Annotated in this window: 49 protein-coding genes and 2 riboswitches (1 of these 51 only partly in view); of the genes, 36 read left to right on the plus strand and 13 right to left on the minus strand. The window is 53.3% G+C overall.

The features are described from left to right. Window positions 1-1,027: 1,027 nt before the first annotated feature. A riboswitch (cobalamin riboswitch) is annotated at window positions 1,028-1,221 on the plus strand. Between the two features lie 212 nt (window positions 1,222-1,433). The 7 genes from NYE26_RS03115 to NYE26_RS03145 all read left to right on the plus strand — a co-directional run bounded on the left by NYE26_RS03115 (window position 1,434) and on the right by NYE26_RS03145 (window position 11,164). Next, on the plus strand, window positions 1,434-3,605 hold the full coding sequence (locus tag NYE26_RS03115; protein ID WP_339253825.1) for an S-layer homology domain-containing protein: 2,172 nt from the start codon (window positions 1,434-1,436) through the stop codon (window positions 3,603-3,605). A gap of 454 nt (window positions 3,606-4,059) precedes the next feature. Next, window positions 4,060-4,869, plus strand: coding sequence for a DUF4430 domain-containing protein (locus NYE26_RS03120; protein ID WP_339253826.1), 810 nt, complete (start codon window positions 4,060-4,062; stop codon window positions 4,867-4,869). Further along, on the plus strand, window positions 4,866-5,810 hold the full coding sequence (locus NYE26_RS03125) for an energy-coupling factor transporter transmembrane component T (protein WP_339253828.1): 945 nt from the start codon (window positions 4,866-4,868) through the stop codon (window positions 5,808-5,810). Before NYE26_RS03120 ends, NYE26_RS03125 begins: the two co-directional genes overlap by 4 nt. Further along, window positions 5,726-7,393: an ATP-binding cassette domain-containing protein gene (locus tag NYE26_RS03130; protein ID WP_339253830.1), complete on the plus strand. Its 1,668-nt coding sequence runs from the start codon at window positions 5,726-5,728 to the stop codon at window positions 7,391-7,393. Before NYE26_RS03125 ends, NYE26_RS03130 begins: the two co-directional genes overlap by 85 nt. Next, window positions 7,366-8,052 carry an ECF transporter S component gene (locus NYE26_RS03135; RefSeq protein ID WP_209877185.1) on the plus strand — a complete coding sequence of 229 codons (687 nt, stop codon included), beginning with the start codon at window positions 7,366-7,368 and terminating at the stop codon, window positions 8,050-8,052. Before NYE26_RS03130 ends, NYE26_RS03135 begins: the two co-directional genes overlap by 28 nt. Before the next feature lie 149 nt (window positions 8,053-8,201). Beyond that, window positions 8,202-9,911 carry a methyl-accepting chemotaxis protein gene (locus NYE26_RS03140; RefSeq protein ID WP_209877187.1) on the plus strand — a complete coding sequence of 570 codons (1,710 nt, stop codon included), beginning with the start codon at window positions 8,202-8,204 and terminating at the stop codon, window positions 9,909-9,911. 122 nt (window positions 9,912-10,033) lie between these two features. After that, complete coding sequence (locus NYE26_RS03145; protein ID WP_209877189.1) at window positions 10,034-11,164, plus strand: hypothetical protein; 1,131 nt, start codon at window positions 10,034-10,036, stop codon at window positions 11,162-11,164. A 125-nt stretch (window positions 11,165-11,289) separates the two neighbouring features. Here the strand turns inward: NYE26_RS03145 and qoxD are convergent, their stop codons facing one another. Genes qoxD through qoxA form a run of 4 tightly spaced genes read right to left on the minus strand, consistent with a single transcriptional unit; the run spans window position 11,290 to window position 15,188 of the window. Continuing rightward, a complete protein-coding gene (gene qoxD, locus NYE26_RS03150) occupies window positions 11,290-11,583 on the minus strand; it encodes a cytochrome aa3 quinol oxidase subunit IV (RefSeq protein ID WP_036731442.1) in 294 nt (97 codons plus the stop codon). Window position 11,584: 1 nt separating this feature from the next. Next, the gene (gene qoxC / locus NYE26_RS03155; protein WP_036693560.1) at window positions 11,585-12,181 is read right to left on the minus strand and encodes a cytochrome aa3 quinol oxidase subunit III; all 597 of its coding nucleotides are present in this window, start codon (window positions 12,179-12,181) and stop codon (window positions 11,585-11,587) included. Continuing rightward, on the minus strand, window positions 12,178-14,127 hold the full coding sequence (qoxB, locus tag NYE26_RS03160; RefSeq protein WP_036731445.1) for a cytochrome aa3 quinol oxidase subunit I: 1,950 nt from the start codon (window positions 14,125-14,127) through the stop codon (window positions 12,178-12,180). The genes qoxC and qoxB overlap by 4 nt, the downstream gene beginning before the upstream one ends. Before the next feature lie 44 nt (window positions 14,128-14,171). Beyond that, window positions 14,172-15,188, minus strand: a complete 1,017-nt coding sequence (gene qoxA, locus NYE26_RS03165) for a cytochrome aa3 quinol oxidase subunit II (protein WP_076078945.1) — start codon at window positions 15,186-15,188, stop codon at window positions 14,172-14,174. Between the two features lie 529 nt (window positions 15,189-15,717). Between qoxA and NYE26_RS03170 the strand changes: the two genes are divergently transcribed. Then, entirely contained in the window at window positions 15,718-16,842 is a 1,125-nt protein-coding gene (locus NYE26_RS03170; RefSeq protein WP_339253833.1) for a polysaccharide deacetylase family protein, read from the plus strand. A gap of 127 nt (window positions 16,843-16,969) precedes the next feature. Here NYE26_RS03170 and NYE26_RS03175 read toward each other — a convergent pair whose 3' ends face one another. Next, the gene (locus tag NYE26_RS03175; RefSeq protein WP_339253835.1) at window positions 16,970-17,587 is read right to left on the minus strand and encodes a TetR/AcrR family transcriptional regulator; all 618 of its coding nucleotides are present in this window, start codon (window positions 17,585-17,587) and stop codon (window positions 16,970-16,972) included. Window positions 17,588-17,744: 157 nt separating this feature from the next. Between NYE26_RS03175 and NYE26_RS03180 the strand changes: the two genes are divergently transcribed. From NYE26_RS03180 to NYE26_RS03200, 5 genes are all read left to right on the plus strand, one after another. Continuing rightward, window positions 17,745-19,193 carry an MFS transporter gene (locus NYE26_RS03180; protein ID WP_339253837.1) on the plus strand — a complete coding sequence of 483 codons (1,449 nt, stop codon included), beginning with the start codon at window positions 17,745-17,747 and terminating at the stop codon, window positions 19,191-19,193. Window positions 19,194-19,629: 436 nt separating this feature from the next. Next, entirely contained in the window at window positions 19,630-20,019 is a 390-nt protein-coding gene (locus tag NYE26_RS03185; RefSeq protein ID WP_209877193.1) for a GntR family transcriptional regulator, read from the plus strand. Next, the gene (locus NYE26_RS03190) at window positions 20,012-20,914 is read left to right on the plus strand and encodes an ABC transporter ATP-binding protein (RefSeq protein ID WP_339253840.1); all 903 of its coding nucleotides are present in this window, start codon (window positions 20,012-20,014) and stop codon (window positions 20,912-20,914) included. Before NYE26_RS03185 ends, NYE26_RS03190 begins: the two co-directional genes overlap by 8 nt. Further along, the gene (locus NYE26_RS03195; protein WP_339253842.1) at window positions 20,889-22,898 is read left to right on the plus strand and encodes a YrzE family protein; all 2,010 of its coding nucleotides are present in this window, start codon (window positions 20,889-20,891) and stop codon (window positions 22,896-22,898) included. The genes NYE26_RS03190 and NYE26_RS03195 overlap by 26 nt, the downstream gene beginning before the upstream one ends. Before the next feature lie 258 nt (window positions 22,899-23,156). Then, window positions 23,157-23,678, plus strand: a complete 522-nt coding sequence (locus tag NYE26_RS03200; RefSeq protein ID WP_339253844.1) for a mismatch-specific DNA-glycosylase — start codon at window positions 23,157-23,159, stop codon at window positions 23,676-23,678. 694 nt (window positions 23,679-24,372) lie between these two features. Here the strand turns inward: NYE26_RS03200 and NYE26_RS03205 are convergent. Then, complete coding sequence (locus NYE26_RS03205; RefSeq protein WP_051477870.1) at window positions 24,373-25,341, minus strand: MraY family glycosyltransferase; 969 nt, start codon at window positions 25,339-25,341, stop codon at window positions 24,373-24,375. Window positions 25,342-25,426: 85 nt separating this feature from the next. Between NYE26_RS03205 and NYE26_RS03210 the strand changes: the two genes are divergently transcribed. Together NYE26_RS03210 and NYE26_RS03215 are read left to right on the plus strand one after the other, a co-directional pair. Then, the gene (locus NYE26_RS03210; protein WP_339253846.1) at window positions 25,427-26,116 is read left to right on the plus strand and encodes a YjjG family noncanonical pyrimidine nucleotidase; all 690 of its coding nucleotides are present in this window, start codon (window positions 25,427-25,429) and stop codon (window positions 26,114-26,116) included. 105 nt (window positions 26,117-26,221) lie between these two features. Then, window positions 26,222-26,914, plus strand: coding sequence for a hypothetical protein (locus tag NYE26_RS03215; RefSeq protein WP_339253848.1), 693 nt, complete (start codon window positions 26,222-26,224; stop codon window positions 26,912-26,914). Between the two features lie 123 nt (window positions 26,915-27,037). Here NYE26_RS03215 and NYE26_RS03220 read toward each other — a convergent pair whose 3' ends face one another. Continuing rightward, window positions 27,038-28,021 (minus strand): ring-cleaving dioxygenase, encoded by a 984-nt coding sequence (locus tag NYE26_RS03220; RefSeq protein ID WP_339253850.1) that lies wholly within the window; start codon window positions 28,019-28,021, stop codon window positions 27,038-27,040. A 165-nt stretch (window positions 28,022-28,186) separates the two neighbouring features. Here NYE26_RS03220 and NYE26_RS03225 point away from each other — a divergent pair, with 165 nt between their 5' ends. The 6 genes from NYE26_RS03225 to NYE26_RS03250 all read left to right on the plus strand — a co-directional run bounded on the left by NYE26_RS03225 (window position 28,187) and on the right by NYE26_RS03250 (window position 32,408). Next, complete coding sequence (locus NYE26_RS03225) at window positions 28,187-29,023, plus strand: AAC(3) family N-acetyltransferase (protein ID WP_339253852.1); 837 nt, start codon at window positions 28,187-28,189, stop codon at window positions 29,021-29,023. Between the two features lie 87 nt (window positions 29,024-29,110). Next, window positions 29,111-30,043 carry a manganese-dependent inorganic pyrophosphatase gene (locus tag NYE26_RS03230; RefSeq protein WP_339253854.1) on the plus strand — a complete coding sequence of 311 codons (933 nt, stop codon included), beginning with the start codon at window positions 29,111-29,113 and terminating at the stop codon, window positions 30,041-30,043. Between the two features lie 163 nt (window positions 30,044-30,206). Continuing rightward, window positions 30,207-30,782, plus strand: coding sequence for a hypothetical protein (locus NYE26_RS03235; protein ID WP_036723452.1), 576 nt, complete (start codon window positions 30,207-30,209; stop codon window positions 30,780-30,782). Between the two features lie 21 nt (window positions 30,783-30,803). Next, window positions 30,804-31,505: a pirin family protein gene (locus NYE26_RS03240; RefSeq protein WP_339253856.1), complete on the plus strand. Its 702-nt coding sequence runs from the start codon at window positions 30,804-30,806 to the stop codon at window positions 31,503-31,505. 36 nt (window positions 31,506-31,541) lie between these two features. Then, window positions 31,542-31,871: a hypothetical protein gene (locus tag NYE26_RS03245; RefSeq protein WP_339222501.1), complete on the plus strand. Its 330-nt coding sequence runs from the start codon at window positions 31,542-31,544 to the stop codon at window positions 31,869-31,871. A gap of 207 nt (window positions 31,872-32,078) precedes the next feature. Beyond that, complete coding sequence (locus tag NYE26_RS03250; RefSeq protein ID WP_155991317.1) at window positions 32,079-32,408, plus strand: DUF898 family protein; 330 nt, start codon at window positions 32,079-32,081, stop codon at window positions 32,406-32,408. Window positions 32,409-32,810: 402 nt separating this feature from the next. Here the strand turns inward: NYE26_RS03250 and NYE26_RS03255 are convergent, their stop codons facing one another. The 3 genes from NYE26_RS03255 to NYE26_RS03265 all read right to left on the minus strand — a co-directional run bounded on the left by NYE26_RS03255 (window position 32,811) and on the right by NYE26_RS03265 (window position 35,884). Beyond that, window positions 32,811-33,491, minus strand: a complete 681-nt coding sequence (locus NYE26_RS03255) for a peptidylprolyl isomerase (protein ID WP_339257302.1) — start codon at window positions 33,489-33,491, stop codon at window positions 32,811-32,813. A gap of 250 nt (window positions 33,492-33,741) precedes the next feature. Beyond that, window positions 33,742-35,055, minus strand: coding sequence for a voltage-gated chloride channel family protein (locus NYE26_RS03260; protein ID WP_339253858.1), 1,314 nt, complete (start codon window positions 35,053-35,055; stop codon window positions 33,742-33,744). A 72-nt stretch (window positions 35,056-35,127) separates the two neighbouring features. Beyond that, window positions 35,128-35,189: riboswitch (Fluoride riboswitch) on the minus strand. Between the two features lie 86 nt (window positions 35,190-35,275). After that, on the minus strand, window positions 35,276-35,884 hold the full coding sequence (locus NYE26_RS03265) for a hypothetical protein (protein WP_209877219.1): 609 nt from the start codon (window positions 35,882-35,884) through the stop codon (window positions 35,276-35,278). 269 nt (window positions 35,885-36,153) lie between these two features. Here NYE26_RS03265 and NYE26_RS03270 point away from each other — a divergent pair, with 269 nt between their 5' ends. Both NYE26_RS03270 and NYE26_RS03275 read left to right on the plus strand, forming a co-directional pair. Then, window positions 36,154-38,049 carry an ATP-binding protein gene (locus tag NYE26_RS03270; RefSeq protein ID WP_339253860.1) on the plus strand — a complete coding sequence of 632 codons (1,896 nt, stop codon included), beginning with the start codon at window positions 36,154-36,156 and terminating at the stop codon, window positions 38,047-38,049. Window positions 38,050-38,278: 229 nt separating this feature from the next. Further along, complete coding sequence (locus NYE26_RS03275; RefSeq protein WP_339253862.1) at window positions 38,279-40,075, plus strand: ATP-binding protein; 1,797 nt, start codon at window positions 38,279-38,281, stop codon at window positions 40,073-40,075. Window positions 40,076-40,098: 23 nt separating this feature from the next. Here the strand turns inward: NYE26_RS03275 and NYE26_RS03280 are convergent, their stop codons facing one another. Both NYE26_RS03280 and NYE26_RS03285 read right to left on the minus strand, forming a co-directional pair. Continuing rightward, the gene (locus NYE26_RS03280; RefSeq protein ID WP_036693592.1) at window positions 40,099-40,338 is read right to left on the minus strand and encodes an NHLP leader peptide family RiPP precursor; all 240 of its coding nucleotides are present in this window, start codon (window positions 40,336-40,338) and stop codon (window positions 40,099-40,101) included. An 83-nt stretch (window positions 40,339-40,421) separates the two neighbouring features. Further along, the gene (locus NYE26_RS03285; protein WP_339253864.1) at window positions 40,422-41,363 is read right to left on the minus strand and encodes a hypothetical protein; all 942 of its coding nucleotides are present in this window, start codon (window positions 41,361-41,363) and stop codon (window positions 40,422-40,424) included. 175 nt (window positions 41,364-41,538) lie between these two features. On the opposite strand from NYE26_RS03285, the gene NYE26_RS03290 reads away from it, so the two are divergent. After that, window positions 41,539-41,736, plus strand: a complete 198-nt coding sequence (locus NYE26_RS03290) for a hypothetical protein (protein ID WP_339253865.1) — start codon at window positions 41,539-41,541, stop codon at window positions 41,734-41,736. 446 nt (window positions 41,737-42,182) lie between these two features. Here NYE26_RS03290 and NYE26_RS03295 read toward each other — a convergent pair whose 3' ends face one another. Next, window positions 42,183-44,114 carry a family 20 glycosylhydrolase gene (locus NYE26_RS03295; RefSeq protein WP_339253867.1) on the minus strand — a complete coding sequence of 644 codons (1,932 nt, stop codon included), beginning with the start codon at window positions 44,112-44,114 and terminating at the stop codon, window positions 42,183-42,185. Window positions 44,115-44,198: 84 nt separating this feature from the next. On the opposite strand from NYE26_RS03295, the gene NYE26_RS03300 reads away from it, so the two are divergent. The 12 genes from NYE26_RS03300 to NYE26_RS03355 form a co-directional block, all read left to right on the plus strand. Beyond that, the gene (locus tag NYE26_RS03300) at window positions 44,199-45,053 is read left to right on the plus strand and encodes a helix-turn-helix domain-containing protein (RefSeq protein ID WP_339253869.1); all 855 of its coding nucleotides are present in this window, start codon (window positions 44,199-44,201) and stop codon (window positions 45,051-45,053) included. Window positions 45,054-45,893: 840 nt separating this feature from the next. After that, on the plus strand, window positions 45,894-47,339 hold the full coding sequence (locus tag NYE26_RS03305) for an ATP-binding protein (protein WP_339253871.1): 1,446 nt from the start codon (window positions 45,894-45,896) through the stop codon (window positions 47,337-47,339). 23 nt (window positions 47,340-47,362) lie between these two features. Next, window positions 47,363-47,998: a response regulator transcription factor gene (locus NYE26_RS03310; protein WP_036693598.1), complete on the plus strand. Its 636-nt coding sequence runs from the start codon at window positions 47,363-47,365 to the stop codon at window positions 47,996-47,998. An 833-nt stretch (window positions 47,999-48,831) separates the two neighbouring features. Next, on the plus strand, window positions 48,832-49,572 hold the full coding sequence (locus tag NYE26_RS03315; RefSeq protein WP_036723433.1) for a Wzz/FepE/Etk N-terminal domain-containing protein: 741 nt from the start codon (window positions 48,832-48,834) through the stop codon (window positions 49,570-49,572). After that, a complete protein-coding gene (locus NYE26_RS03320; RefSeq protein ID WP_339253874.1) occupies window positions 49,556-50,197 on the plus strand; it encodes a CpsD/CapB family tyrosine-protein kinase in 642 nt (213 codons plus the stop codon). Before NYE26_RS03315 ends, NYE26_RS03320 begins: the two co-directional genes overlap by 17 nt. A 46-nt stretch (window positions 50,198-50,243) precedes the next feature. After that, entirely contained in the window at window positions 50,244-51,134 is an 891-nt protein-coding gene (galU, locus tag NYE26_RS03325) for a UTP--glucose-1-phosphate uridylyltransferase GalU (RefSeq protein ID WP_339253876.1), read from the plus strand. Window positions 51,135-51,213: 79 nt separating this feature from the next. Next, complete coding sequence (locus tag NYE26_RS03330) at window positions 51,214-51,906, plus strand: sugar transferase (protein WP_339253877.1); 693 nt, start codon at window positions 51,214-51,216, stop codon at window positions 51,904-51,906. A gap of 24 nt (window positions 51,907-51,930) precedes the next feature. Beyond that, window positions 51,931-52,866, plus strand: coding sequence for a glycosyltransferase (locus NYE26_RS03335; RefSeq protein WP_209879411.1), 936 nt, complete (start codon window positions 51,931-51,933; stop codon window positions 52,864-52,866). Between the two features lie 15 nt (window positions 52,867-52,881). Continuing rightward, window positions 52,882-54,228, plus strand: a complete 1,347-nt coding sequence (locus tag NYE26_RS03340) for an O-antigen ligase family protein (protein ID WP_339253878.1) — start codon at window positions 52,882-52,884, stop codon at window positions 54,226-54,228. Continuing rightward, complete coding sequence (locus tag NYE26_RS03345) at window positions 54,225-55,004, plus strand: WecB/TagA/CpsF family glycosyltransferase (protein WP_339253879.1); 780 nt, start codon at window positions 54,225-54,227, stop codon at window positions 55,002-55,004. The genes NYE26_RS03340 and NYE26_RS03345 overlap by 4 nt, the downstream gene beginning before the upstream one ends. 98 nt (window positions 55,005-55,102) lie before the next feature. Next, window positions 55,103-56,533 carry an O-antigen ligase family protein gene (locus NYE26_RS03350; RefSeq protein ID WP_155991315.1) on the plus strand — a complete coding sequence of 477 codons (1,431 nt, stop codon included), beginning with the start codon at window positions 55,103-55,105 and terminating at the stop codon, window positions 56,531-56,533. Then, window positions 56,499-57,671, plus strand: partial view of an oligosaccharide flippase family protein gene (locus NYE26_RS03355; RefSeq protein WP_339253881.1) — the 5' portion only. Its footprint extends 207 nt past the window's final position; the window shows 1,173 of its 1,380 coding nt (coding positions 1-1,173); the start codon lies at window positions 56,499-56,501; its stop codon lies beyond the right edge, outside the window. The genes NYE26_RS03350 and NYE26_RS03355 overlap by 35 nt, the downstream gene beginning before the upstream one ends.

The raw sequence follows: 57,671 nt of genomic DNA on the forward strand, positions 1-57,671 counted from the left end.
GTGGCGCTTTTAACTAACGCTAACGAGTAACGCTCCTTAGTCATTCAGCCGACTCACACAACTAACTGACGGTTTTGAGTCGATACCAAGTGATGGTACTGAGTAGCATTGCTTACAGTGATTGGTGTACTCTATACAACTAAAAACAGTAAAAAGGAAGGCGCACCTCTCCTAACTGTATTCTATACAACTAAATTTGCCCGAATGGGCGAAAAGCCGGGTACAGAAGCATTTTAGGTGCATGAAATACAGCTAAAAGTACATTTGGCAGTAAATCAGACGATTTAGTTGTACAGATTGCATTTAAGCATAACGTTTGGAGCTAGAATAGTACCTTAGTTAGTCGGGGTACGGCAGCCCCCCAGCAAGCTAGGGGATTAAATGAATGCTGATTAGTTAGAATCTGATGATCGACTAGCGGTAGCTGATCTGCTGTGGGCGCATATAGCGCGGCATGGTGGGCTGGTCAGAGCCTGGTGCATACTACTTTATGTAGTACAATGATTTGCGCTTCGGCAGGCTGATACGAGCATAAAGTAATTAGTTAAGTGTGCTAGTGTCCCAATGAAGCTGCTCTAGTGCACTTTGTACACTAGAATGAGGCATATCGAGCCTAATATGTTGTTCTGTTGTATTCGGTACATTAGATTTTGGGAATTTGGCCCGGCGGAGGGTTATTTGCCACAATCGATTGTATAAAATGCAGCAGAATGCGTTATCGGCCGCTTTTACACGAATTCTAATGTACATAATACAATCGCCTGCTGCCGCTGTCTCCGCTAGTACCGCCAACGGCTTAATTAATAGCAGAAGAATGACTCTATAGTCCTGAATAGTACGATGTGCCGGGGAAGCGGGCATGTGCTGTTCAGGATTTTTGTGCAGAATGAGCGGGACTCGAGTGGATGGAATAGAAATAGCTTGTCTATAGACATACAGGGGAATAGTAGATATGATTGTTTCAGAATATTAAAATTTAATAAGCTTTGGGAAAAGGTGCAGATTGCCTCAGAGACCGCGCGCTGTCGCTAGCAGATGCTGGCAGGGCTATGTCTAATAGAGGAATCTGCTTAAAAGGGAAGCCCGGTGCAAGTCCGGCGCGGTCCCGCCACTGTAAATACGGAGCAACTCCTGAGGAGCCACTGTCTGCTAACGGGATGGGAAGGCGGGGGAAGCGGTGAAGTATGAGCCAGGAGACCTGCCTTTTTCGTTGTTGTTTCTATTCTTCGGGGGTAAGAATGTGGAAGCAGATGCTGATATTGGCGAGGGCTGTATATGCTGTATTGTATGTAATGTGGGAGAGCAATCGGCTCCTTCAGCCGCCCTGTATTGTATTCTTCCCCGGCCGCCCTGCACAGGGCGGTCTTTAGGTTGCCGCTCTATCTGCGGAGGAAACAGGATTCATCCATTCTATTTCAGGAAAGAGGTTAGTTATGAAGAACCATTCTCTATCATCCAGGTTCACACGGCTGGGACTTGCTGTCATTATGCTGTTCGCACTGCTGGGAGCAGCCGTAGCCCCGGCAGGACAAGCAGCTGCTGCACAGGCAGGCGGGACTTCCGCACCCGCGGTATCCGCTCTGCCCGCAAGTGAGGCAGCGAGCGTAACTGCTGCGGTCTATGCCACTGCGGAGTTCATGCTGAAGAACGGAGTCCAGTCGGACTGGCAGGCGATTGGCCTTGCGCAAGCAGGCTACAAGGTTCCTGCCAGCTATCTGAAGGCGCTTGAAGGCAAGGTGGCTGAGGCTAAGGGTGTTTTTGCCAGAGCTACGGACTATGCCCGGATCACGCTTGCCGTTAAGGCACTTGGCGGCGACCCGGCGAATGTGGCAGGCTATAACCTGATTGAGAAGCTCTACAATCACGATGCAATTACCGGCCAGACGCTGAATAATCCGGTCTATGCACTGCTCGCTCTGGATTCCGGCAGCTATACAATCCCGGCAAATGCGAAATGGACACAGTCTAAGCTGCTGGCAGAGATTCTGGCGAAGCAGAACCCGGACGGAGGCTTTACTCTGACCACGGGTGCGAGTGATCCGGATATGACAGCGATGGTGCTGAACGCACTGGCTGGACATAAGCAGGAAGCGGCAGTGAATGCTGCCGGTCAGCGGGCGGCAGCCTGGCTGGCTAAGGCACAGGATAAGAACGGAGGATATGGCGACAGCAGCGAGAGTGTAGCTCAGGCCATCATCGGTCTGTCTGCCTTCGGCATTGATCCGGCAGGAGCAGATTATACTAAGGGTAATATTAATCTGGTCAGCAAGCTGCTGAGCTTCAGCGCAGCAGATGGCGGATTCGTCCACACTGCGGGCGGCAGCTCCAATCCGCTCTCAACGGAGCAGGCACTGGAGGCTTTAGTAGCGTACAAGCTGTTTGGAACAGGCGGTAAGCTCTTTGATTTTAGCGGCACACCAGTGAAGAATCCTCAGGTAAGTGTCTCGGTTACAGTTGAAGGTCCGAATGGAACGTTGGCTGAGGGCAGCGTGTACGCCGGAAATGTGCTTACGGCACTGGATAAGACAGCAGCAGCCAAGCGCCTGGCTCTGGTCAATGAAGCAGGCAATTATGTGACGGGGATCGGCGGCGTGATTGCGGGTACTTTTGGCGGATATGATGGCTGGATGTATGTGGTCGCACGCGGCGGAGCATGGATCTATCCAAGTGTAGGGATGGGCGACTTCGCGCTGGAGGAGAATGACCGCATTGTGGTCTATTATGGCGGGGACAACACGCAGGTGGTTGATGCCGTAACCGTGACTCCCGCACAGCCGCAGCCTGGACAAGATCTGAAGGTGCAGGTAACCCAGAAGCAATGGGTCTGGAATGAGGCGACCTTCACCTCCGATCCGGTAACCTCACCGGCAGCAGGCGTACAGGTAACCATCGGCGGCAAAACAGCAGTTACAGATGCTGCGGGTGTGGCTGTTGTGGCCGGAGGACTGCCAGCAAATAAATATACCCTGACGGTTACGGGATATCTGAAGGATAAAACCCCGGCCATCGTGCGTCATACGGTCCCGGTAACAGTGGCTTCTGCGGTGGCGGACCGTCCGGCTTTTGGCGATGTGAAGTCGATCTCGCCTTGGGCGCTGGAGTCGGTATACACGGCGTATGACCGCAAGCTGATGAACGGTGTAAGTGAGGACAACCTGCTGTTTGCACCGAAAAAGAATATTACCCGTGCTGAATTTGCAGCGCTGCTGCTGCGGTTAACCGGGAACGAGCCGTCTGCGGCGTCTTCTGCTGGGGCCTTCAGTGATGTTAAGGCCGGTACATGGTATTATGGAACAGTGAACCGGGCGAAGGAGCTAGGAATCATCAGCGGCGTAAGCGCCAAAACGTTCAAACCGGACGGGCTGGTTACACGCCAGGATATGGCTGTGATGATGGTTAGAGCTTTTAAGCTGGATGCTACATCAGCCGGAGCAGGGGCTGGAGCTGGTAAGTTCAGCGATGAAGATAAGATTAGCGACTATGCATTGTCCGCTGTCCGTACGGTGACGGGACTTGGATATATGAGCGGTACCGGCGGCGCATTCGAGCCTACTGCTGTGGTAACCCGTGAGATGGCTGCTGCTGTAGCGGTTAGATTGCCATAGTTGAGTAAGAGTAGGGGATGGTATAGTTTAGTTGGAATTTCCATTCCGCTGCAGGATGGGTGCTGTACGCTGGGGCGGACAATAAGTGGATAAATGACATCTAATCTGGCAGAATTTGCTGCAAAGCGGGAGTTAGTTGGAAAAACAACACTTATTCACGCCCGAAGCTCCCGTATGATGGGTTGTGGGCAGAATTAGATGCCTGAAATCCAACTAATTTCTATACAGGTGCGTAACCAGAATAATTAAGTGTAGAAAATCCAACTAACGCCCCCGTGCCGATGAGTAGTTGAGACGTATAGGGTTGTTGAAGCGTTGCAGGCTCATTAGACAGGTGATTTTGCTTGGAATTAGTTCGGATATGTCTTGAAAAGTAAGCATAAGGTGTATGAAGGAACGGGGAACAGGCTGACTGGCCCCCGTTCTTTTCCCTTTTTGTGGAGGTGTGCAGGTAATGTTCAATCTAGTCAAAAGAGGCCGGGGAAGGCTGGCTCCGCTGCTTCTCCTGCTGATGGTATTGCTGCTCCCCGGCTGCTCCTCTGGGCAGCCGGATCAGGCAGGCGGCGGCCCGCAGCCGCCCGCCGGGACCCCGGCCGCGCAGACGCCGCGGCCTGGAGACGAAGCGGCTCCGCTGCCGGGAGCCGCTGAGGGCACTGCCGTACCATCCGCCCCTGCGGACGGTACGGCAGCTCCGGCGTCGCCAGGCGCAGCGGCGACGCAGCCTTCGGCGGGCGTAAGCGAGCCCGCCAAGTCCCCGGCGTCGCCAGGCGCAGCGGCGACGCAGCCATCGGCGGGCGCGAGCAAGCCCGCCAAGTCCGCGGCGGCCACACCCAAGCCGCCGACCCCCGCGCCCGCTCCGGCGGCTACGGCCAAGCCGCCAGCCGCCACGCGCTCCCCGGCCGCCACGCCCAAGCCGGACAACGTAGTCACCCTCTCCATCACCGGAGATGAGGAGCATGGCGTGATTCTGGCCGCTGCCCAGTACGAGATCAAGAAGGACGAGAGTGTGCTGGACCTGCTGAAGCGGATTACACGGGCACAGAAGGTCCAGATGGAATATCAGGGCAGCAAGGCTTTTGCTTATGTGGAAGGTATAGATAATTTGTACGAGGGTGATCACGGGGCAGAGAGCGGCTGGATGTACAAGGTCAATGGAGAATTTCCGTCCAAGGCTGCGGGTAGCTGGATCGTCGAGCCCGGGGATACCATCGAGTGGCTGTATACGCTTGATCTAGGCAAAGACCTGGGGGCCAAAGCACCATGAGCAGCGGCTTTCGTTCCATGCATCCTGTAGTAGCCCTGCTGTATTATGCAGGGCTGCTGCTGTTCGCCCTGCTGGTCTTCCATCCGTTATTTCTGGCTACAGAGATAGCAGGACTGCTGGCGCTGTTGCTGTTGCAGGGCCAAGGGCGGCTGCTGTTGCGCAGCTTGCCTTTTATGCTGCTGATGGCAGCTTCCGTGGCCTTGCTGAACCCGCTGTTCTCGCATAGAGGGGCGCATATTCTGTTCTACTGGCTGGATCAACCTATTACATTGGAGGCTGTGCTGTACGGGCTGATGATGATGACAATGCTGCTCACTATTTTTATCTGGTTTATATCCTACAATTACACGGTGACTACAGATAAATTCATGTATCTGTTCGCGGTGGCTGCGCCGAGAACGGCGCTGCTGACGCTGATGGCCATCCGGTTCGTACCGCTGTTCCAGCGGCGGCTGCGCCAGATTACGCTGATCCAGCGTCTGCGCGGGATAGATGCCCGTACGGGAAGCCTTAAGAAAAGAATGACGGACGGAATGACGCTGCTCAAAGTACTGTTGACCTGGTCGCTGGAGGAAGCCCTCCAGACAGGAGATTCCATGACAGCCCGCGGCTACGGCAGTACCAAACGCAGCACTTACACGATATACAAGGCCGATTTGCAGGATAAGCTGGTGATGCTGCTGTTAACCGTTAGCGGTGTGGTTACGCTGCTGTTCTGGGTGCAGGGCTACGGCAAGCTGGAGATCTATCCCCGGATGAGACCAGCGGACTTCGGCTGGCAGGAGGCCGTCATGTACGGCAGCTTCTGCCTGTTCGTGCTGATTCCTGCGGGGCTGGAAGGAAAGGAGAAATGGTTATGGAGATCCTCAAAGCACAGCAATTATCCTTCCGATACCCTGAAGAAGACAGGGACACGCTCCATGAGCTATCGTTCGTCATAGAAGAGGGGGAGTTTGTCGTGCTCTGCGGCCCGTCCGGCAGCGGCAAAACCACCCTGCTGCGTCATCTGAAGCGGGAGCTTACCCCGGTAGGTTCATCCAGCGGAACCTTGACCTACAAAGGGCAGCCTCTGTCCGGGCTTCCGGCAGCGGTGGCCGCCGGGGAGATCGGGATGGTCTTCCAGAACCCGGATGCACAGATTGTGATGGATACGGTCTGGCATGAGCTGGCCTTCTCCATGGAGAATCTGGGGCTACCGCCTGCTGTCATGCGTACCCGGCTGGCGGAGATCTGCGGCTTGTTCGGGCTGGAGCCGCTGCTCTACCGTCCGGTACATGAGCTGTCAGGCGGACAAAAGCAGCTCATGAACCTGGCCTCAGTGCTGCTGCTTCAGCCCAAGGTGCTGCTGCTGGATGAGCCAACCTCCCAGCTTGATCCTGTTGCTGCGCGGGAATTCATTATGGCGCTGCAGCGGCTGAACGAGGAAATGGCGGTTACAGTGATCATCAGCGAGCACCGGCTGGAGGAGGTGCTGCCGCTGGCCGATCGGGTGCTGATGCTGGAAGACGGTAAGCTGCTGGCCGATGCTGCTCCCCGCCTGTTCGCCCGGCAGACCGGCAGCGGGGCTTTGACTTCCGCTGGGCGTTACTTGCCAGCCGCCTCACGCCTGTACTTGTCGCTTGCTCCGGAAGCGGATTCCGCTGCGACGGAGAACATTCCGCTGACGGTGCGTGAGGGCAGACGCTGGATACATTCCCTGATGGCAGGAACGGACGCTGCCGCAGGCGCTGAACTGGTTAATAACTTGAATAGTCCCGCCGCAGCGTCTCTGCTCACCTGCCGCGAAGTGACCTTCCGGTATGAGAAGGAGGGCCGGGAGGTCCTGAGGAAGCTCTCGCTGACACTTAAGCAGGGGGAGCTCCTGGCAGTCATGGGCGGGAACGGTGCGGGCAAGTCCACCCTGCTGCATGTGCTGAACGGGCTGATGAAGCCGCAGCGCGGCAGGATAGAGCTGGCCAAGGGTAAGACAACAGGTCTGCTGGCGCAGAATCCGCTGCTCTATTTCAGCTATGATACGGTAGCCGAGGAGCTGCAGCATATGGGGAGCTACGCCGGGTTAACGCCAGAGGCAGCAGCAAGCGAGATTGAGGCTTTGCTGGCGGTATTCCAGCTCCGGGAGGTGCTGCAGAGTCATCCGCATGACCTCAGCGGCGGGCAGCAGCAGCAGACCGCGCTTGCCATGATGCTGCTGATGAAGCCGGATATTCTGCTGCTGGATGAGCCGACTAAGGGGCTTGATCCGGCCGCCAAAGACAGGCTGGCCGCCCTGCTTCAGCAATTGCGCGGGCAGGGGATCAGTATTCTCATCGTAACGCATGATGTAGAATTCGCGGCTAAGCATGCTTCGCGCTGCGCACTCCTGTTTGACGGGGGAATTACGGCAGAGGGCACACCGGCTGAGTTCTTCAGCAGCAATTACTTCTATACCACGGCAGTCAACCGGATAGTGCGGGACTGGCTGCCGCAGGCATTGACAATAGAGGATGTGATTCGCACATGGCCCGCTTCCGCATACCGCTGCTAATTGCCCTGGGACTCTTCATCGCGGGGCTCGCGCTTACCGCAGCATTCACTGACCGGCATTATGTGCTGCTTAGCGTGGTGCTGCTGCTGGCAGCTCTCCTGCCGCTGTTCATCCGGCTGGAGCGCCGGCCGCTCCAGTCCCGTGAACTTGTGCTGCTAGCGGTGTTGTCCGCTATTGCAGCGGTCAGCCGGATTCCTTTTGCCGCATTACCGGGGGTAAAGCCTGTGTCGGCCGTTGTCATCCTCTCCGCTTATGTCTTCGGGGCAGAGGCGGGATTCGTTATCGGAGCAGTCGCTGCCCTGGTCTCTAATATTTACTTCGGGCAGGGGCCCTGGACGCCATGGCAGATGTTCGCCTGGGGTATGACCGGACTTACAGCCGGGTGGCTGCGGAGGAGCTGGCTATTGCGCCGGCGGGCCGGGCTGCTGGTGTTTGGCTTCATCTGGGGGTTCCTGTTCGGCTGGATTATGAATATCTGGGTCCTTCTCAGTCTGCCGGATGCCTTAAGCTGGCGGCTGGTTGCCGTTACGTTTGCCGCAAGCTTTTACTTCGATCTGGCCCATGCCTTGTCGAATGTATTCTTCTTAGCGGTGCTGGCCGGAGGCTGGACCAAGGTGCTGCAGAGATTCCGTAAGAAATATGGCTTGCTTCAACAGTGAATGGAATTATAATTAATGGATAACGCTCTACCAAAACGATAATATTCTTCTTTTTTCGACAAATTTCTTAGCAGGGCCATCAACAATTCGATGTTATTCTCCGATAATTAAGGTTACAGCTAGATATCGAGAAGGCGGGATAACAGGAAATGAGACATCTGAAGATTAAGCATAAAATGATTGTACTGATCGCAGTGGTTATTCTACTACTAATCGGGATCGGAACAACGGGTATCCTGACGACAACCAGAATGGCTGAGAGGTCTGAAGAGACTTACAGGCAGAACCTGCAGCCGATTTATTTCGTAACGGAGATCCGCGGGAATAACCGGGCGATTGAGTCTTTTCTGCTGGAGGATCTGATTACAACGGATGACGCGAAGAAGCAGGAGCTGAAGGCGAGAATTCAGGAGAATATCCAGACAAACAATGAGCTGATGGCCGAACTGAGGAAGATTGAATTCAACAATGACAAGATTGCAGCCTATGTGAACGAATATACCCTGCTGCTGCCGGATTACCGCTCACAGCGTGATAATATTATCCATCTGGCCGATAACGATCTTAACGACGAAGGGTATCAGGTGTTCACGGGCCGGACCTTTAACGAGCTGCGTGACAAAATGGTCCGGCTGCTTGAAGAGACAGCGACGTTATTCATTCAGGATGCGTCTGCCCATAATACACGGACGGCTGACAGTGCCAAGAGCTCTGCTACGTTAAGCGGCATTCTGATTGCGCTGGCCTTGCTGCTCAGTATTGTCCTGAGTGTGATCATCACCAGATTGATTACAGGGCCGCTGAAGGAATTGCAGGGGCTGATGAAGCGGGCGGAAGAAGGGGACCTGACGGCCTCTGCCGCTTACCGGTCCAAGGATGAGATCGGCCAGATTAATACATCGTTCAATACCATGCTGGACGGGTTGAAAAATATGATGCGCGGCGTCTCGGAGAGCGCCGAGATTCTCTCGGCCTCCTCCCAGCAGATGAGCGCCAGTGCCGACCAGACCGCGCACGCCTCACAGATGATAGCTGAGACCTCAGGCGAGATCGCAGCCGGATTCGATGTGCAGGCGGAGAGCATTACCCTTACTACACAGTCTGTGCGGACGATGTCCTATGAGATTGCCGAAGCCCGGTATAGCGGACAAGAAATGACCCGCCTGATGGAGCAGGCTGCCTCCTCCACGGAACGCGGTGTAGACGCAGTAGAACAGATTCTGGCCCAGATGCGGGAGATTGACTCCAGTGTCTCGGCGAGCCGCCAGATTGTCGGCAACCTGGGTAGCCTGTCCGAAGAGATTAACACCATCATTACAACCATTAATGAGATTGCGACCCAGACCAATCTGTTGTCCCTGAATGCTTCCATCGAAGCCGCCCGGGCGGGCGAGCATGGCCGTGGCTTCGCTGTAGTTGCCGGTGAGATCCGCAAGCTGGCGGAAGCTACCGGAACAAGCTCGCTGCAGATTACAGAGATCATTAACCATATCCGTCAGCAGACCGCCAGTGCCGTAGAATCGATGGAGCAAGGCTCCGGGATTGTCTCTCACGGTGTAGCACAGAGTGAGGTGGTATCCGAAGCCTTTACGGCGATCCAGACCTCCATTCAGGCTGCCAGTGAGCAGACAGAGCAGATCACAGAGGTCATCGGCCATGTCGCGCAGGAATCGGAGGAAGTGGCCAGATCCATGTCAACGGTGAATGAAATCTCACGCAAAGGCGCCGCAGACGTTCAGGGCACCAGTGAAGCAAGCCTGGAGCAGCTGACCGCGATGGGAGAGATGTCCTCCTCTGCTCAGTATCTGGCTACCCTGGCCGAGGACCTGCAGAAGCATCTGGCCCGGTTCCGGCTGTAACGGCTATAATAGATATCAGCCCGGCCCGATTCGGCCGAGGAACCCTGGAGATTCCCGGGTATCTTCGGCGGAGCCGGGCTTTTGAACGTATTATTATTAATCTCAAGGAGGCGGTCTCTATAATGAACACCCGAACATGGAAGCTGGCGATAGTTCCAGCCTTGTTAATGACACTTGCAGCTTGTAGCTCGAATCAGGCTAGTGCTCCGGCGGTTAGCCCCAGCCCACAGCCAACAGCGGCTCCTGTAGAAGCTTCTGCCCAGCCTACGGAAGGGCCAAAGGTTACACCGGCACCTGCTGAAGCTGCTGGGGTAACGGTAGGGGAAAGTAAACAGTATGAGAAAATAGCAATTTCCGACTGGAAGGACGACAGAACCGTTGTCGTGTCCAAGCAGAACGATAAGCTGGGGCCGATCAGCTCAGGAGAGCTGAAGGGTTCCTATCCGCAGAGCCTGTATTTCTTCCATCCGGATACCGGCGAATACGAATTGATTGCAGAGAAGGCGAACATGATGCTGGGGGATGCCAAGCTGTCCGCCAATCAGTTATTTCTGCTCTATAGTGAATTCTCCCTGGGTGATCCAGTCTACAATGTAATGGACCTGGGGTCCAAGAAGACGTTCACCATCAAGGGCGATGCCATTGCCGGAGCGATGGGGGCCGAGTGGGCGGATAAGGATACGGTAGTGGGTCCTGCATACAGCGGCGGTGCTTACACAGCGACGGCTACCTCAATGAAGATTGCCCCGGTGGAGGGACTGGGCGGGGAAGGTCTGATTGTTGTAAGACAAATAAAGGATAAGATCTATTACACCAGTAATTCGAAGGACTCACTGCATAGCCTGGACCTGAATACTAAGGTGAAGGCTGACTTGAATATTCCGGGTACCAGCAGCGTAATCCCTTCACCTGACGAAGAACAAATGCTGATCCTGCAATATAAGGAGACTACCCAGTCGCTGCTGCTCAGCGGCACAGACGGTAAGAATCCGCGGACCCTGGTGGAAGGCGCCGAGCTTGGGGCCGTCTCCTGGTCCCCGGATCAGCGGCTGATTGCCTATAGTGTAACTATTGAGGAGAACGGGACAACGAATAATACCTTATATGTCTACGATCTGTCTTCTGACAAGTCCGTCCAGATTGCGGAGAGCAATGGAACGATGACCACCTCATGGAGCCCCTCGGGCAAGCAGCTTGCGTATACAGAGCGGGATGACAGCGGGAGCAGCAGCAGTATAGTCCAGTTAAAGTAGAACAACAACATGATGGCAATCTTTAAAATTCAAAAAAGCGGTCCGCATCGGTAAATCTACCGGATACGGACCGCTTTTATTATAGATTCCTAGAAGGAGCATAATGCTCCTCTGCTTCTTACATGCTAAGCATACCAGCCCCATACGAAGATGAACAGGGTGCCGAAGATGGTGACCAGAGCCACGAACATGGCGTATGCGATGTTGATATACAGTTCTTTTTTGGAATCGGCCGATTCTCCGATGTGCATGAACACAAACAGCTGCAAGGAGGCCTGGATCAGCGCTGTAACCAGCAGCACCACCATATTGGCACTGGAGGACAGGTCTCCGTAAATTACAATCAGTGCAGCGGCAGAGAGGACCAGAGAGGCTACATAACCCATCACATGCTTAATAGGGAATAGTTGCTTCATCATGTCACATCAGTCCTTTCAGGTAGACGAAGCTGAAGATAAAGATCCAGACCACGTCTAAGAAGTGCCAGAACAAGGAGAAGATGAACGTTTTGTTGGCGGTAGCGGGAGTAATGCCGCGCTTCCACAGCTGAATCATAATGCCAATTCCCCACAGCAGACCGAAGCTGACGTGAAGACCATGCGTTCCCAGTAGTATGAACAGACTGGAGAGGAAGCCGCTGGTCTGCAGCGTAGCTCCTTCATGTACATAAGTGAAGAACTCGTCGATTTCAATACCGACAAAAGCCAGACCCATCACCAGCGTAATCGCCATGAAGACCATCATGGCTTTCTTGTAGCCGTGCCGCATGGCATGGACAGCCAGACCGATGGTGAAGGAGCTCGACAGCAGGAGGAAGGTCTCCATCAGCACCGGGCCGATCTCGAACAGCTCGCTGCCGCTTGGTCCGCTGGCATAGCGGTTAACCATTACGAAATATACAGTGAACAGCGTAGCGAAGAGAGGGATCTCGGCTCCGAGAAAGACCCAGAAGCCGAAGATCTTGTTACTGTTCTCTTCCGTTGAATATTCGAGCGGCTTGGACGCATCTATTTTCATACAGTCTCACCCCGCATCAGTTTCTTTTCTGTAGCTGCAATCTCTTCTACAGGAATGTAGTAGCCCTGGTCCTTATCGAAGGACATGAAGGCCAGCACAACCAGGATTCCAATCCCCGAGACAATCGCCGGAATCCACATGCTGAAGACCAGGAAGAAGCCGAGGAAGAAGAAGACTACACCCAATATGAACGGCTTGCCGGTGTTGCTAGGCATATGAATCTTGGTGTATTTGGTCTCTGTGTACAGCGGAATATTATCGTGCTTCGCAGACCATAGAGCATCGCGCGTCTCAACCTTAGGCACAATCGCAAAGTTGTAGAGCGGGATCGGGCTGTGTGTAGCCCATTCGAGCGTCCGGCCATCCCAAGGATCGTTGGTTGTATCTCTCGGCATGTAGCGGGTACTCCAGTAAATATTGTAGACCAGGATCACGAAGCCGATCGCGAGTCCGACGGCCCCGACGAAGCTCAGCATATTAAGCGGACCAAAGCCTGATTCCTTAGAGTAAGTATACAGACGGCGTGTCATTCCCATCAGTCCCAGGAAGAACATTGGGAAGAAGGTTACGTTAAAGGAAATGATGATCCACCAGAAGGCATGCTTGCCCAGCCGTTCGTTCAGGCGGAAGCCGAACACTTTCGGGAACCAATAGTGGAAGCCGGCGATGACGGCGAACACGGCACCCGGAATCAGCACGTAGTGGAAATGCGCCACCAGGAACATCGTGTTGTGATACTGGTAATCGGCGCTGGCCATTGCCAGCATGACGCCCGTTACCCCGCCGATCGTGAAGATCGGGATAAAGGCCAGCGTGTACAGCATCGGGGTCGTGAAGGTAATCCTGCCCTTTCGCAGGGTGAATAGCCAGTTGAATATTTTGACCCCGGTAGGTACTGCTATGGCCATCGTTGTGATTGAGAAGAAGCTGTTGACCATGGCACCTTGACCCATTGTATAGAAATGGTGCGCCCATACAAGGAAGGACAGGAGCGAGATGATCAGCATGCTGAATACCATGGAGGTATAGCCGTACAGGTTCTTCTTCGAGAAGGTGGCGATAATCTCACTGTAAATACCGAAGGCCGGAAGGATAACGATATAGACCTCCGGATGTCCCCAGACCCAGAACAGGTTGGCCCAGAGCATATCCATCCCGCCGTTGGCCATCGTGAAGAACTGGGAGCCGAAGAGGCGGTCGAACATCATCATCGCCAGCGCTACGGTAAGAACCGGGAAGGCGAAGACAATGATAACGTTGGTGATAAGTACGGACCAGGTGAACATCGGCATCTTCATCAGCGTCATGCCTGGTGCGCGCATTTTGAGAATCGTTACGATAAAGTTAACCCCGGTGATCAGCGTACCGATACCGGATATTTGCAGGGCCAGAGAGTAATAGTTGTTCCCTACGGTCGGGCTGAATTCAAGACTCGCCAGCGGGAAGTAGGCTGACCAGCCCGCATCCGGCGAGCCGCCGATGACGAAGGAAATGTTCAGCAGCATGGCGCCCATGAAGAAGAGCCAGAAGCTGACGGCGTTCAGCCGCGGGAAGGCAACGTCCCGTGCGCCGATCTGCAGCGGAATGATTACGTTCATCAGACCGATGATAAAAGGCATGGCCATGAAGAGAATCATGATCAGACCATGGGTGGTGAAGACCTCATTGTAATGCTGCGCATCGAGGAATTTCATTTCTGGCGCAGCCGTCTGCAGACGCATCATCATCGCATCTACACCGCCGCGGAACAGCATCAGCAGCGCTGCGAGGATGTACATAATCCCGATTTTTTTGTGGTCAACCGTGGTCAGCCATTCGCGCCACAGATAGCCCCATTTCTTGAAATAGGTAAGCCCTACGAGAATCCCGATGGTTGCCAGTGCAATACTGATCATGGCCCCGTATATCAAGGGTTCGCCGTGAACCTTAAATTTGTCCAAATCCATTAGGGTAGCTCCTTTCAGTGTGTTGCATTAAGCTCGTAAGAGAGCTAGTGTCCTTCATGTGTGCTTTCATCCACAGGGGAGCTTGGCAGCGGCTGATCGACTTCCGGATCAGGCTTGCTGTCGAATTCCGTTCCGCTGGACGGCTCGGGAGACGGATGAATTTCCTTGTTATCCTGATGCTCCGGATTGCCGTTGTCCATATCCATCTCCTTGCCGCCGCCGCTCATATGATCTCCGTGATTTCCCGGAGGAGGGCTGAACTCCAGATGGGTGGAGGAATACGTTTTGCGTCCGAGGTAATCCGTGGCCAGCAGGCCTTTGAATTCTTCCTCAGTCAGCTTAGGTGCAGTTTCCTTCACTTCCTTCACCCAATCCTCGTAACCTTTGTTACTCAGAACAAGTGCTTCGAATTCCATGTGGGCGAAGCCTTTACCGCTGAAGTTAGCATTCTTTCCGATATAAGAGCCTTCCGTATCAGCGGAGAGATGAAGCGTTGTCAGCATGTCGCTCATGGCGTACTTTTGACCGGCAAGCTGTGGAATCCAAAGACTGGTAATGGTGCCGAATGAGTACATTCTGAATTCAACTGCACGGTGTACCGGCATATTCACGTAGTTAACTGTTTCAATGCCTTCTTCCGGATAACTGAAATGCCATTTCCAGTTGGAGGAGGACGCATAGATGACCAGCGGAGTCTGATCTTTATAATCCGCAGCCACATTCTCCACTTCGTTTGTCGTCTTGACGGTTACAACAGACAGGAAGGCTACGATAATGATCGGGATAATAATCCAGATCGCCTCAAGGACTACATTGCCTTCCTCGTGCTTTGGAATGTACCCCTCATTACTCTTCTTCGCACGGTATTTCACCAATACAAAGATGTATAGGATGTAGACAACTGCCAGAACACCAAGCATTACAATAATTGAGAGAATAATGGTGTCAGATAACGTTCTGGCAGACGGCCCCTTCGGGTTCAGAACAGCGATCGAGCTGCATCCCGGCAGGAGAAGGATCAGGCTTAGAAACAGAGCGTATAACGGTCCCTTTTTTTTCATATAGAACTCCTTCCTTCAATACTACTTTTCATTCGCCGTTCATTAACGGAAGTACATTGATCTGTATCTATAGTAAGAACTACTTACCCATAATGCAAAATACATATTTTGTATAATTATATAAAATAGACCTTAAAAATGGCGAACAAGTTAAATATGTGTGATCAAATTGTTACAACTCCCTAAGGGTATGATAAAGATCACTGTAGTGGCGCACTTTAGCTAATTTTAAGGTTGTTCAATTTTTGTTCAAAATTCCGATATTGTTATTAAATTTGTCACAATTATTCTGTGCCAAAAACCGCTGATTTAACCGTGTAACGCCTGCTGTGACAGCATTCGACGAGAATTGCGTGCTTTCTGAAAATAATGGCGAACCCTCATTTATCATTGCATAAGAGTAACAATTTCTTAGCTTGCGGTTACAATCTCTCAAATTACGTTGAAAGTATATATGATAAAGTGATAGACAAATATACATAGATTGGAGACTGCTGCTGTGCGCATCAAGAAAATTCTGCTCTTATTCATGTCTTTATTCCTAATTATGGGGCTTGTGCAGGTCCCGGCTAACGCTAAAGGTGATAGCACTATTCTTAAACTCGGAGTCAACGATAAATTAAGCAAGGTTGAAGCTGTATCCGTAAAAGGCACCTATTATGTACCGCTGCGCGCGCTTGCGGATGAGCTGAAATGGACCCTTACCGGCCTGACGGACGGGATTCACGTATCTGGCGGGACAGGTTCGCTTACCCTGCTGAGCAAGGACGGAGGTGCGGTACTGAAGGATGGGACTGCCGTGCCTATGAGCACTTTCGTACAGGACGGCAAACTCATGGCTCCGCTGAAGCTCAGCGGTTACCTCGGGTATAGCATTTCCTATGCGGGAGATAAATATTTACTTCGTGTGAAGGACGGCTCGGCGCAGCTTACCGATGCAGCCTTCACCGATAAATATGCTGCCGAGCTGAAGCCGGAGGCTCCGGTAGCTCCAACGAATCCAGCGACTCCGGTTACACCAACTGAGCCGGGCAAGCCGGGCCGGACCGTATACCTGACCTTCGACGATGGCCCGTCAGCCACGACTGGCGACCTGCTGGACATCCTCCGTAAATATGACGTACAGGCAACCTTCTTCATGCTGGGGAACAACATGAATCAGCATCCCGCCCAGGTGAAGCGGACTGCGAAAGAAGGCCATGGCTTAGCGCTGCATGGCGTGACCCACCGCCAGGAGAAGTTCTATGCTTCGCCGGCAGCGGCGCTTGCCGAGATGTCGGGGGCCAATGCGACACTGAAGAAGCTGACGGGAACCAGCACCACCTTGATCCGTACGCCATACGGAAGCAAGCCGTATTTCACCAAGTCCTTCCGCGATAAAGTCCTGACGCAGGGATATCATCTCTGGGACTGGAACGTGGATTCCTATGACTGGAAATACAAACAGAACAGCGACAGAATCTATAACACCGTGATGGATCAGGTGAACAAGCTGAAGGCGTCCAAGACCAATCCGGTCATTCTGATGCATGACCAGAAGGCTACACTCAAGGTGCTGCCGCGTATTCTGGAGAAGCTGAAGAAGGATGGTTATACCTTCAAGCTCATTACGAAGGATATGGAGCCGCTCAATTTCTGGAAGGATAAACGCTGATCCGTAAGGGTTAATAGAGAAGAGCAAGCTGCAGGGTAACCTGCGGGCTTGCTCTTTTTTTTGGCGAGAATCTATATGTTGTGGGGTTATTTGGCGTGCAGAGGTATAGAGAAATCACTGGTTCTGTCTACTTGTACAGATATTGCACCAGCATATGAACCAGCTCTGACTTCAGCCGGTCCACGGTGATCCGCTGGGGGGAGAAGGAGATGAAGTCGACAATAGCGCTCACAGACTCAAACACAATGATCGAAGCTGCCTCCGTATCCCCGGTCTTCAGCTCGTCTTGCCCCATCTGGAGATAGGTAAGCGTTTTGAGTCGGCCGGTCTCGTACTGGGCATCCATCAACTGTTTGATGGCCTCATCGCTGTGATACATAATGCTTAGATCCTTATGGTATCCGATAAAAGCCTTATGCGAGAGCAGAAGCGTGTCTATCAGATGCAGGATCAGGTCCGTACGTTCAATCGTATTGAAATTAATTTCTGACATTGAATCATCGATTCTGGCGAGCAGCTCATCCCCGTACATGTGGAGCACCTCAATGAATACGGCTCTTTTATCCACGAAATAGGAGTAGAAGCTCCCGGTCGAGACCCCGGCGGCGGCTGCAATCTCCTTGGTATTCGTCTGATAGAAGCCCTTGTCCGAGAATAGCTTCATCGCGGCCCGGATAATGGCTTCCTTGGTTCGTATACTGCGCTCCTGTTGCGGAGTTCTAATTTTGTCCTCTGTTTCACCCATATCGTAAGATCCCCCTCATAGTAAAGATTGTAGTGGAGCGGTTTTGTGCTGTCAATAAAAGTTGAACCAAAGTTCATTTTTTTAATTGACAAATATGAACTTTGGTTCATATAATCTAAAATATGAACTTTATTTCATATTTCAGGAGATGATCAAGATGGGGATTGGAATGCGCAGAGCTTTATCCTTCACGGCGATTGTGCTGGGCTTTTTCATGGCGCTGCTGGATACGACCATTATTAATATTGCCCTGCCGGAGATGACCCGCCAGTTCGGGGGAAGTGTGTCGCAGGTATCCTGGGTGATGAACGGCTATAACCTGGCATTTGCCGTGTTCATCCTGACTGCCTCGCGTCTGGCCGACCAATTCGGACGGAAGAAGGTGTTTCTCGTTGGCGTGGGGCTGTTCACACTGAGTTCCCTGCTGGCTGGACTCTCCACTTCCCTTGGCATGCTGATTCTGTTCAGGGTTATTCAAGGCTTGGCGGGTGCCGTTATTGTGCCGGTTACGATTCCGCTAAGCACCACCACCTTTCCCAAAGAAATGCACGGACTGATTGTAGGCATATGGGGGGCCGTCTCGGGAGTGGCTGCTGCAAGCGGTCCGGCGCTTGGCGGAATATTGACACAGAAGCTGAGCTGGGAGTGGATTTTTTTTGTGAACGTACCGCTTGGGCTGCTGAGCATAGGGCTGACCGCTATATTCATTCAGGAATCACGGGATGATTCAGCAGGGCGGTCCATAGATTACGGCGGAATCCTGGGGATAACGGGAGGGATGTTCTGCATTACATATGCTCTGATTAAAGTGCAGGATTACGGCTGGAGCTCGCGCCCGTTCCTGGGTCTGACGGCTGTGGGGCTGCTCTTTCTGGTGATCTTTTTTCTTACGCAGTATAAGGGGAAAGAACCGATGCTGCCTCTGTCCCTGCTGAAGATCAGAGCCTTCAACAGTAACTCGGTATCGATGATCGTGCTGGGGGCGGCGCTGATGAATATTTCGCTGTTGACCTCCTTTTACCTGACCCGGGTGATGGGGGTATCGGAGCTGAAGGCAGGGCTTGTCCTCTCAACCATGGCCTTAGGCTCCATCGCCAGCTCGGCTGTATCCGGGCCGCTGTCTGCGAAATATGGCAGCAGTCTGTTCGCCGCAGCGGGAATGGTGATGATTGGCGCTGCTACCTATTCCATGAGCGGGCTTGAGGCTGATTCTACGCTGGGTGCGGTGATGCTACGGCTTGCACTGACCGGCTTCGGCGTGGGGCTCTCAATGGCTCCTGTGATGTCATCGGCGATCCGGGTTGTTCCTGAAGACAAGGTCGGCATCGCCTCGGGGGTGACGAATATGGCGAAGGCGCTGGGGAGTGTGCTCGGTGTGGCCATCATCGTCACTGTGCTCCAGCACAATACAACCCGGGAGCTGAGCGCGGCGAATTCCGCAGGCACAGAGGCGGGGGCCGGGGTAATAAGACAGCAGCAGGCGGCTGTGGATGCGTTCAGTCAGACCTATAAGTTCGCCGGCTACCTGCTGCTCCCGGGTATAGGTGCTGCCCTGTTCAGCAATGAACGCAGACAGCGGCGGAGCAGCAGTGTCCATGTTCAATAGAATAGTCCCACTAAGCAATCATAACCCCCAACTGTCCAACAGGCAGGTGGGGGTTATTTGCGTGACATGCTGAAACTCTATAAGACACACTAAAGAATAACAAAAAGCAAAAAGAAGCGGAGGGGAAATTTGGAACTGGAGGAGCGGTAGCGTCCGCCTGAAAGCTTTCCACAGGAAAGCTCGCATCGGAAGCATAGGCTTAGTTGGATTTCTACCGCGAAGAGCGGTTCGATCAAGAAATCGAAATACAACAGCGGCCGGAAGTCCAAATGTTCACCGCAGCGACGACCAGGCTTTGAATTCTAATCTTAAGTGCGTCTTTTATAGACAAAGTAAAAGTTAATGATTGACATTAATCCTCAACTGTATTAATAATAGTAGTACAGTTAGCACAGTTGAACAGCCGGATCATAGATCCGAAGAAAGGAGGACTGTCATGTTCGAACTGGATGTTCGCAGCCGCAAGCCGATCTATGAGCAGCTCACCGACAAGGTCAAAGAGATGATTATGCATGGTATTCTGCGGGCGGATGAACAGCTGCCCTCGGTGAGGACTTTATCCTCGCAGCTCACAGTGAACCCGAATACGATCCAGAAGGCTTACAGGGAGCTGGAGCGGGAAGGGTACATCTATTCACAGCAGGGCAAAGGTAATTTCGTGGCCCCACTGCAGCAGGGGCAGAATGAGAGCAAACGGGCGGAGCTGAAGGAAGAGCTGCTGCGTCTGATGGCAGAGGCGGTATACCTTGGTTTTACGGAAAGTGAAATGAGTGCGCTGTACCGCCAGGCGCTGGATAAGAGAAGAGAGGAGAACAGCCATGATTGAGATTCGCGGAGTCAGCAAGATTTTTCAGGAGGAAAGGGCTGTTGATAACATCTCGCTGACTGTACATAAGGGCGCTATTTACGGATTGCTGGGATCGAATGGGGCGGGCAAAACAACGCTGCTGAAGACGCTCGCCGGTATTTATCGTCCTGAGGCGGGGAGTGTCAAGCTCGCCGGGCAGCCGGTGTATGAGTCGCCGGAGGTGAAGCGCAGAATGATCTTTATGCCGGATAGTCCGTATTTCTTCGCGCAGGCAACCATTAAGAGTATGGCGGCATTCTACCGATCTATATATCCGGGCTGGAGCCAGAAGAGGTACGAGGAGCTTGGGGCGATGTTCCGGCTCGACACCCGGCGCAAGCTCAGCCGTTTCTCCAAGGGGATGCAACGCCAGGCTGCTGTCTGGCTGGCCCTCAGCTGCAAGCCGGATGTGCTGATCATGGACGAGCCCATCGACGGGCTGGACCCGGTGATGCGCCGGCAGATCAAGAATCTCCTGTTCCAGGAGGTCGCCGAGCGGGAGCTGACGGTGCTGATCTCCTCGCATAACCTGCGGGAGATTGAGGATTTATGCGACCATGTCGGCATTATGCATGAGGGCCGGATGCTCGTGGAGAAGGATCTGGATGATCTGAAGGCCGACACACACAAGATTCAGGTCGCTTTCCGTGACGTGCGTCATGCGGCGGCGCTGGAATCCAAGCTGCAGATTCTCCATCAGGAGCAGCGGGGAAGCGTCAGCCTGTATATTGTAAAAGGGGACCGGGAGCGGATCAGCCAGGCTTTTCATGTCTACGAGCCTTATGTATTTGATCTGCTGCCGCTGACGCTGGAGGAAATCTTTATTTATGAAATGGGGGATGCCGGTTATGACGCGCAGCCGATTATTCTTTAACAGCAGCATTATCCGCCAGAACCTGCGCCAGCATGGCTGGATTGGAATTTTATATACATTGGTCCTGTTGATTGTGCTTCCGCTGGAGATGTTCATGGAGAGCAATCCGCTTGCGGAGCCAAATACAGTAGACAATCTGTTCAATATCCGTGGTGCCGATATCGCACCGTTCCTTATCGCTTTTCCGGTTGTGGCCGGATTGTTCCTGTTCCGTTATCTGCAGTCCAAAATGCCTTCGGATCTGTGGCACAGCCTCCCGCTGCGCCGCTCGCACCTGCTGGCTTCCCATACGGTAAGCGGATTGATCCTGCTGCTTGTGCCGGTCTGGCTTACGGCTGCGGTTACAGCTATCGTCCGCCCGCTAGACGGCAATATGTATATCTATCAAGGCGCGGATGTCTGGGAGTGGTGCCTGGTTATCAGTGTGCTGACGCTGTTTCTGTATGTCTTTACTATCTTTGTAGGTATTTGCACAGGACAGACCATTCTGCAGGGAATAGTGGTCTTCATTCTGTTAATTCTTCCGGCAGCACTGCTGCAATTTACCGACATGCACTTGAACAGATATCTGTACGGGTATCCGGAAGGGTCAAGCTTGTGGGGGACCCTGATAAACTGGGCGCCGTTACTGCGTATTATGAATATCTCCTATGAGCCTCTTAGTAATAAAGAGATATGGAGCTATATCCTCTTGTCTGCTGTGTTCATGGTATTGTCATTCGTGCTGTACCGTAAGCGCCACAGCGAAAAAGCCACTCAGGCGATGGCCTTCACCTACTTCAATCCGCTATTCAAAGGCGGTGTAATGCTCTGCAGCATGCTGCTGGCGAGCAGCTACTTCGGCAGCATCAGGCAGCAGCCCGGCTGGATTATCGGCAGCGCCATTGCCGGAGGGGTGATCGGCTATATCGTAGTTGAAATGATTCTCCGCAAAACCTGGCATATTCTGAACCGCAGAATGCCGCTGGAATTCGTGGTGTACGGTGTACTGCTGGGCCTGCTGCTCTATGTTCCCGTGTCCGAATTAACGGGTTATGAGAACCGGGTTCCGCGAAATGATAAAGTAACCGAAGTATTTGCCGGAGGGAATTACGGGGAATTAACCCGGAATCCACAAGGAATCACTACCCGGGAAGAACGGGAGGATGAGATATTCTCCGCAGACCGGAAATACATCGAGGCTGTAACCGCCTTGCATCATGCTGTCGTAGCTTCGAAGCCGGACCAGCAGCATAATACCCGTCGGTATGATTATCGCGAGAGCAAGCGTTTCACGTTTGCTTACCGGCTGGAGAGCGGGCGGAAGCTGATGCGGACCTACATTATTCCGGCAGCGGGCTTTGAGCCGGAGCTGAAGGCGGTCATGGAGCATGCGGAATACAAACGTGACCGGTATCTTCTGTCCCGGATGGACGAGAACGTAGAGAGCTTCAGGCTAAGCAATTTGAACAAGGTCATAAGTATTTCTGACCCGCAGGATGTACAGGAGTTCAACGAAATTCTGAAACGGGAAATTCTTAATATGTCCTATGAAGATGAGGTCTCTGATCAACGGGCGAGAGCATCCATCAATTTGGTCTACAAACCGGATTCGACCGATTATCAGCTATTCTATACGTATGAATGGCTTCCTTCCTTCAAGGAGATGACCGCTTGGCTGGAACAGAAGGGCTATGCCAGTAAAATCAAGCTTACCGTAGCAGATGTTTTGTCCGCAGAGATGTTCAGGGATATACACCAGAGTGCAATCCCTCAGGGTTTGATGTACAATCCCGACGCCCATATGGAGTTAGCCCGCAGCGAGAAGCGGTCAGTGGTGGTTACAGATAAGACTCTGATTGATAGTATTCTGGAGCACCGGCGCGATTTCACCCGCGAAGAGGGCAGATATGTAGTGAAGATCGAGTATAAGGAAGGGACGGTGAACTACATTTCGCTGAAGGAGCAAGATGTGGCACCGGCGCTTAAGGCCCTTCTTCCTTAGGTCATTGTCATACTATGTTAATCCTAGTCAGATTTAAGGCCCCCGCTCACGGAAATATTTCCTGTGCGGGGGCTTTGCTCTGCCGCATCCATGACGGCAGAAGAGGTTACAACTGCTTCCGTTGCAAAATCTATTATTCGGATAGCGGTAGCAAGAGCGTCTGAGTGTCTTAACCTGCCTGCTTGGGTTATGCTTATATTATAGCAAGTAAGGGTTCAAATGGACCTGCCAGCTACGACAGCTAAGGAGGGAAGCCTTATGGAAGAGGTACGGGATCATCTGGATCACGGACTCCAGATTGTCTTCATCGGGTTCAACCCCAGCATCCGCTCCGGCGAGCTGGGTCATCATTATGCCAATCCGCGTAATAACTTCTGGCGCATACTGCATAAGTCCGGGCTGACGCCGCGGCTATACGAGGCCTCCCAGGACGGGGAGCTGCTGAAGCTGGGATACGGTTTCACCAACATCGTTGCCCGCCCCACCGTAGGCGCTGAAGATATCACCCGGGAGGAGTACGCCAGGGGCCGTGAGCTCCTGCGGGCCAAGCTGGAGGAATACCGCCCGGAGATTGCCTGCTTTGTCGGCAAGGGCGTGTACACAGAATTCAGCCGCAGAACTACAGCCTCCTGGGGCTTCCAGGAAGGCATTGCTCCGGTGGTGGACGGAGTCCGCGAGTTCGTCGCCCCTTCCTCCAGCGGCCTGGTCCGCATGCCGATGCCAGAGATCATCGGAATCTACTCGCAGCTGCGTGACTTTACGGAGGAGCAGGAGCCTTAAGGCCGGAAAAACCCGGCATATGGGTACGTGGGCTCGATGTATGTTAAAAACCGAACACAATAGGGACGGATGGGGGTGTGCGAGCCCAATGCATGCCGAAAACCGACCACATTGGGCAGTACGGAGGCGCGTGGACCAGATATAGGCGAAAAACCGACCACATTGGGCAGTACGGAGGCGCGTGGACCAGATATAGGCGAAAAACCGACCACATTGGGCAGTACGGAGACACGTGGACCAAATATAGGCGAAAAACCGAACACAATTGCGACGGATGGGGGTGTGCGAGCCCAATGTATGCCGAAAACCGAATACAATGCACTGGCGCGAGGGAGACAGGCTTTGTAGGGCCTGGTTTGTGGTTTTTATTTCGTGTCCCGCTTAAACAGCGGAGAGAACGGAACGACCCGCGGAAAAGCGATAGCGTTCGCCTTTGTCTCCGGATTTTTACCGATTAGGGAAATAAATAAAATCTGGAGACAACAGCGATTGGAACAACGGTCCGTTCACGCAGCCTCCACCCAAAACTAAAAAGGCTGCCCCAATCAGCCATTTCATGACTTTTGGGAACAGCCCTTTTCAAAAGATAAGTATTTATAGGCTTCGCGCTAAAATTATCCTTATCTTTCTCGCTGAAACGGTACCGTCCTGTAAAAGGACGGCAATGCCGTTTCCACTTGTAATTGCGGCCTACCTACGTCTGGATCAATAGCAGGATAATGGACGACAGGGAGAGGCAAATGCTGGCCAGATAAAGCACGCCGACCACTTGTCTCTGGTTCAGACCAGCCTTAAGCAGACGGTAATGAACCTGAGTGGCGTCCGCCTGATAGATGGCTTGTCCCTTCAGGAAGCGCCGGATGACGACAAAAATATTGTCGAAGATCGGTACGCCCAGCGCGAGAATCGGAATGAACAGCGACAACACCGTTGCCTGCTTGAAGGCGCCGTCCAGCGCAATCACCGCCAGAATGAAGCCGAGGAAGGTGGCGCCGGCATCGCCCATGAAGATTTTGGCCGGAGCCTTGTTGAAGCGCAAGTATGCCAGCGTAACCCCTATCAGCGAAATTGCCATGTAGGCAGAAGTAGATTGGCCCATCGTGAGTGCGACTACGAACAGGGTTACTGCCGAGATCGCGGTAAGTCCGCCGGCCAGACCGTCCATACCGTCCGAGAAATTAATGACCGTAGTCACGCCGAAGATCCAGATGATCGTCAGCAGGAACTGCAAAATGAACGGCAGTGAGATATAATCACCTGAGAACGGATTAATGAAGCCGGTAAACGCATTGCCGGAAAAGAACACCAGAACGGCGGCGGCAATCTGTACGATGAATTTGGGCAGGGCCGGGAAATCCTTGCCTTTGGTTTTGTACCAGTCATCGATGGTTCCTATAGTCAGCAGAAGCACACCGCCAATGAACAGGGCGAGCGTCTCCAGGGTGAATTCACGTGCGAAGAGCAGATATGTAATGAAAAAACCTACGAATATGGCGTAGCTTGCCGTTAGCGGGATGGGTTCCCTATGGATTTTGCGTTCAACATCTTCCCTCGGCCTGTCCACGAAATCCAGCCGGAAAGCGAGCCTGCCCAGAGGAGGAATCAGCAGATAAACGATAAAAAATGACACGAGAAAAGCTAAACCGTATAAAATGACAATCACCCCGTTGATTTTTTTAAGGCCTATCCCAAATTATATCGCAGAAGGATGTATGTTGTCGAACTACATAAGCGAGATGGAGGAAAAGATGAAATACGAATGTATCCTATTTGATGCTGATGATACACTGTTCGATTATGGAATGGCCGAGAGCCACGCCTTGAGCCATGCCTTTGCCCACTTCGGGCTGCCGACAGGCGCGCAGGAGTATGCGGCCAGCTACCAGGAGATTAACCATGCCTTATGGAAGGATTTCGAGCAAGGCTTAATCACCTCTGCCGCCCTGCGGGTGGAACGGTTCAACCGCCTGTTTGCTGCCCGTAAGCTCACGTTCAAGCCGGAGGAATTCAGTGAAGCGTACCTGCGCTTTCTCGGGGAGGGTACCTTCCTGATTCAGGGGGCTGCCGAGCTCTGCGGTGAGCTTACCGGTTGCCGGCTGGCAGTGATTACGAACGGAATCAGCGATGTGCAGCATGCCCGGATTAAGGGTTCCCCGCTCAGCGAGGTATTCGAGGCGGTGATTGTATCGGAGGAGACGGGCTACCAGAAGCCGGAGACGGGGATTTTTGATTATGCTTTTGCTAAGCTTAAGCTGTCCGATAGACGCAAGGTGCTAATCGTCGGAGACTCCCTGACCTCGGATATCCGGGGCGGGAACAACTATGGCATCGATACATGCTGGTTCAATCCGCTGGGCAAGTCCGGTGATCCTGAGATCCTTCCTACCTATGAAATCCGCAGTCTGGACGAGCTGGTGGAGATCGTGAACCGCGCGTAAGCGGAATAAACGGCGGCAGGCAGGTTGAAAGTTTCGCTTCCGTGTTAAATATATAGGGACGCAAAGTTTCTACTTTTTTAACAACAACATACGGGAGAGGATATTATGAGAAAAAAATGGCTGATTGCCGCGGTGGTCACCGGTATGACGGTAACAGGCTCGGCAGGAGTGTATGCGGGCACCAAGCTGCAGCAGATTAAGGCTTATCTGAACCATAGCCTGGGTATTGTGGTGGATGGTAATCCTTTTTGGATGAAGGATGGCAATGGCAAAACCCTGACTCCAATTACCTATGAAGGTCTCACCTACCTGCCGGTCCAATCGATCGCCACGGTGCTGAAGGTGCCTATCAATTATGACTCGGTCAACTATAAAGTGAGAATTGGAGAAGGCAGCGCAAATATTCCTGCTCCGACTACTGCACCGGGAACCTCTACCGGCGGTGGGAATACAACTCCTGCTCCTGTAGTGGAGGGAACGGCCAGACCGGTTAATCTGCCTAAGGATTTTCCGATTCCCCAGGACGCCCTGATTGCGATCACTCTGGATACGGATGCTAACGGCCAGAAGAAGGTGGCGTTCACGTATTCCACGCAGGAGACACTGGAGATCATGGGCTTCGTGTACAGTGAATATGCGCGGATTAAAAATCTGGATAATGCCTCGGAGTCGGTATCCGCCAGCAATGTAAAAATTTCGGGCAGACTCGGCGGGACAAGTCCTGTATCCATTACAGGCAAAGCCTCCACGGCCCGCCCCGGCTTCAATCTGTTCACGATCACCTGGTCGGAGAGCTGATCTGAACCAGTAAGTTAAGCTGCTATGCAAGCTTGGCCAACCTAAAAAGAAACTCCGGCTTGTAAGTCAGCTGGAGTTTCTTCATGTGCAATTCATCTGAACTAATTCACTAAGTCAATAACGTTAGACCTGCGGGCGGGTGTCCAGCGGCTTCAGGTGGGCCTCAATCTGTTCGCGCTTTGATTCCAGGAACGGCGGCAGGGCCAGCGCCTCGCCCAGATGCTCGACTTCCTCATCTGTGGCGAAGCCTGGTCCGTCCGTTGCCAGCTCGAACAGAATACCGTTCGGCTCGCGGAAGTACAGGGAGCGGAAGTAGAAGCGGTCCACAAAGCCTGAGTTCGGGAGCTGTACGCTGCGGATGCGTTCAATCCACTGCTTCAGCTCCTCTTCGTTATCGACACGGAAGGCTACATGATGCACGCCGCCCCGTCCCAGGCGCTCCTGCGGGAGATCGCTGCGTTCCTCCAGATGGATCTCCGTACCGGAGCCGCCTTCACCGGTCTCGAACACGAGGATATCCGGCTGGCCCGCTACCGGAGAAGGATAACTGCCTGCGCGGCGGAAGCCGAGCAGGTCCTCCAGAATCAGTGCCGTATGCTCAGCGGTCTCGACGGTCAGATGTGCCGGTCCCAGCCCGACAATGGCATACTCGGCAGGAACCGGGCTCTTGGCCCACGGCTTGCCGCCGGGCATGCCCTCGTTATGCTCATCCGAGACGAGGATGAGGCGCTGGCCCTCATGGTCGGTGAAGGCCAGCGTTTTGCGGCCGCCGCGTTCGGTGATTTCTTCATGCTCTACACCGAACACGGTGAAGCGCTGTGTCCAGAAGAGCAGGGCATCATCCCCGGGAACACGCAGGGAGAGTGCGGAGATGCTGTTGTTGCCGTCGCGGTTACGCCCTGCGTTAGGCAGCTCGAAGAAGGTAAGCTCCGTGCCGGGATTCCCGGTCTCATCCCCGTAGAACAGGTGATATACAGATACGTCATCCTGGTTGACGGTCTTCTTGATTAAGCGGAGTCCGAGCACTTCTGTATAGAATTTGTAGTTCTCAGGCGCTTTGGCGGTAATGGCAGATACATGGTGAAGCCCTTTTAATGTTAAACTCATGGGAATACCTCCTGAAATATTTGGTTGGTTCGCTTAGCACGATATATAAAAAATCTGTAAAATTACTTATTGATATTAAGTTACTATAATTTTAATAGTAAATGAGTAATTTTGCAAGGTGTATTTCATGGGCGGTATTTATTATTCAGGAAAGCGGGGTTAATCATGCACACCAGATCAAGTCTGATGAAGCAGCTGGAGAGGATGGGGATCGATCCGCAGGGGACACTGCTGGTCCATTCCTCGCTCAAAAGCATCGGTGAAGTGGAAGGGGGAGCGGATACCGTACTGGATGTTCTCTCTGAATATATGAAGGAGGGGCTGCTGGTCCTGCCCACGCATACCTGGTCTTATATCGACGGGCAGAATCCGCGCTTCTCTGTGCTGGAGTCTCCTGCCTGCGTGGGCATTCTGCCGGAGCTGTTCCGCAAGCGGCCGGGCGTGATCCGTTCCTGGCACCCTACGCATTCGGTGGCGGCGCTAGGCAGGGATGCGGCGGTGTTCACGGCCGGAGATGAGCGCTGGGATACGCCCTGTGCACGCGGTTCGGTCTATGGCAAGCTGCTGGACCGGGAAGCGGAGATTATGCTGCTTGGTGTGGATCTGCGGAGAAATACATTCATTCACGGCATTGAAGAGTGGGTGGATATTCCCGGCCGGATGACGGACGGGCATGAGGTGCTCTGTACCGTGACGCCTGAAGGCAGGGAGATCGCGGTGCCTTCGCGCAGACACTGCGGACTGTCCTGGTCGCAGCATTTCTGGAAGGTGGAATCCGTGCTGGAGGACGGCGGGGCGCTGCGCAGGGGCAGCTTCGGCTATGCGGCGGTTATGCTCTGCGGCACTGTAGAGACTACGCGTATCTTGAGTGATATGCTCAGAGAGAACCCGGATCTGTTCTCGGATAACGAGCCTTTATACGGGGAGAATGCGCCTGAGGCGCTGCCGAAGACGAAGCGGGGTCAACCTGTAGAGGCAGTGCAGGAGCATACCAAGAGTTAACCCAGGCCGGATATTTACGGGTCTCTGGCAGGTTTCTATCAATGTATGGTATATTATTCTCACAAAAACATAGTAAGGAGATTGGAAATGACAAAAACTTTGATCTTTGGTCACAAAAACCCGGATACAGATACGATCTGCTCGGCCATTGCTTATGCGGCACTGAAGAAGGAACTGGGCTGGGATGCTGAGCCGGTCCGGCTTGGAGACATCAGCGGAGAGACTCAGTTCGCCCTCGACCACTTCGGGGTACAAGCACCGCGTCTGGTGGAGAACGTTGCTGCAGAAGCTGAACAAGTGATTCTGGTTGACCATAATGAACGCCAGCAAAGTGCGAATGATATCGATCAGGTCCGTGTGGTTGAGGTTATTGATCATCACCGGATTGCGAACTTCGAGACCGCCTATCCGCTGTATTACCGGGCTGAGCCAGTCGGCTGTACGGCTACCATTCTGAACAAGCTGTACAAAGAGAATGGCGTGGCCATTCCCAAGAACATCGCCGGTCTGATGCTGTCCGCTATCATTTCCGATTCCTTGCTGTTCAAATCGCCGACCTGCACGGAGCAGGATGTGGCTGCTGCGCGTGAACTGGCCGTCATTGCCGGAGTGGATGCCGAGAGCTATGGCCTGGACATGCTCAAAGCCGGTGCAGACCTGAGCGACAAGAGCATTGCCCAACTGATCTCTCTGGATGCCAAGGAATTCAAAATGGGTGAATATAAGGTGGAGATTGCCCAGGTTAACGCTGTGGATGTGAATGATGTCCTGTCCAAGCAGCCTGAGCTGGAAGCGGCGCTTACCGCGATTATTGACGACAAGGGACTGGATCTGTTCCTGTTCGTGGTTACCGATATCCTGAACAACGATTCCGTGGGTCTTGCCCTGGGCCGCGTAGCCGGCGCTGTGGAGCAGGCTTACAATGTGAAGCTGGATGATAACAAGGCTGTGCTGAAGGGTGTAGTGTCCCGTAAATCTCAGATTGTACCGGTTCTTACCGAGACGATCGCCAAGCTGTAAATGCTGCTTCCGGGTGTGCCCGGAGCAATAAGGTTGTCCCGTGACCGGCTGTGCCTTTTCCTCAGGAAAAAAGTACAGCCGGTTTTATTTTACAATTCACAGCAACTCCTTGCCGCCTGAAGGGTATAAACAGCATAGGACATTATAGAGGGGGACGGGAATAATGGGGAAGATGCGCAAGCTGGCGATTTCAACAATGTGCCTGATGATGGTCTCGGGAGGAGGCCTGCTGTATGCTGCTGCCGGCAAAACAGATCTCTCATTCTATGTGAATAATATGCTGCTTAAGCAGTCTGCGCTATCCTCGGATGGCGGGGTCTATGTGCCTGTGGAACAGCTTTCCGAGAATATGCAGGCGATCGTATCGGTGGACGACTCAGCAGGGACGGTCAAGATCTACAAGCCTAATGTGAATACGGTGCTGCTGGATGAGTCGGGCAAGATTTTCGGCAAAGTCAGAATGGACACCAGCAATACCTTCTCTGCCCTGGTGCAGGTGGATGATCTCAAAACAGATATCTCCGATCTGAAAATCACCATTACAGACCCGGCAGGCAAGACGGATGTTGTAGATAACCAGCCGATTACAGAGAAGAAGGACAGCTTCTGGTTCAAATCGGCAGCGTATAATTATAAGGTTACCGACAAGGGGAACTATATGATCCAGGTGTATTTCAAGGATGCTGCGTCCAAGAAATGGTTCATCGTTTCTGAACTGCAGATATCGACCACTTCATAATAACCACAGGAGGCGATTTCATTGATTAAAATCTATCCTGCTGCGTCTGCGCACCAGTTCGATCACGGCTGGCTGAAGGGCAGTCATGTCTTCTCCTTCGGGGATTTCTATGATCCGGACAATACGGCCTTTGGGCCGATGCGTGTCTGTAACGATGATACGATCGCTCCGGGAAAAGGCTTCGGCGCCCATCCGCACAGTGACATGGAGATTGTCTCGATTGTGCTGTCCGGCGTGCTTCGTCATGAGGACAACCTCGGCAATGTCGCGCAGACGTCCTTCGGCGGCATCCAGCGGATGTCGGCAGGGACCGGCGCGATTCATACGGAGCATAACCCTTCGGACAGTGAGCCGGTCCGCCTGCTTCAGCTATGGTTCATGCCCAAGGCCCGGGGGACGGCTCCCTCTTATGCAACCGGACGCTTCGATCCGGCCAAGCTTGAAGGAAGGCTGCTTCCGGTAGTAGCCTCCGAAGCCTCTGACGAGATTGTCGATATAGCCCAGGACATGACCATTTATCTCGGGAAGGCCGAGGCGGGAGGGCAACTGAATTTCCGGCAGGAGCCGGGGCGGCGCAGCTTTGTATATCTGGTTGAAGGGCAGCTTACCCTGAACGGGGATGATGTGCTGAAGCCGGGTGATTCGGCAAGAATCGAGGACATAGCGCAGCTGGAGCTGAAGGCTGATGAGAATATACTGGTCATGGTGATTGATCTGCCGTAATGCGCGGCGGGATACCGACATGAAGGAGGAGCTTGAATGGCAGAACAGGAGAGAGTGCTCGTGAAGCATTCCGTAACCGGACGCATGCTTGTGAACAGCATGGAGGGAGTCGGGTACACCTTCGATGAGCAGGGCGGGCTGACCTTGATCACCCTGACGAATGTGGCGGCAGATAAGGGCGCTGCGGTGGTGGAGCTGAAGGCGGAGCTTAATGTATTCCGCTTCGAGGAGCCTGCGGACGGGCCGGTCATCAAGCATTGGTACTACGTTGGAGATCAGCCTGTAACCTATGATGCGGACTCCGGGCGCTTAACGATAGCCGTGCAGTCCGAAATCGAATACCGGCCAGATCAATACTGGGCCTGATCCCTTCGCAGACTCCACCGCATGTGCTTACAATAGGCGTGAGGTTCGGGGTCTGCTGCTTCATGCACTTTTATGAAAATAGATGAAAATGGGACTGCCAGTTAGATTTGTGAGAAATGTAGTGGTGCTCACCATGGATAATAAGGAAAATAGAACCAGGAATGATTTTGCATGAATGAAAGGCGGAGACCCATGGGAGCACTGCACATGAATACGGCAGCGATGAATTATGGAAGCAGGGAATCTTATTTTGACGGGAAGCTTATTGAGTACATTGGGTGGTGCCTCGCTGGCTGGCTGGTTACGGTCTGTACCTTCGGCATCTGCTATCCCTGGTCTGTGGTCATGCTCTACCGCTGGAAGGTCGAGCATACCGTGGTGGAAGGGCAGCGCCTGCGGTTCGACGGTACAGCCGTCAGCCTGTTCGGACAATGGATCAAGTGGTTCCTGCTGACGGTGATTACGATTGGGATCTACGGCTTCTGGGTGGTTATTAAGCTGGAGCAGTGGAGAACGAAGCACACCCACTTCCAATAAGAAGCTGTATGCTTCGAGTATACGCAGGATGCGAAGAAGAGCCATTCTCCGGTTATGGAGGATGGCTCTTTTGTGTGGATTTTGGAGCAAGACTAGTTGAGCATCAGACCTATAGAAGTTAATGTAGTTCAACCAAGCAGTGCTTTATGCGTGTAGTTCCAAGTAGACATTCAGGGATAGTTGCAGAATGTACACTTAAAAACAGCGAAAAAGAAGGCTTGTCTCTTATAGCTGTAATCTGTACAACTAAATCTGCCCCAACGGGTGGAAACTCGGGAAAGTGGGGATTTTAAGTGTACGAAATACAGCTAAACGTCTACTGGGGAGCAAACCAGACGTTTTAGTTGTACAAAATACAATTAAGCCTGCTCTACTAGTCAGTGCAACCGGCCTGTAGGCTGCTTATTGTGCTTTTTGTGGCTCGGGATAAGTAACCCCAAGGGTATCAACGGTGACCTTCTTCATTACCGGCGGCTGATCCGGGCGGTCATTCTTGCCACGCGGCAGACTGACGATCGCCTGGACCGCTTCGAGTCCTTCGGTAACCTTACCGAAGGAGGCGTAATCGCCGTCCAGGCTTGGGTAAGCAGCGGCCATAATGAAGAACTGGGAGCCGGCAGAATTCATATCGTGCTGTCCTCTCGCCATGGACAGCACACCTTCTGTATGCAACAGATTATTGGTAAAGCCGTTGTTATTGAATTCTCCGGCAATGCTGTAGTCCGGTCCGCCCATTCCTGTGCCATCCGGGTCCCCGCCCTGAATCATGAAGCCCGGAATGACCCGGTGGAAGATGGTTCCGTCATAGAAGCCCTTCTGGATCAATGAAATGAAGTTGTTGACCGTATTGGGGGCAACCTCGGGATACAGCTCGGCCTTAATAACAGCGCCGTTATCCATCTCGATCGTAACCACCGGATGGCTGGCTGTGGCTGAAGGCACGCCTTCTGTAGCAGCGGCGCTCTCCTGCGGTGCTGCTGTAGCCTCACTGCCTGTTCCGGTACTGCTGTTACCATTACCGGCGGCATTATTATTCACTGGCTTATTGCCGCAGCCCGCCAGAATGACGAGCATCAGGCACATCACCGCAAGCAGGATGACGGGTTTTCTTGTGATAGACTTCACTTCAGAATCTCTCCTTTTGTCCAAATATAAGAATTAATATGTTGCACACGATAAATTATCCTTCTATTTCTCGTTGAAACGGTACCGTCCTTTAAAAGGACGGCAAAGCCGTTTCCACTTGTTGAATAATCTGGTGCATTCACCTCTGTATCATACCTTCTTTGTCCTGCTTCTGGCAAAGCCTGCTTCCGCGGCCTGCCGGATTCCGCTACTTTGGTGCGGGCTGCTCTTTGGCGGAAGCGAGCGTTGTTCCTTCGGGAACCGGCAGCAAGGCGCTTTTGGAGATGCCGATAAGCTGGGAGCTGTAGATCCCGCTGTGCCCGGAGAACAAATAACTGATGATGCAGGCGATGAACATATAGACCGCTCCGCCGGAGCCGAACAGCTCGATGCCCATTATGAAGCAGGCAAGCGGTGTATTGGTTGCTCCGCAGAAGACGGCGATGAAGCCAAGTGAGGCCAGGAAAGGCCCATATAGATGAAGCACTCCGGCCAGGCTGCTCCCCAAGGAAGCTCCAATCGCGAATAGCGGGGTTACTTCGCCGCCCTGGAAGCCGGTCCCCAGGGTGAAGGCGGTGAAGATCAGCTTCCACAGAAAGGCGAAGGGCGATACGCCGTCTTCTAAGGAGCTGCTGATCAGCGGAAGGCCCAGCCCCAGATAGTCCCGGGTACCGGCTATGTAGACCAGGGCGATAATGATCAGCCCGCCGGCGGCGCTTTTGAGCATAGGATTACGGATTAGGGCGGTGAAGGTCCGCTTCAGATAATGGGTAAGCTCACTGAACAGCAGGCTGCACAGGCCGAAGAGGATGGAGGCGAATATAACCTTGACCAGCACCAGCGCATCCATAGCGGGGAAGACATCCACCTGATAATGGATATGGTGAACGCCCCACAAGCGGGAGGCTACCAGATCACCGGTGAAGCTGGCGGCAAAACATGGCAGCAGCGCCTTATGGCTGATCAGCCCGATGGCGATGACCTCCAGGCCGAACACCGTTCCGGCCAGCGGAGTGCCGAAGATGGAGCCGAAGCCGCTGCTGATGCCGCACATCAGCAGGATTCGGCGGTCCAGCGGACCGATTCTGAGCCAGCGTCCGAGTGCGTCGGCCAGACTGCCGCCCATCTGCACAGCCGTGCCTTCACGTCCGGCCGAGCCGCCGAAGAGATGGGTAATCAGCGTCCCGCCAAGGACCAGCGGGGCCATGCGCAGCGGAATCGCTTCATTGCCCTGGCGGATCTGCTCCAGGATCAGATTGTTACCCTTCAGGCTGCTCTTGCCGTAGCGCATATACATTCCGCTGACGAGCGCGCCTCCCGCCGGAAGCAGGAAGAGAAGCCAGGCATGCTCCAGCCTTACCTGGGTGACTGCGTTCAGACTGGCCAGGAACAAGGCCGAGGCACTTCCTGCCAGCAGCCCGACCAGTCCCCCCAGGATTACCCATTTGACGAATGTACTCCAGAGCGCAAGCTGGCTCTGGCGCGCCGCAAGTGCTGCCCACCGTTCATACTTCCTCTTCATTATGGCTAACGCTCCCCTACCCGAAATAAATACTGCCCTGAAATCAAAACAGACTCCTACCAGCGTAGTTAACCACTGGTAGGAGTCATTAGCCCCGAAGGGCGGTTATGGCGAACTCCATCGCCGTAATCGAATGAAACTATCGTATGCCGATTGTCTCCAAAAGTCAATATGAACCTGGACCTTGGGTGAACGCCCCGGCAGGACCGCTTAGCCGCGTCTACTCGTCACCGTTCGAGCCGTTCAGCACATCGGTTCCGGGCATGGCATCAGGGTCGGGGGAGACCGGGTCAATGCTGCTTCCGGGAACCAGCTCATCCGCATCCGGGACATCCTCCAGCGGAGCGGCTTCCTCCGCTTCTTCGGTCACCTCTTCCTCCGTATCCGCATAATCAATGACGCTGCCGGTTAATCCGGCTGCACCGGCCGTGTATATAGCATCCGACTCCAGCAGCTCATCCCGCTGCGGACCGGGGGTGGCGGAAGAGGGAGCGGGGCGGTCTGCGCGCGGTCCAAGCCCGGCGTCCGGCACATTCAGGCCGATATCGGCTGCCAGAATAGGATCGCTCTCCAGCGCCGGATCCGAGCCGTCATCCACTACACCGTCGAAATCGATCGGTGTGAAGTGAGCAGGGTCATGACTGGCCAGTGCAGATTCCAGCGGGCGGTTCCCGGCGCCTGCAGTTTCCTCACTGGGGCTTGGCTCAGTAATCGTGCCAAGCGGACGCAATTCTTCCAGCGGGATATCCTGCTCCGGGGAGACACCGCCCATTTTGGTATAGCGCTCATATGCAAAGTCGGCTTCCGTCTTATTGAATTCGTTACCCATCGTGAATCAGCTCCCTTTTCCCTTGTTGTAAGTCTTCTTCATCTTATAGTACAACTATACCCGTTTAAGCGGCGGCGAATCTGCCCGGCATCCAGGCTGCCCATCTGATTAATATATTCATTTCTCCGGCAGAATAACCGGAATAGATGAATTAACCGAGCCGTTTCGAGGTTATTTGCAGTCTGATGGCAGGTATTGTGCAAACGTTGTCGAAAATAAGAATCATATGGACTATATAAATACAACTAAGGATTCACTGAGGTGCCACAATGAAGTTAGCATCAACCAAAACAGCCGCAGTCTTTATTATGCTGCTGCTTGTAATAACCATCATTCCAGCGGGGATCGCCATAGAATGGGATGCACATACCGAAGCGGAAATTCCGGCCTGGGAGCTGAAGTGGGAAACGGCCGGGAATAGCGGCATAGAAGCTGTAATGGCAGGGCCAGCCGCCGGATGGACATGGGTGCGGGCCAGGGAGGCCAGGCCCCTTTCGCCAGCAGGTACCGCTTCCGCCTGGATGCGGATTACCTTGCCTCCTGCGGGAGCAACTCCCGCTATTCTGATCGATAGAGTATTTGGCGACAACCTGAAAGCATATATAGACAACCGGCTAATCTACGATTCCAGCGGGGATGTGGAATATAGCGGCAACAAGGTGCTGATTCCATTACCGGCACAAGACAGTGCAAAGCCGCTCTATCTGTGGAATGCGGGCAGCGGGGAGTTTGGAATCGAGGGGCACATAAGGGTTGGCAGCTATAATCAGCTGCTGTCCTTTTATGTGAAGCAGGATTTGGTGGACGTTGTGCTCGGAGCCGCCATGATCTTCATGGCCGGAGCGTTATTGATCTGCCTGCTGTTCCTTAAGCCCGAATTTTTCTACAGCGGTTTTTTTCTGGCCCTTGTCATCCTGTCCTTTGGAGTGTTGCTGCTGACGTACTCCCCGTTTCTGACGCTGATTCTAAGCCGGGGGGATCGTCTGAGGCAGATCAGCTTCGATATGGCCCTGTTCACCATTATGCCGGCGTTCACGCTTTATTTTGAGCAGCTATTCGGACCGGGCAAGCGGGGCTTCACTACCCGGGTGCGTAAATTTCAGCTCGCCTATTCCGTGTTCTGTACCGCAGCGCTTATTCTGAATGCCGCAGTATCCTTCCGGCTGGATGCGCTGTATTCTATTCTGACTATTAACGCAACCGGTGTACTAATGATGGCCCAGCTTATCTACCTGCTGTATCTGGCGCTTTCTTATGCCCGCAAAGGCAATTCAGATGCCATCCTGTTCACGGGCGGCTTCTCTATATTTGCCGTGGTCTCGGTGGCGGAGCTGCTGCGTTACTTCATTTCAATGGAGAGGTATCATCTGTACTGGTGGAAATGGGGCATGGTGGTATTCATTCTTTCCCTGATTGCTATTCTGGGGAAACGGTTTGCGGGAAGCCATGAGAAGGCGCTGGAATACGCCAGGGAGCTGGAGAAGTTCAATAATGAGCTGCAGCGTTCGGAGAAAATGGAGATTATCAGTGAGCTGGCCGCCTCGGTAGCCCATGAGGTGCGTAATCCGCTCCAGGTCACACGCGGGTTCCTGCAGATTCTGGGGGAGCGCTCCGGCAACAAGGAGAAGGAATATCTGAAGATGGCTGTGGGAGAGCTGGACCGGGCCTCGGTAATCATTACTGATTTCCTTACCTTTGCGAAGCCGGGCTTGGATATCGTGGATGTATTCGAAGTCTCGGGGGAGCTGAAGCATGTGTCGGGAATCCTGCTGCCGCTGGCTAATCTGCAGGGCGGTTCGATAGAGCTGCGTCTGCAGCAGGAGCTTCAAGTGACGGGCAGCCCGGCCAAATTCAAACAGGCGTTCATTAATCTGATCAAGAACAGCATTGAATCACTGCAGGAGGAAGGGGAGATTGTCGTAACAGCCTGGAGGACAGGCAACTGGGTAATCATCAGCGTGAAGGATAACGGCGAGGGAATGAAGGTTAGCGAACTGGCCCGTCTGGGCGAGCCGTATTACTCCAATAAGACCAAGGGGACGGGGCTCGGCCTCATGGTCACCTTCCGTATTATTGAAGCGATGAACGGCACGATTGAGTTCCACAGCCGCAAGGGCGAAGGAACCGAGGTGCTTATTAAATTGCCGGCCTCCAGCATGAATTAGAAATTTTTTTTGTTTATTCCGTTTTTTTGAAGGGATGGGCAGAGCATGGGGCGAAATATTAACACTACAGAACTTTGCTTCTAAAACTTTCCTCTGAGGTGCTTGCATGTCTTTGATGGTCAAAAGTTTACATACAGCGTTAGTATTGTTTCTGCTTTGCCTAGCCTGCGGAAGCCTCCTGGTGTCCGCGCAGAGTGCTTCCCCCGCCAGTGAGATCAGACATTGGCAGATGAAGTGGCAGGAGGGGCCGGATGATGGCGCACTCCAGGCTCCTGTAAAGGATGACCAGGGGTGGATTGACGTGGAGGCGAAGGCGGAGATGCCGCGCAAGCCTACCGGGGTAACCTCCGCCTGGACCAAGATTACTTTGCCCTCCTATCATTACGTGTCCCCCTCCGTCTATATTCAGACGATTTATGCGCTGCATGTGAAGGTGTATGTGGAGGACCGGCTGGTTTTTGAAGGAGACCGCGGCTTCATTATGGATAATTATTCCTTGCTTGTGCCTCTGGACATGCGTGATAACGGAAAGACGCTCTATATCTGGACGCAGACGCTCCAGGACCGGATCGGAATCAAAGAGCAGGTGATGCTCGGTGAGCACAGTCTTCTAATTAAGGACTATATCAAAAACGGACTCATAGATGTGATTCTGGGCGGCGCTTTTATCTTCGTGGCGGCGGTGCTGTTTGTATGCGCATTTTTCCTGAACAAGGAGTATTTCCCCGTGGCAGCTTCGCTGTCCATTGTCATTGCCTCTACTGGTGTGCTCTCTGTAACCTACTCTCCCTTCACGTATACCTTCTACAGCTATTTGGGCGGGCTCAGTGTATTTTTGTTCGATGTGGCGCTGTTGTCCCTGTTACCCGCACTGACCTTCCTGTTCGAGAAAATATTCGGCGCGGGCAAATACGGCATCATCCGCAGGTTCCGCAAATTCCAGATGGTCTATTCCTTATTTTGCTGTGTTCTCCTCATTATAAATGCACTCTCCGGGGGCCGGTATTTGAAATTCTATTACTTCATCTCCACCAATATTGTCGGCATTATTATGATTCTTCAATTCATTCTGCTGATCGGCTGCGTCATCGTGTTCTCCCTGAAGCGCAATAAGGATGCGATCATCTTCGCCTGCGGCTTCGGTACGGCTGCCCTTACCGGGGTGTTGGAGCTGATGTGGTATTATTTCAAACGCGGAAATTATGATCTCTTCTACTGGAAGTGGGCGCTGGTTGTGTTCATTCTCTCGCTGATTGTGATTCTGGGACGGCGGCTGGCGCAGAACCACAGCCAAGTGGTGAAATATTCGCAGGAGCTGGAGCTGTTCAACAACGAACTGCAGCGTTCAGAGAAAATGGAGATTATCAGCGAATTGGCAGCATCGGTAGCCCATGAGGTACGTAACCCGCTCCAGGTGACCCGGGGGTTCCTCCAGCTGCTCAGCGAGAAGTCGAGCGGGGACGAGCAGAAATACCTGTCCATGGCGCTCAGTGAGCTAGACCGGGCGGCGAGTATTATCACCGATTTTCTGACCTTTGCCAAGCCGGAATTTGAACAGGTCTCCCTGCTCTATGTGAATGAAGAGTTCATGCATATCCAGAGCATCCTGCTGCCGTTATGCCATTTGAACGGGGGCAAAATGATTCTGGAGGTGGAAGACGGCCTGTGGGTCAAAGGGAATTCCTCGAAGTTCAAGCAGGCGATGATTAATATCATCAAGAACAGCATTGAATCCCTGGGGGAGGAAGGCACGATTCAACTGCTGGCATACAGCCGGGGGGATAAAATACATATTCATATTAAGGATAACGGGGCAGGTATGGAACCGGCTGTGCTTAGCCGTCTGGGCGAGCCGTATTTCTCCTCCAACAAGACGAAGGGCACGGGGCTCGGGCTGATGGTTACCTTCCGTATTATTGAAGCGATGGAGGGCGAAATTCGTTTTATGAGCAAAAAAGGAGCCGGAACCGAGTCCATCACCATTCTGCCGCGTGCAGAAGGGCCGGACGATTCCAACTCCCGATAAGATAATAGGTTGACTTGAATATGCTACCAGGTTCCCATTGGGGTGATACGTGTCTTCATTACATCGGAAGAAGGGCTTGGGGGAATGACCAGGTAGAATTCATTAGAGCCTTCCTCTACGGTCTTCAGTGTAATGTTGTCAGGAAGGTTGATGCCCAGCGCTTCCTGGAGCGCTGCCTTCGGATCTGCAAGCAGTCTTTGTTTGAAAGCCGGATCTTCCCACGCCTTCTGAATCACCTGATTCTTAAGAACTCCTACTGACAATACAATCACCCTTTCAAAATGGTTATAATTGCCTTTTTAGTATAGCATAGGCCATTATATAATTCTATTGCTATTTGCATAAATTATGAGAGATTCGAGTGCGAAGACAGCCAGTAATCCAGCCCCCCGCCCAGCAGCAATTGCTTCTGCGCTTCAATGGCTGCGGCGATTTGCTGCAGGTTCTGCACGAGCACGAGATGGAAGGACACCAGCAAGGGCAGCTGTAAGCTGGCCTCCTCCAGGATGAGTTGGTTGGCTTGGGCAGTCGCAGCATATCCGGTAAGTCCGCCTGCTACATAGATGAAGTCCTTCACTGCTGATTCGGTCAGTGGTTCTCCTGCGGCCATCCCGGTACTGGAGCGTACCAGTGACAACAGGCAGTTATAGCTGCTGTCCTCCAGATCCTGTTCCCAATCTTCATAGTCGTCAAGCAGCTGCAGGGTCAACAGCACAGTGTGAATCATCTCTTCGGCCTCGGGAATGGAGGAGGACTGGCCGGAGAGGAGCAGCGCGGCCGTGCTGCTGAGCTTAAGCGGGCTGGCCTTATGGGAGATACGGATGCGGTCATTCAGGAAGTAATCGCTGCCGGCTTCACCGCTCACGCTGTCTGCCCACTCGCTGATGTAACGGCTGAAGCAGGGCCAGAAGGGAGAGTCCGCCGGGAACAGCGGAAGGTAGGTAGCCAGAAACTCGACATAGAGCAGATTGGCAAGTGGCAGCGCTTCCGCTGCCGAGGCCTCCGGGCTGTCCATCAGATCATCCTGGAGGAAGAAGTAGAGCATGAGGAAGATGTTACCTGCGGACATCCTGCGGGCCACTTCAGGACTCAGGCCACAAGGGTCCTGGAGCCAGAAGGGCAGCAGGTAACAGATGTAATTCTTGTGGCTGTCCGGGTGGAACACGTTGAACTGATTGAGATACGACAGGCCGCGGGCATTAAGCGGCTCTGGAAACGCAGAGATCACCCTGCGGCTCTCCTCAAAGACCACACGGAGCTCGTCCTCATAAGCATGAAGCCAATCCATAGGTATATCTCCTGTCAATTATGTATTTTATTTAAAATATTAGGTAAAAAGTGGTTATATGATCACATTATAATCCTGCGAATGACCTATTTCAATCCAAATTTTGTTGCTGTGCGGCGCAGGATCGCCGGGAGGAGCAGGAGTGTACCTGATTTCACCGGTTGGAGGCTAATGTATGCGTATTAAACCGACCACAATGGGACCGGGGGCGGCGCGTAGGCCAAATGTAATCGAAAAACCGAACACAATGGGACCGGGGGCAGCGCGTAGGCTGAATGTAATCGAAAAACCGACCACATTGGGCGTGACGGAGTCGCGTGGAGCAAATGTAATCGAAAAACCGATCACAATGGGACCCGGGGGCAGCACGTAGGCCAAATGTAATCGAAAAACCGACCATAATGGAACCGGGGTCAGCACGTAAGCCAAATGTAATCGAAAAACCGACCACAATGGGACCCGGGGGCAGCACGTAGGCCAAATGTAATCGAAAAACCGACCATAATGGGACCGGGGGCAGCGCGTAGGCTGAATGTAATCGAAAAACCGACCATATTGAGCCTGACGGAGGCGTGTGGCCCGAATGTATGCGGAAAAACATTCTTTCAAAATCTTTCTATATCACAAAAAAACCTCCCTTTGGGAAATGGAGCTTCTGCACAACCATTTCAAAGGAGAGGTTTCTATTGTACGTTCAAATATAAGAATTTATATGTTACACACAATAAATTATCCTTCTATTTCTCGCTGAAACGGTACCGTCCTTTAAAAGGATGGCAAAGCCGTTTCCACTTGTAGTGTGTTCTTCCGTAGTGTAATCTACCTAACTGCCTCTGCATCCAGCTTGGCGGCAAGTGCGGTATATTCCCCGCGCAGGCGGACCAGCTTCGAGACACTGCGCTCCAGGCCGCCCGGCCGGTTGCGCCGGGTCCAGAGCTGGCGGTACTGGTGGAGCAGCAGATCCAGATCATGGATCAGCGCCTGTACCTGCGCTGCCTGGGGCTGCGAATCGGCGGCGGCGAGCTGCTGCTTAAGCCGGGTAAGCTGCACGGCATGCTTCACGAAGTGAATGCCGCTGCGCAGTTCTTCTATGACCAATCCGGCGTCGCTGCATTCCAGAACGGGCTGCTCAAGCCTGGCTTCAAGGGCAAGAATGTATTGCTCCAGCTGATCAAGCTGTTCTACAGGCAGCTTCACAGCCAGCTGTACATGCTCCAGATGGCTGCGCAGCAGCATAGACATCTCCGTGTCATTCGGGCAGACCGTGCCCGACTCCAGCTTGTAGTAGTTGCCCAGATCCAGCAGCAATTGCCCGATGGTTCCTGAGCGGTCTTGGAAGACCGCCGTGTTCAGATAATGCGCCACATCCGCCTCCAGATTCCCCTCTACATTCCAGGCAAGCGCTGCCCCGTAGGCGAATCCGGCATAGCTGACCGGCAGATGCTGCCAGTGGCCGAAATCTCCCCAGTCGGTAATCAGGTAGCCGACAGCGCCGTTTCTCTTCCCATGCACCGCAGCGCTGCGCAGATTGGCGAGCATGTTGTCGGTCCTGCCGGTGAGCGAGTTCCAGGAACTGGTTCCCGGGCAGACATAGAACGGGATGCCTGCCTCCCTGAATTTGCGGGTATCCGCTTCAAAAGGATGAGCCGCGCTGTATCCCCACTCCATGGCGATGATATCCTTCGGCAGCCGTGGGATCAGCTCGGGATGCTGGATGATGATATCGCCCCAGAATTGCATGGTTTTGCCGCGCTGTTTGACCAGTCCGTGAATCTTCTGCAGGAAGGAGAGATACAGCTCGCCTTTGCCGGAAGACTCCGCCAGCGCCTGGCTTGCGCCAAGTCCCAGTTCATAAGTCTCATCACAGCCGACATTGAACATCTCTGAGCTGAAGTAGGGAAGGAGGTCATCGTACATCGTGCCCAGGAGCTGCAATACCTCAGGGTCCTCTGTATGGAAGGTTCCGGGATGCATAAATAATCCTTCCGGGTATAAATCGCTATCATACATCTGATCCGGGAGCATGAAGCCTGCGGGGATCTCTGCCAGATGGTTGAACTCCGGCCGGGTCAGCCAGCCTTCCATATGGCCGAAGCTGTTTTGATTAGGCACCAGCTCAATGTACCGCTCGCGGCAGTAGGCATCCAGCAGCAGGATTTCATCGCCGGTAACCGGAGTTTCCAGCTCCCATACCTGCTGGAAAGACTCATAAGCAAACGGAGCTCCTTCTATATATAGCTGCAGCTGATTCAGCTTGAGGTCCGCCATGAGATCAATGATCCGGTACAGGGTATCCAGCGTGGGGATTTTGTTGCGGCTGATATCAAGCATGAGCCCTCTGGCCGCGAAATCCGGCTGATCGCGGATATGCAGATAAGGCAGTGTCCGGCCGTACTGCTGCAGGAGCTGCTTCAGTGTCACGGCTGCATAATAAGCGCCTTGCGGGGAACCGTAAGCGGCAATTAGGCCTTCTTCGTTAATGTGCAGCTCATAAGCTCCTTCTGTAAGCTGTGCGTTATAGCGGAAGGTGCAAGCCGGAACTGTGGCAGACCGCTGCCCTATGGACAGAGGCAGACTGAGACGGACCACCTCGGAAGCGGTCTGTTGAAGCCTGCGGGCTGCGGGAAGGGCGGACAACTGGTCCTCACCGGTCAGCACAATGCTGCCCCGGGATGGAAGGTGGAACTGTCCTGCGGATACCGTGAGCATATGCGGCCGGGGAAAAAGCTGTAAGTGAACAACATCAGACATAGCGTGGACACCTCTTATTCATGTAGAATATGATCATCTTCATTATCAACATATCACTCCTGAACACATGGAGGAATGCAGTGTATGCCCAAGCTCATGGATTATATGATCAGCCCGTATCCAGTAAGAATTATTGATCCGAAGGTGGAGGCCGCCAGGCTGCGCCTGAAGTCGATCCGTGTCGGGCAAGCCGGCCATCTGCCGGGAAGAACGCTGTTTCGTTCGGGTGTCAGCTTTGAACACTGGGCACTTGTATATATAGTCGCAGGAGGCGGAACTTATACGGAGAACGGAGGACCAGAGCAGCAGGTCCATGAGGGAAGCCTGTTTTTTTTCAGACCCGGTTATAGCTACAGCTTCGGACCGCCCCCAGGCGGGTATTGGGATGAATATTATATTAATTTCAGCGGAAGCCGTGTCACAGAATGGCTGGAAGCCGGAATGATTGCGGGTGGAGAGGTAACCCGGGGGGATAAGGCGGAAGGGCTGGAAGCGTCCTTTGAAAAGGTTCTGGCGTACATGGCCGGAGATGTTCCTGGTGATGCGGACCGGGCTGCGCTGCTGCTGGAGGAGATGCTGCTGGAATGCTCGCTGCAGCTCCAGGGCAGCCGCCGCCCGTGGCAGCAGGAAGCCATGCCGCTGATCCGGGAGGCGCTGAATGCCTGCATCTATGAGCAGCCGGATCTGCCGGGGATGGCCGAGCGCCTGCACCTGTCCATGTCTACACTCCGCCGCACGGTGCGGCGGAGCAGCGGGTACCCGCTGCATGAATATATCCACCGGCTGAAGATGGCCGAGGCCAAGCATTTGCTGCTGAATACCTCCCTGCAGGTGCAGGAGATAGCGGGAATGCTTCATTATAGGGATAGTTTTTATTTTTCAAGGCTATTCAAGAAATATATGGGCCTCTCCCCGCAGACCTGCCGGAATCATCTGTGACATAATAAACGACATAATTCTACTTTTTATCTTAAAAGAGTCTCTGAATAATGTCGTTTTTTGCAGATTTTTGTTGACACGCAGAAAAAAACAGTGCTATGCTCTAGATAATATTAGCAGTTCTAGAATAGTTCTTCTAGACTATGCCGGAGATGAGACTATTGAGAGAGTATTACTGCATCAGTTGCCGCAGTCTCCATAGGGTGGTAGGACCTAATCATACCTTGCGTATTTTGTCCACCGGGTATCATATCGTTGGCGAACAGCGCTATCAAATTTGTATATGTAATAATGCCAAGCGGGAGCAAGCTGTGACGGCGGTGACTGAATAGACTGTGCCGGGTGTACTCACCGGATAACCGAAGACTTCTCTTTTGAAGAGCCTGTCCCTGGAGGGAGAGGCTCTTTGTCATGCCCGGAGCCGGACTGGATAATTTTGCATACGCTATCATTTGAGGGGCTGGATATAGTTGGTTAATTTTTCATGAAAAAAGAATAATTATACCCATTTTATTTTCAAAGTAAACGCTATCATTAGAAATCGAAACTTGTTATTGTGATTTTTCTCATGTATGATGCTTTTAAACATAGCTTAGAATAAACTCGAATTTTCCACAAACTGGAGAATAGGGTGGTGGGATGAACATTAAATTAACAGTCGAAGACCGTACGATCGCCTTTTTCAGAATCTTTTCTTTGTCCCTCACATCGTTTATGTACCTCATGGTTCCTGCGGGGCCTTCCGTAATATACAAATCCCTACTAATCATTGTGCTATTCTTATTTGCCCAACTATTCCCGTATTATTACCGGAGGTTCCATGCAAAATCCCGTACTCTAATGCTGATGGTCAGTATGGAGACGGCACTCATTGCGGTGTTGATGTTATTTACTGGAGGATACGATAGTCCTTTTAAGCTATATGTACTGAATCCGGTGCTGTTTGCGGCGGGTGCGCTCTCTTTGTATTGTGCCTGGAGTCTGATCCTGGGTTATATTGCCATGGTGGCGGTATCGGGCTACATGGATGCCGGTTCTCCGGGTCTTACGATTGCTGAAATTATGCTTGCCAATGGTAACCTGTTTCTAGCCCTGGCTCTCGCGGTTATAGTTATGCAGATGGTTAAGGGGATAAAGCGGCAGCGGGAGGAAGCGAACGCGCGGACCAACGATACCATGGAGCATATCAAATCGCTTTATCACATCGTGGAAACATCAAGCCAGCATGACTTCATGAATATTGGCCAAGTCATTACCGACTATGTGGTCAAGCTTACCAAGCTGGAAAAGGCCCTGTTCTGGTTCGCCAAAAAAAGCGGTGAGCCTGCTCCGCAGAGCCGCCAGACGGGATGGCAGCATGAGGAGGAGCGCTTTCTGTTCATGGAGCTTGAGAAGCATGAGCATGAATGGAGGCTGCAGCGTGAACCGGTATTCAAGAGTATGCCGGGGATCGGCGACTTCCTGCTGATGCCGGTAAGAATGAGCACCCGGTTCGTCGGAATGATTGGCGTGAAGCTGGAAGCCTCGGAAGGGCTGGAGGGCCGCCGGTGGTACATCCAGCAACTGATGTTCCTGTCGGAGCTGAGTGCGATTATTCTTGAGCGCCACGAGTTGGGCGTGATCGAGAACCGGCTGATCATCACGAACGAGCAGAACCGGATAGCCGATGAGATGCACGACAGTGTCTCCCAGAGTCTTTTCGGCATCGTCTATGCGACCCACTCCCTGAAGCAGACCTGGCGCAAAATGTCTGAGCGGGAGCTGGAGGAGCAGATTGAGCTTATCCATGATTCAGCCACCAAGGTAGCCAAGGAGCTGCGGATTACCATCTACAGCCTCAGCTCCAAGAAGAGCGGCGGCCCGAGCTGGCTTGGGATGGTGCGCTCGCATCTGAAAAGCCTCTCCCGGCTTAATGATGTTGAGATTGAACTGAAAATAACGGGGGATGATTTCAGTCTCCCTTATCCTTACCACAAGGCACTCTTCCGGATTATCTCCGAAGCGACCGGCAACGCCATAAGACATGGTGCTGCCAGCCGGGTGGATGTAGAACTGTCGCTTAAGCCGAAATGGATTAGACTATCGATTATCGACGATGGCGTCGGTTTCGATGCAGATCTAAGCTGGAACGAACCTGATGAGCACTCAGGCGGACTGGGAATGAAGAATATGCAATATCTGGCACAGTCCCTTGGAGGCGATTTCCAGTTAACCAGCAGTGAGAACGCTGGAACCAGAATTTTAATCTCTATACCTGTCGGTGTGGCTGAACTGAAAAATGCATAAACTTTAGGCAGGAGGTCGTTCAAGTGAAAATCGTCATTGTTGATGATCACCCTTTGGTGAGAAGAGGATTGGCATCTGTGATATCGATGCAGTCCAATCTGCAGTTTGCCGGCGAAGCAACGAATGGCCAAGAAGCTCTTCTCGTGATTGAGGAGATACAGCCTGATCTTGTGCTGATTGATCTGAAGCTTGCCGATGAATCGGGCCTGGATATTATCAAGGAAGCCCGCGTGCGCGGATTCTCATGCAAGTTCATCCTGCTAACATCCTCAGCCAGCCGGGAAGATTTCCTGAAGGCGGAGGAAGTGCTGGTAGACGGTTATGTACTGAAGGAAGCTCTGCCGGAGGAATTGCTGTTTGCCATTCAACTGGTCCACAAGGGCAGGAAGTATTACGATCCCGGGCTGATGGAAGATAAGATGCGCATGAGCGGCAGCAGTCCGACCGATGAGCTTACACCCAAAGAGAAGGAAGTTCTGATTGAGCTGGGACAGGGGGCCTGCAACCGCGAGATTGCTTCACGCCTGTTCATCAGCGAATTCACCGTCAAGAAGCATGTCAGCCAGATTCTGGCGAAGCTGCAGGTGGCGGACCGGACGCAGGCGGCCTTATACGCCAATGCTGTCGGGCTTACCAAATATGAGATGTCATACGATTAATAATCATCCCTGTGAATGATCGGGGACGGAGCACGGACCACGTTGTCCGTGTTTTTTTGCGTTCAGGGAGATCAAAGAGCCGGAGGGTGAAGATTACCGGTGCGGCCGAATGGCCGGATGTATGTGAAAAACAGCATACATTGTACTCGCAAGCAGGCCTACGGGCCGAATGTATGTGAAAAACAGCATACATTATGCTCGCAAGCAGGCCCACGGCCCGAATGTATGCGAAAAACAGCATACAATGGGCGGCTGTGAGGTCACTGGGCCGAATGTATGTGAAAAACAGCATACATTATGCTCGCAAGCATGCCCACGGCCCGAATGTATGCGGAAAACAGCATACATTAGCTCGCAAGCGGGCCCACGGCCCGAATGTATGTGAAAAACAGCATACATTATGCTCGCAAGCAGGCCCACGGCCCGAATGTATGCGAAAAACAGCATACATTGTGCTCGCAAGCAGGCACACGGCCCAAATGTATGCGAAAAACAGCATACATTGTGCTCGCAAGCAGGCCCCGGCCCGAATGTATGCGAAAAACAGCATACATTGTGCTGCAGCGGAATGCTGGCCCCAAGGTGCACCAGCAGCCTTCCCCCCCCCGGTTAGGTGATGTTGTGTCACCGGGGGTGTTAGTATTTTCCATGGATATGGTACTAAAGTATACCATCCACCCCCTCTGGCGGACCAAACGGGGGTACTCGAAAGTGAAGTGTAAAGTGATGCTAGGGGGCATGTGATAAATCCTGCGCGTTGTTAGAATAAAAGCAAGACATCTGAAACTTTCATGATTGCTTTCAAAACGAACATAAGCGGAAGGAGGGTTACTGTGGAAAAGACGATTCTGGATTACATTAACCTGATAAAGAAAAAATTATGGTTAATCATGGTATTTGTACTGATCTCCTGCGCCACCACCTTCTACGTCAGTAAAAACTTCGTTGCACCCGTCTACTCCGCCTCTGGACAGCTACTGGTCAACAACGTTGTGAATGTCCCCGAGAGCAATAATCTCAACGCACTTAACTTCAGTCTTAACCTCATCGAGAGCTATAAGGAAATCATGAAGTCGCCAACCATTATGAAAAGTGTGATTGCGGAGCATCCCGAGTTCGGTCTGACAGCGGGCCAACTGGCTGCCAAGCTGCAGATCAAATCCTCGGAGAAAAGCCAGGTGATTAATCTGACCGTGGAGGATAAGGATTACGGCACTGCAGCTACGATTGTAAACGCGGTTTCGCAGACCTTCATCCGCAGCCTGCCGGCACTGATGAACCTGGATAATGTAACATTCCTGACTCCGGCTGATCCTGCAGCCCAGCCTCTGCCGGTCAACGGCGGGGTGACCATGAATATTCTGATCAGCTTCGTGGTGTCACTGATGGCAGCGGTCGGGATTATCCTGCTGATGGAGACGCTGAACGGTACGCTGAGAAACGAGAAGGAAGCGGAATTTGAGCTTGGCCTTCCGGTCATTGCCAGTATTCCAGCCATCCGCAAACGCGATTTCGGCAGTGCGGACAATGACAAGGCAAGAGTAGGGGAGGGCAAATATGTTACGGCTGAATAGAAGTCTAATCGCGGACATAAACCCGTCATCGCATGTCTCCGAATCCTTCCGCTCGCTGCGCACGTATATCCGCCAGCTCGGCTTGCTGAAGGGGCCAGGCGGACAGGTGCTACTCTTCACTTCAGCGGAGAGCGGCGAAGGCAAGACCACGATTCTCTCCAATCTGGCCGTATCCTTCGTACAGGATGGCAAGAAGGTAGCGGTGGTGGATTGCAACCTGCGGAAGCCCGGCCTGCATAGCGTGTTCGATGTGGAAGGCAGCCAGGGGCTGGCAGCTTACTTAAGCGGCTACGAGGAAGCGAAGGACGTTCTGGTATACGGCAGCTTGGCGAATCTGGCGGTAATCCCTGCCGGATTGAGTACAGTCAGTCCGCCGGATCTGCTCGGCAGCGAGAAGATGGCCGGGCTGCTTACAGAGCTGAAGGCAAGCTTCGATCTGATTCTGCTGGATTCGCCGCAGGCGGTCGATTACAGCGATGCACGGATTCTGGCCCCGCTCTCGGACGGGGTGGTCATTGTCGCCAGACACGGCCGGACGAAGCGCGAAGCGCTCCGCAAGCTGAAGGGTCTCATGGAACAGACAGGTGTAAGGATTCTCGGAATAGCAATGAACCAGACCAAGTAGAACACCGAAGCGGCAATGTGAACGAAACTATTGGGAGGTATGTGTGATGAAAAAGGTAAAAAAGGTAATTATCCCGGCGGCCGGGTTAGGCACACGTTTCCTTCCGGCGACCAAGGCAATGCCCAAGGAAATGCTGCCTATTATCAACAAACCGACGATCCAGTATATCGTGGAGGAGGCCATTGCCTCCGGGATTGAAGACATCATCATTGTTACCGGTAAGGGAAAGCGGGCGATCGAGGATCATTTCGACAACGCCTTTGAGCTTGAATCCCGGCTGCTGGAGGACGGTAAGCTGGAGCTGCTCAAAGAGGTACAGCGGTCCTCCAAGGTGGAAATTCACTACATCCGGCAAAAGGAACCCAAGGGTCTCGGCCATGCCGTATGGTGTGCCAGACGGTTCATCGGCGATGAGCCATTCGGCGTTATGCTCGGCGATGATATTGTAACCGGACAGGTCCCTTGCCTGAAGCAGCTGATCGACCAGTATGAGGAGACCCAGAACTCGGTGATTGGGGTACAGGTTATCCCGGATGAATTCACGAACCGCTACGGGATTATCGAGCCGGATCTGCAAGACGGGAAGCTCTACCGGGTGAACAACTTCGTGGAGAAGCCGGCACTTGGCACGGCGCCTTCCAATCTGGCGATCATGGGCCGCTATGTCTTTACCCCTAAGATCTTCAAGTATCTCGATCTTCAGGAGAAGGGTGCGGGCGGTGAGATCCAGCTGACGGATGCCATTCAGAAGCTGAACCAAAGCGAACGTGTCTATGCTTATAACTTCGACGGTACCAGATATGATGTCGGTGAACGGCTCGGTTACATTTTGACGACACTGGAATTTGCCTTAGAGAGCGAGGATCTGCGTTATCAGGTCATGGATGCTATGGCAGAATGGTTAAAAAAAGCGGGACAGACCTCGGTCAGCGGCTGAGACGGTTCCCCGAAAGCGGGCGACACAAGCCGGAGTCAAGAAGTAAGGCTGCATAAACCTTAACGAGAAATGAGGAGAGATGAGCATGCAAAAACTGCCGGAAGACTATGAGGCCGTCCTGCCGAAACTTTACATGCTGCATTCGGGTGAAGAAAGCAAGGGAATGGAGTCCTATCTGGTCATGAAGCGGATCATCGACATCTTGTTCTCTGCCCTGGGGCTGCTGTTCCTGCTCCCGCTCTTCGCAGTGGTGGCTGTCCTGATTAAGCTGGAAGATCCGAAGGGCAAGGTGTTCTTCCGCCAAATGCGGGTCGGCAAGGACGAGAAGCTGTTCCCCATGTACAAGTTCAGATCCATGGTCGCTAATGCCGAGGAGCTGAAGGAGAGTCTCATGGCCTATAACGAAGTAAGCGGCGCGATGTTCAAGATCAAGAATGATCCCCGTATTACACGGATTGGAAAATTCATGCGCAAGACCAGTATTGATGAACTGCCGCAGCTCTGGAACGTGCTGATGGGGCATATGAGTCTGGTGGGTCCCCGTCCTCCGCTCGTTGAAGAGGTGGAGCAGTACACGGAATACGACAAGCAGCGGCTGATGGTAACCCCCGGCTGCACCGGCTACTGGCAGGTAAATGCCAGAAACAGCGTCGGCTTCGACGAGATGGTTCAGCTGGACCTCACGTATATCCACATGCGCAGCACGATGCTGGATCTGAAGATTATTGTCAAGACTGGCCTGATGCTGCTAGGTTCCAAAAATGCTTATTAAAAATATGGGAATTAGGTGATGCCGATGTTCGTACACGGAGATGGACCTGAGATTTCCATTATCATATGCACCTATAACCGGTCGGCGCTGCTGGTGAAGACTCTTCATTCACTGCTGCCGCTGGAGAATTTGCACCAGGCCGAGATCATCGTCGTGGATAACCAGTCCACGGATGATACGGCGGCCGCCATTAAGGGGTTCATCGAAACCTATGGTGCGGATATGGATATCCGTTATCTGCTGGAGCCGGTTCAAGGGCTGTCAGCAGCCCGGAACACAGGAATTCTGGCTTCCAAATCGCAGCTCATCGCTTTCCTGGATGATGATGCGATCCCCTGCCGGACCTGGATTACAACCATTGTGAACACCTTTGCGGATAAGCCGGAGGTGATGGCTATGGGCGGCAGGATTGCTCCGATCTTCGAGAGCAAGCGCCCGGATTGGCTGATCAAGCCGTTCGAGCTTCCTTATACGATTGTCGATCTGGGGAGCCGGATTAAAGAGTATCCGAAGCGGCTTCACCCTTGCGGTGCCAATATGGCGATGCGCAAGCCGGTATTCGATATCAGCCTGTTCCCGCTGGAGCTGGGCCGCAAGGGCGATTCGCTGCTATCGGGTGAAGAGACTTGGCTGTTCAGCCAGCTGCAGCAGGAAGGGCATTCCATTCTCTATCATCCCGAGATGGCCGTGGATCATTTCGTTCCGGCGAACCGGCTGACGGAGGACTGGATCATGAAGCGGTATTACAGCCAAGGCATATCGAACGCTATGAAGAGTGAAGGAATGAAAGGGCATCTGCTGCTCCTGGGCAAGACAGGCGCCAAAGTCATCTACATCCTGGCAGATTCCGTTCTATCCCGCAGTAAGGGAAGGAAGCTGCTGAATAAATGCCGGCTGGAGAGTATTCGCGGAACTCTTCATATGATTCTTAACCGGAAGAGGGAATCCGCAGCGGGGTGAGGGGAGGTACGCGCGATGACCCATTTTGAATGGGGCTCCAAAATCAATAGTCTGCCATACGGAATGCTCTATCTCGTAACAGCACTGTTCCTGGGAACAGCTGTCATCTTCCAGCCGGTCATCGCAGTAGCAGCCGTATTCTTCATTTTGCTGCTGGTTGCCTCCCTATCACGCCCTGAACTGATCAGCTATTTCGTTCTGCTGACCACGGCGGTCTCGATTAACTTCTTGTACAGCGGAAGTATGTTCGGTATTGAGATCCTGTCGCTCTACAAGCTGGTTATTCTGATGCTGCTGGTGCCGTGTATCCTGGTCAATGGCCTCAGGTTCAAGCTCAGTCCTCCCTTATGGGCGATGCTGGCCCTGATTCTGCTCACCTTCAGCTTCTCCATCTGGCTGCCGGAGATGAGCACATCGATTGCGGTCAAAGCCTTCATCGGACTGTCTCTGCCCTTCGTGCTTTTGCTGATCAACTGGAAGAAGGAGGTCGCCGAGAAGCAGATTCGGATCATTACCCTGCTGCCGTTGGTCAGCATGCTGCTGGGCGTGGTGCTCCAGGCTGCGAATATACATTCACTGGTAGCCGTTGAGTTCACAGGCGCGGTTCGGGTGCAGGGGGCGAACATACCGCCTCACCTGGCGATGCTGGCCTTCATGGGAGTAGCGATCGCGTTCATCGAGATCAAGCGCAGTCCGCAGTATACCCGGTTCAATTACATCATGCTGGGGCTGAATTTCTTGATTCTGGTGATTACAGGCACGCGGGGGCCGATTCTCGCCCTGGTGCTGATGGTGCTCTATTACTTCTATGATATCTCCCGTGCTTTTCTGAAGGGGAAGAAGAGATTTCTGATCCCGCTGCTGTGTTCACTGCTGGTCATCACCTCGGCAGTATACATGCAGCTGGACAACATCAAGAAGCGCTCCTTCGAACGGACGACTGAGACGGGAATTGACCTGTCGGGGCGGGCGGAGGCCTGGGAGTACTTCCTGAACAAGGCGGCGGATTCGCCGTTGGCAGGACGGGGGCTTGGAGCCGTAACGGTGGCGAATGACGGAACGCTCTACGGAGGGTTCGTGGTTCCGCATAACGAATATATCCGCTTTTATTACGATGGGGGATACGTTGGTGCCATCCTGCTGCTGCTGTCCTTGCTCGCTGTGTTTCTTATGGTATACAGAGTTCTTTTGCCGGCGGTCAAACCTTATTATTCTCTCTTTATTGCAGCATTTCTGATCTATTCTTTCACGGATAACACGCTGTCGACGGTCCAATTCATCATTCCGTTCTGTTGGTACCTGAACTGCCTGTATCGATCTTCACAGCTGGCCGATTCCCCACAAAAAGAAGTGATACGATGAACCAAGTGAACATGTTCGATGTCAATTTCGATAACTATGATTTCATGGATCTGCTGGATTATATCGACAGAACCATTCAGGAGAGGAACCAATCCTACATCCTGACCTGTAACGTCGACCATGTGATCAAGCTGCGCAAGGATAAAGAGTTCCGGGAAGTGTACTCCGAAGCAGGTGCCGTAGTCGCGGACGGGATGCCGATTATCTGGGCGTCCAAGATGCTCGGCAAGCCGCTGAAGCAAAAGGTGTCCGGCGCAGACCTGTTCAGCCGCCTGGGCAATGCGTTCGAGCAAAGGCAATACCGGTTGTTCTTCCTCGGTGCCGCCGAGGGTGTGGCGGAGCAGGCTACGAAGAATCTGAAGGCCGCCTTCCCGGGGATTAACGTCGTGGGCTGTTACTCTCCTTCCTACGGCTTCGAACACAACGAAGAAGAGAACCGGCATATTATCCGGCTGCTGACCGAGAGCCAGCCCGATATCGTGTTCGTAGGGGTAGGCGCACCGAAGCAGGAGAAGTGGATCTACCGTCACTATACCTCCTACCAGGCGCCGGTCTCCATCGGCGTAGGTGCAACCTTCGACTTCCTGTCCGGATCGGTGAAGCGGGCACCGGATTTCATGCAGCGAACCGGCATGGAGTGGCTATGGAGACTTAGCCAGGAGCCGGGCCGGTTATGGAAAAGATACCTTGTCGACGATGCCCAGTTCCTGGTGCTGCTGCTCAAGGAGCTGCGCAAACGGGGCAAGGTGAAGAACAGCAGTACGGATACGGATTGAAGAAAGCGGCGAAAGACGGGAGGCAGGGAATGAAGATGCTAAGCAGAGATGAGAATAGTCTGAATCTTCCATCGGCACAAGCTGTGAAGTCGGCTGTAATGATGACCTTGATCTGCGCCTCGGCGCTGGCCCTGCCGCTTGCGATCGGCTTCGCCAGTGCGAACCTGAGCGCGTCGAACAGCCTGCAGGGCATCATTCTGGCAGGCATCCTCTTTCCGGCCTTGCTGCTGGCCTTGCTGAATACACGGATGCTGATTCCGTACACTCTGCTGATCTGGGCGGTTGCCCCGGAGCTGCGGCGGATTGCAGACTGGTACGAAGGTGTGTACCATTCCGTCTCTCTACTCAGTCTGGCCCCGCTGCTGACCGGAGCGACCTTAGCTATTCCGGTGCTGCGGGAAATTCACCGGATTCGCAAGTCCTCCACCCGAATCATGCTGTTGTTCTCCATCGCACTGGCCTACGGCGCATTGATTGGTCTGGCGAAGAACGGCATCGGCTCGGTATACGATCTGGCGAATTACATCGTACCGCTGCTGCTGATTCCTTTCTTCGCGGTCACGCCGTTTAAGCCGAAGGATATCGACCGGCTGCTGTACGCTTTTGCCAACATTGCTGTGCTGGTTGCCGTTTACGGGATCGTGCAGTATCTGACCGTTCCTCCCTGGGACGCCTTCTGGATGCGGAACGCCGATATGATCTCCATCGGGACTCCCTATCCGCTGGAGATCCGGGTCTTCTCGACCCTGAACTCCCCAGGTCCGGCTGCAACCTTCCTGGTCTTCGCCCTGGTGCCGATGATTCTGGAGAAAAGATGGCAGGGTACCCTGCGCTGGCTCGGTGTTCTGCTCGTAGTAGTCTGCCTGCTGACTACGCTCGTCCGGTCCGCATGGCTGGTCCTGCTGGTGATGCTGCTGGTCTACATCGCATCCTCTCCCTCCAAGGGCAAATGGAAGACGCTGCTCCAGCTCGCATTCGTGGCAGCCGCGCTGTTCTGGATTGTTCCGAAGCTGCCTGGAGCAGAGGGGCTGGTGGCCCGGATGGAGACCCTGACCTCCGTGCAGGAGGATCATTCCTACAATGAACGCCTCAGCCTCTGGACCAACATGCTGCCCATGGTGGCAGGCAATCCGGTAGGGCAGGGGATCGGCAGTGTTGGCCAGGGCACCAAGCTTGGCAACGGCGGAGAGCTGGGGGAATACGGCAATATGGATAACGGCTTCATCGCGCTGCTGCTGACCTTCGGTGTACTAGGCGCATTGTTTTTCTTCGGAGCGCTCGGTGCGGTCATCAAGGAGATCGGCGCCAGAGTCACCCGCAGGAATGAACTTCAGCCTTACGCCAGACTGGCGCTGGCGGCGTGGATGGGAGCTGTAGCCAGCCTGATATCGGATAACGGCTTTCCCGGTCTTAAGGGGTATCTGATCTGGATGCTGATCGGACTTGGCCTCAGTGCCAAGGAGCTCAATCAAAGCAGAAAGAAGGGACTACCGCATGCAGCAGTCAAGCGCCAAATCACTACCCGCTAACCGGGTATGGTCCACCTTCCGGAGATTCACGAAGAGTAAGGACAATAGCTCGGCTGCTGTCAAAACGATGTTCGTCAGCGTACTGATCCTGCTGGTCAATATGCTGACCGGCGTACTGACCGCCCGTTATCTCGGTCCGACCGGCCGGGGGGAGCAGACAGCGATGGTGAACTGGTCGCAGTTCCTGGCCTTCAGCATGAGCTTCGGCATTCCCTCGGCGCTGATCTACAACGCCAAGAAGAATCCGCAGGAAGCCGGGGTGCTGTACCGGATCGCCCTGCTGATCGGCCTGACATTCGGAACCATCGCCATGACAGTCGGGATACTCGTGCTGCCTTATTGGCTGGGGTCGTTCAGTCATGAGGTAGTGGTCTTCGCCCAGTGGTCGATGATTCTCTGCCCGCTGATTGTGGTGTCGCAGATCAACAACGCGGCCTTCCAGTTCAGAGGGGATTACAAGACCTTCAACTGGATGCGGTATCTGGTGCCGCTGCTGACACTGGGGGCTATCGGGATTCTGATCCTGACCGGCTACATGAATCCTTATACAACTGCACTGTCCTATCTGGTGCCATCGGTTCCGCTGTTCATCGGGATGACCATCCTGCTGCTGCGGACCTACAAGGTCAAGCTCCGGGATTCCTATCTTAATTTCAAAAGATTGTTCACCTACGGTCTGGGCTCCTACGGAAACGACCTGCTTGGACAATTCTCGGTATACATAGACCAGATCATCATTGCCGGATTGCTCAGACCGGCAGATCTGGGGCTCTATGCGGTAGCGGTAAGCCTGTCGCGTATGGTGAACTTCTTCGCGAATTCGATCACGGTGGTGCTCTTCCCGAAGGCCTCCGAGATGTCGAAGGACGAAGCGGTTGCCCTTACCTTCAAGGCTTTCCGGATCAGTACTACCTGTACTCTGCTAGGCGCAGTGTTCCTGATGCTGGTAGCGCCCTTTGTCATCCCGCTGCTCTACGGCAAGGATTTCAATACCGCGCTTACCGTGTTCCGCCTGCTGCTGCTGGAAGTAACCATCAGCGGCGGGACGCTGATTCTGGCTCAGGTGTTCATGGCGCTGGGCAAGCCGAAGTTCGTATCCATCCTGCAGGGGGTCGGCCTGATCCTCGTGATTCCGCTG

This window comes from Paenibacillus sp. FSL P2-0136 (assembly GCF_037975325.1).
In the GTDB taxonomy this organism is placed as follows: Bacteria; Bacillota; Bacilli; order Paenibacillales; family Paenibacillaceae; genus Paenibacillus_AQ; species Paenibacillus_AQ silagei.

What these genes read in the sequence shown, in the direction of transcription:
- NYE26_RS03220 (WP_339253850.1), bottom strand. Translation starts at nt 28,021, where the DNA reads ATGAGTTTAACATTAAAAGGGCTTCACCATGTATCTGCCATTACCGCC.
- NYE26_RS03175 (WP_339253835.1), bottom strand. Translation starts at nt 17,587, where the DNA reads ATGGGTGAAACAGAGGACAAAATTAGAACTCCGCAACAGGAGCGCAGT.
- NYE26_RS03225 (WP_339253852.1), top strand. Translation starts at nt 28,187, where the DNA reads ATGCACACCAGATCAAGTCTGATGAAGCAGCTGGAGAGGATGGGGATC.
- NYE26_RS03345 (WP_339253879.1), top strand. Translation starts at nt 54,225, where the DNA reads ATGAACCAAGTGAACATGTTCGATGTCAATTTCGATAACTATGATTTC.
- galU (WP_339253876.1), top strand. Translation starts at nt 50,244, where the DNA reads ATGAAAAAGGTAAAAAAGGTAATTATCCCGGCGGCCGGGTTAGGCACA.
- NYE26_RS03135 (WP_209877185.1), top strand. Translation starts at nt 7,366, where the DNA reads ATGGCCCGCTTCCGCATACCGCTGCTAATTGCCCTGGGACTCTTCATC.
- NYE26_RS03145 (WP_209877189.1), top strand. Translation starts at nt 10,034, where the DNA reads ATGAACACCCGAACATGGAAGCTGGCGATAGTTCCAGCCTTGTTAATG.
- NYE26_RS03275 (WP_339253862.1), top strand. Translation starts at nt 38,279, where the DNA reads ATGAAGTGGCAGGAGGGGCCGGATGATGGCGCACTCCAGGCTCCTGTA.
- NYE26_RS03115 (WP_339253825.1), top strand. Translation starts at nt 1,434, where the DNA reads ATGAAGAACCATTCTCTATCATCCAGGTTCACACGGCTGGGACTTGCT.
- NYE26_RS03190 (WP_339253840.1), top strand. Translation starts at nt 20,012, where the DNA reads ATGATTGAGATTCGCGGAGTCAGCAAGATTTTTCAGGAGGAAAGGGCT.
- NYE26_RS03210 (WP_339253846.1), top strand. Translation starts at nt 25,427, where the DNA reads ATGAAATACGAATGTATCCTATTTGATGCTGATGATACACTGTTCGAT.
- NYE26_RS03285 (WP_339253864.1), bottom strand. Translation starts at nt 41,363, where the DNA reads ATGGATTGGCTTCATGCTTATGAGGACGAGCTCCGTGTGGTCTTTGAG.
- NYE26_RS03195 (WP_339253842.1), top strand. Translation starts at nt 20,889, where the DNA reads ATGACGCGCAGCCGATTATTCTTTAACAGCAGCATTATCCGCCAGAAC.
- NYE26_RS03170 (WP_339253833.1), top strand. Translation starts at nt 15,718, where the DNA reads ATGTCTTTATTCCTAATTATGGGGCTTGTGCAGGTCCCGGCTAACGCT.
- NYE26_RS03185 (WP_209877193.1), top strand. Translation starts at nt 19,630, where the DNA reads ATGTTCGAACTGGATGTTCGCAGCCGCAAGCCGATCTATGAGCAGCTC.
- qoxA (WP_076078945.1), bottom strand. Translation starts at nt 15,188, where the DNA reads ATGAAAAAAAAGGGACCGTTATACGCTCTGTTTCTAAGCCTGATCCTT.
- NYE26_RS03125 (WP_339253828.1), top strand. Translation starts at nt 4,866, where the DNA reads ATGAGCAGCGGCTTTCGTTCCATGCATCCTGTAGTAGCCCTGCTGTAT.
- qoxB (WP_036731445.1), bottom strand. Translation starts at nt 14,127, where the DNA reads ATGGATTTGGACAAATTTAAGGTTCACGGCGAACCCTTGATATACGGG.
- NYE26_RS03350 (WP_155991315.1), top strand. Translation starts at nt 55,103, where the DNA reads ATGATGACCTTGATCTGCGCCTCGGCGCTGGCCCTGCCGCTTGCGATC.
- NYE26_RS03180 (WP_339253837.1), top strand. Translation starts at nt 17,745, where the DNA reads ATGGGGATTGGAATGCGCAGAGCTTTATCCTTCACGGCGATTGTGCTG.
- NYE26_RS03270 (WP_339253860.1), top strand. Translation starts at nt 36,154, where the DNA reads ATGAAGTTAGCATCAACCAAAACAGCCGCAGTCTTTATTATGCTGCTG.
- NYE26_RS03260 (WP_339253858.1), bottom strand. Translation starts at nt 35,055, where the DNA reads ATGAAGAGGAAGTATGAACGGTGGGCAGCACTTGCGGCGCGCCAGAGC.
- NYE26_RS03230 (WP_339253854.1), top strand. Translation starts at nt 29,111, where the DNA reads ATGACAAAAACTTTGATCTTTGGTCACAAAAACCCGGATACAGATACG.
- NYE26_RS03340 (WP_339253878.1), top strand. Translation starts at nt 52,882, where the DNA reads ATGACCCATTTTGAATGGGGCTCCAAAATCAATAGTCTGCCATACGGA.
- NYE26_RS03255 (WP_339257302.1), bottom strand. Translation starts at nt 33,491, where the DNA reads ATGTGCCTGATGCTCGTCATTCTGGCGGGCTGCGGCAATAAGCCAGTG.
- NYE26_RS03250 (WP_155991317.1), top strand. Translation starts at nt 32,079, where the DNA reads ATGAATACGGCAGCGATGAATTATGGAAGCAGGGAATCTTATTTTGAC.
- qoxD (WP_036731442.1), bottom strand. Translation starts at nt 11,583, where the DNA reads ATGATGAAGCAACTATTCCCTATTAAGCATGTGATGGGTTATGTAGCC.
- NYE26_RS03140 (WP_209877187.1), top strand. Translation starts at nt 8,202, where the DNA reads ATGAGACATCTGAAGATTAAGCATAAAATGATTGTACTGATCGCAGTG.
- NYE26_RS03290 (WP_339253865.1), top strand. Translation starts at nt 41,539, where the DNA reads ATGCGTATTAAACCGACCACAATGGGACCGGGGGCGGCGCGTAGGCCA.
- NYE26_RS03300 (WP_339253869.1), top strand. Translation starts at nt 44,199, where the DNA reads ATGCCCAAGCTCATGGATTATATGATCAGCCCGTATCCAGTAAGAATT.
- NYE26_RS03330 (WP_339253877.1), top strand. Translation starts at nt 51,214, where the DNA reads ATGAGCATGCAAAAACTGCCGGAAGACTATGAGGCCGTCCTGCCGAAA.
- NYE26_RS03320 (WP_339253874.1), top strand. Translation starts at nt 49,556, where the DNA reads ATGTTACGGCTGAATAGAAGTCTAATCGCGGACATAAACCCGTCATCG.
- qoxC (WP_036693560.1), bottom strand. Translation starts at nt 12,181, where the DNA reads ATGAAAATAGATGCGTCCAAGCCGCTCGAATATTCAACGGAAGAGAAC.
- NYE26_RS03200 (WP_339253844.1), top strand. Translation starts at nt 23,157, where the DNA reads ATGGAAGAGGTACGGGATCATCTGGATCACGGACTCCAGATTGTCTTC.
- NYE26_RS03295 (WP_339253867.1), bottom strand. Translation starts at nt 44,114, where the DNA reads ATGTCTGATGTTGTTCACTTACAGCTTTTTCCCCGGCCGCATATGCTC.
- NYE26_RS03245 (WP_339222501.1), top strand. Translation starts at nt 31,542, where the DNA reads ATGGCAGAACAGGAGAGAGTGCTCGTGAAGCATTCCGTAACCGGACGC.
- NYE26_RS03335 (WP_209879411.1), top strand. Translation starts at nt 51,931, where the DNA reads ATGTTCGTACACGGAGATGGACCTGAGATTTCCATTATCATATGCACC.
- NYE26_RS03215 (WP_339253848.1), top strand. Translation starts at nt 26,222, where the DNA reads ATGAGAAAAAAATGGCTGATTGCCGCGGTGGTCACCGGTATGACGGTA.
- NYE26_RS03120 (WP_339253826.1), top strand. Translation starts at nt 4,060, where the DNA reads ATGTTCAATCTAGTCAAAAGAGGCCGGGGAAGGCTGGCTCCGCTGCTT.
- NYE26_RS03235 (WP_036723452.1), top strand. Translation starts at nt 30,207, where the DNA reads ATGGGGAAGATGCGCAAGCTGGCGATTTCAACAATGTGCCTGATGATG.
- NYE26_RS03265 (WP_209877219.1), bottom strand. Translation starts at nt 35,884, where the DNA reads ATGGGTAACGAATTCAATAAGACGGAAGCCGACTTTGCATATGAGCGC.
- NYE26_RS03305 (WP_339253871.1), top strand. Translation starts at nt 45,894, where the DNA reads ATGCTGATGGTCAGTATGGAGACGGCACTCATTGCGGTGTTGATGTTA.
- NYE26_RS03130 (WP_339253830.1), top strand. Translation starts at nt 5,726, where the DNA reads ATGGAGATCCTCAAAGCACAGCAATTATCCTTCCGATACCCTGAAGAA.